The sequence below is a fragment of the Salinivibrio sp. IB574 genome (assembly GCF_001996205.1).
GTDB lineage: Bacteria > Pseudomonadota > Gammaproteobacteria > Enterobacterales > Vibrionaceae > Salinivibrio > Salinivibrio proteolyticus.
On sequence record NZ_MUFN01000002.1, the window covers coordinates 230686 to 275586 of the forward strand.

Consider the following 44901-nt stretch of genomic DNA (forward strand, 5'->3'; position numbering starts at 1 on the left):
TCCGGTTAGTGGTGCTCAGTCAGCCAGATTTGGATGCTGCGTTGCGCCACTTATACGGGGCAGATATCGATGGCACTGGCGATGGTATCACCATCAGTGATCAGGACTTGGCGGCCCTGACCGTCACCGATAGCCCACAAGAGGACAGTGCCGAGCTACAAAGTGATCAGGCGCCCATCAGTCGTTACATTCAACAGATCTTAGTGGATGCGGTGCGTAAAAAAGCCTCCGACGTGCATTTCGAGCCCTTTGAGCATCACTACCAAATTCGTTTTCGCCAAGACGGTTTATTACAAACCTATGCTCATCCTCCGGCGGGGGTCTCGCGGCGACTGTCGACCCGGCTCAAAATCTTAGCCCAACTCAATATTGCCGAACGACGTTTGCCACAGGACGGGCGCATCAAGCTGACCCTCACCGCCGACCATACCGTCGATATGCGCGTCTCTACCCTGCCAACCATTTGGGGCGAGAAAGTAGTGGTTCGTCTGCTAGATAATGGCCAGCAGCAATTAACCTTGCATGATTTAGGCTTAACCGAGTGGCAACGCCAGCACTATCAAGACGCATTAGATAGACCGCAAGGCATGATTTTGTTTACCGGCCCAACCGGCAGCGGCAAAACCGTCTCCTTGTACAGTGGGTTAAAGTATCTCAATCAGCCCGAGCGTAATATTGCCACCGTCGAAGATCCGGTTGAGATCCAGCTAGGAGGCGTCAACCAAGTCAACGTTAATACGGCCATTGGTTTAGATTTTGCCACCGCACTCCGTGCATTTTTGCGCCAAGATCCCGATGTAGTCATGGTGGGGGAAATTCGCGATCTCGACACCGCTGAAATCGGGATCAAGGCCGCGCAAACCGGTCATCTGGTGTTATCAACCCTGCATACCAATTCCGCCGCCGAAAGCATCACCCGTTTGTCCCATATGGGCATTGCCCCCTACAACCTTGCCAGCTCTCTAACTTTGGTGGTGGCCCAACGTTTAGTCCGCCGTTTATGCCCGATGTGTAAACAGCCGCATCCAGCTGATGATCCGCACCTTCAGCATTTAGCTAACCTCTATCCGACGTTAACCCCAAACACCTTGTACCAAGCTCATCCTCACGGCTGCTATCAGTGTTATCAAGGCTATCAGGGTCGCACCGGGGTGTATGAGGTGCTTCCTGTCACCGAGACTATTGCCAGCGCCATTTACCGCAATGCCAGTGCCATCGAACTGACCCAACTGGCGACGGATGAAGGGATGTGGCGATTAGCCGAATCCGGGATTGCCAAACTCAATCAAGGGATCACCAGCATTCAAGAGCTTACTCGCGTTATTCAGCTTGCCTAAGGAGTCTTCATGGCCAAACCCACGCTGTTTCTCTTTCATTGGCGCCAAGCCGCTGCAGGCGGCGACAAAAAAGGCCAGGTGTTCGCCTATACCGAGCAGGATGCTCGCCAACAGCTGGCGAGCCAATCGATCTTGCCCACACGCATCATTCGCCGTCGACTATCGAGCTTTCAGCAGCGCCGTCACAAAGCCAAAGCGGCGGATATCACTCAGTTTTCCCGCGATCTCACCACTCTGCTAGAGTCTGGGATCCCTATCGTACAGGCCCTCAACCTCATCGCGCTCAATCAGGTCAAAGCCGAGATGCGCTTGCTGGTGCGTCATATTCGCCAGCAACTCGAAGCGGGCACCAGTTTAAGCGATGCGTTGGCGCAAGCGAGTCCCTTGTTTGATCGCTTCTACTGCGATCTGGTCGCAACAGGCGAGCAAACCGGGCAGTTGCCGCAGGTCTTTGCCCGTTTAACCTTGTATCGTGAAAAACAGGCGCAGCTTCGCAGTAAAGTGATTAAAGCCATGATCTATCCCAGCATAGTGATCAGCGTGGCCTTGGGAGTGAGTGCCTATCTGCTGGTATTCGTGATCCCGAAGTTTAAACATATTTTTGACTCCTTCGGCGCCGAGCTACCTTGGCTGACCCAACAAGTGCTCGCCTTATCCGACATCGTGAGCCAACACGCATTGACCATCACACTGATGATGACGGGCCTTGCCGCTGCCCACCAATTGCTGCAGCGTAAAAACGCGACTTACCACTATTACTATGATCGCTGGCTACTGCGACTGCCCGTCATTGGTGAAGTGGTGAGTAAAGCCTGCATTGCCAAATTTTCTCGTACCCTCGCCACCACCTTTAGTGCTGGTATTCCGTTACTTTCTGGCTTACAAGCGGCAACAAAATCCATGACCAACGCTTATTATGTTCACGCGCTTAATGCAGTGTATCAGCACACCGCAACGGGGATTCCACTCCACCAAGCATTGCGTGACAGCGACAGCTTCCCTGTGATGGTGACCCAAATGGTGATGATTGGCGAAGAGTCGGGCTCACTCGATAATATGCTCAACCGCATCGCGCAAATCTATGAAGCCGAAGTCGATAACACCGTGGACAACCTCGGTAAAATCATCGAGCCCCTGTTAATTTTAGTGCTGGGGCTATTGATTGGCGGCTTGGTGGTGGCCATGTATTTACCGATTTTCAATCTGATGTCCGTTCTTGGCTAGCCAAGATAGAGTCTCTCGCCACAAGGCGCTATGATGCGCACAAGGTTTATACCCAGAAGGTCCCATGTTGATATTCTCATCGCCGTTATTCATCATTCTTGCCGGCCTATTCGGCCTGATTATCGGTAGCTTTTTAAATGTGGTCATCGCACGTTTGCCGATCATGATGGCGCGTCGTTGGCGCCAAGAATGCTTAGCCACCTTTCCTGATGCAAACATTGAGGCCCCCGATGGGCAGCGTTTTGATTTGTGCCTTCCCGCGTCTCACTGTCCGGCCTGTGAGCAAACCATTCGCTGGTATGACAATATTCCGCTACTCAGTTGGCTGGCTTTAAAAGGCCGCTGCCGCCATTGCCAACATCCCATCAGTAAACGCTATCCATTGGTGGAGCTGACCAGCGCGATACTTTGCATGCTCCCCGCATGGCTTTTCACCTCCCCGACATGGGCCATCGCGGTGATGGCGGCTAGTTTAGTGTTGTTAGCCTTAACCTTGATTGATTGGGAAACCCTGCTGCTGCCCGATCAACTCACCTTACCCTTGATGTGGTCCGGCATCAGCCTTGCGCTAATCGGCATTAGCCCCGTCACCCTCAGTGAGAGTGTCATTGGCGCCATGGTCGGTTATGTCAGCCTTTGGAGCCTCTTTTGGGCCTTTAAGCTCACCACCGGCAAAGAAGGCATGGGCTATGGCGACTTTAAGCTCTTTGCCGCCTTGGGGGCGTGGCTGGGATGGCAAGTACTGCCGCTCTTGATCCTGCTGGCCTCATTAAGTGGCGCCGTGATTGGCGCGATCCTACTCCGCCGTCAGCAGCAAGGACTGCAGCAACCCTTCGCCTTTGGTCCTTTTATTGCGATCGCCGGCTGGGTCTGCCTCCTGTGGGGGGATGGCCTGTTACACTGGTACCTTTCACAACTATTGGGAGTGCGTTAATGGGATTAGTGATTGGGCTTACTGGCGGTATCGGTAGCGGCAAAACCACGGTTGCCAACCAGTTTGCGGCCAAAGGCATTGAGGTGATTGATGCAGATGTGATTGCACGCGATGTGGTGGCGGTTGGCAGTGAAGGGCTTGCGGCAATCGCCGCGCGCTTTGGTGAATCAGCCTTGCAGTCCGATGGGCAATTGAATCGCGCTTGGCTCAGAGAGCGGGTCTTTTCACACCCAGACGACAAACGTTGGTTGGATGACTTACTGCACCCAATGATCCGTACCCAGATGATCAGCGCTTGCGCGCAAGCACGCTCTTCCTACTGTTTGCTTGTGGTGCCGTTATTGGTGGAAAATAACCTCATGGCATTAGCGGATCGCATTTTGGTGGTCGATGTTGATGAGCAAACCCAAATTGCACGGACATTAAAGCGAGACGGCGTGAGCCGCCAGCAAGTCGATGCCATTCTGGCTGCCCAAGCAACCCGTGCGCAGCGACTTGCGGTCGCCGACGACATCATCAACAATGATCAACCAGAGACGGAACTCCAACACCAGATTGATGCCTTACACCAGACGTATTTAACCTTGGCCGCCCAACATCACACCGGGGAGTAACCGGATAGGATCGCGAAACATTTATGACCAGCCTCACTTTGTATGAACACCCACTCAATGAACAGGTGCGAATTTATTTGCGCCTAGAGTACCTGCTCGATCAATTGGACGAAGTGAGCGGATTATCGGCCCCTTGCCACCATATTCAATTTTTCCGCAGTCTATTTGATTTGCTGGAAATTCTCGAACAAGTGCAAGTGAAAGCGGATCTTGCCAAGGATTTGGATAAGCTCAAGAAAAAGCTCAACGCTTGGGCGCATGTGCCACAGGTCGATCAACAGCAGCTACAACAACTGCTCGAGCAATTGGCCGAGCACCAACGTGCGGTCTTGCAAGCCAAGCGTTTTGGCCAAGCGCTACGCGAAGATCGCTTCCTGACCAGCATCAAACAGCGATTCTCCATTCCCGGTGGCAGCTGTAGTTTTGATTTACCCATTTTCCACTATTGGTTACATCAGCCTTTGGCCGCCCGCCAAAACGCGATTAATGGCTGGCTCGCCACACTATCACCGCTGCGTCATGCCCTAGCATTTTGGTTGCAACTGACCCGAGAAAGCGCACAAGGTGGGCATGTCGAGGTTAAACAAGGCTTCTATCAACAAGACGCTGATGGCGCGTGCCTGATCCGAATTCAGGTTAACCCCGATCTCGGCGTGTATCCTTTGGTTTCAGGACACAAAAACCGTTTTGCGATCCGTTTTATGCCATTTGACGATGATCGCGAGGTCGCCGACAATATGCCGGTATTTATCAGTGTCTGTTAAGGAGATGAGCGTGAGTGATACCCCCACGGTGGTGAAATGTCCAACCTGCCAACAACCTGTTGTTTGGGGCGAAATCAGCCCGCATCGCCCGTTTTGCAGCAAACGTTGTCAGTTGATTGATTTAGGGGAATGGGCCAATGAAGAAAAGGCGATTCCCGGTGCACCAGACAGCTCTGATGACGACCTATGGTCAGAAGGACAGGCGGAGTAATCTCCACCTGCCAAGACGAACGATCCGTGCTTAAAATCGAGCACGGATTTTCTCAAGCACCGCGTCATTCGCTTCAGGGAAGGTATACTCGGATAAACGCGCAATCGGTGCCCACTCACCATGCTGACCTTCCTGCCCTTGCGGCTCCCCTTCAAAGCGACTGACTAAGAAAAAATCGAAGCTTAATGCTTTGTCTGGAAAATCAAAGTCTAGCGAAATAAAGGGGCTGACGTCGGTGGCATCAATCCCCACTTCTTCACGCAGCTCCCGCACCACGGCTTGGCGCGGTGTTTCGTTGGCTTCAATTTTTCCGCCGGGGAATTCCCACTTTCCGCCTTGGTGCACATCTGCATGGCGACGTGTAATAAATATCTTATCTTGCGCGGCATTAACAATCACACCAGCGGCAATACTTACCCGTTTCATGAATACTCCTACTTACTACCACCTACGCGCTATCCACTGTCTGTCGATATGGATGCAAACACGTCGGCGAACGCGCGTCTTGGGGTATAAAAAAAGGCCGCTGAACGGCCTTTTTAGTCATACATAGTCAGGGTTAGATTTTACCGTGACATTGTTTAAATTTCTTCCCTGATCCGCATGGACACGGCTCATTACGGCCAACTTTTCGTCCATCGCGCACCACAGTTTCGTTGCCTGAAGCGTTCGCCTCGCCGTCACTGAGTGGGTTATCGGCTTTGGCATGATTCACTTGCTGTTGGCGAGCTGCTTGCTCTGCACGTGCTTGACGCTCCGCTTCCATACGCTCAACGTCGTCAGGCTGTTGCACACGAACGCGGCTGAGTGTGGTGATCACGTCGGTTTTTAGCGCTTCTAGCATGTCTTCAAACAGCTCGAACGATTCACGCTTGTACTCCTGCTTCGGATTCTTTTGCGCATAGCCGCGCAGGTGGATACCTTGGCGCAGGTGATCCATCGCCGCCAAATGCTCTTTCCACAGCGTATCCAAAGTTTGCAGCATGACCGCTTTTTCGAAGTTGCGCAGTGTTTCAGCACCCACCGCCGCTTCTTTGCTCTTATAGACATCAATCAGCGATGACAGAATTCGCTCACGCAATAATTCTTCATACAGCTTGTCGTCTTCATCCAACCATTGTTGGATAGGCAATTCGATATCAAAGTCTGCTTTTAAGCGCTGCTCTAGGCCGGCAATATCCCACATTTCTTCCAACGATTGCGGCGGAATATATTGGCTAACCAGTGCATTCACTACATCTTCACGGTTATGCTCAATCATTTCACTGATATCGCTGGAAACCAGCAGCGCGTCACGCAATTCGTAGACCACTTTACGCTGATCGTTGGCCACATCATCGAATTCCAGCAGCTGCTTACGAATGTCGAAGTTACGTCCTTCTACTTTACGTTGCGCGTTTTCAATCGCCTTGTTCACCCAAGGGTGTTCAATCGCTTCACCTTCACCCATCCCGAGGCGTTTCATCATGTTAGAGACTTTTTCTGAGGCAAAAATGCGCATCAGTGAGTCTTCCATCGACAGATAAAAACGCGTCGAACCTGGATCTGGAGCTGCTGCCATTTCTCTTTCGCCGCTTCGACTTGTGCGTCTGTTGGCTCGTCAATATCACCCAGTACCTGCTTCCAGCTACCGCCTAGAACAATATCCGTACCACGACCGGCCATGTTGGTTGCAATCGTCACGGTGCCCGGATAACCAGCTTGCTCAACGATTTCGGCTTCATGGGCATGGAATTTCGCGTTGAGGACTTGGTGCTTGATGCCATCTTTTTTCAGCGCATTAGAAAGAAGCTCTGATTTTTCAATCGAGACGGTCCCGACGAGTACCGGCTGGCCTGCTTTCGCTCGCGTTTTAATGTCTTCAATAATCGCAGCAAATTTCTCACGCTCGGTCATGTAAACCTGATCAGCATGATCTTTACGCACCATCGGGCGGTTGGTCGGAATAACCACGGTATCCAACCCATAAATCGACTGGAACTCAAAGGCTTCGGTGTCCGCGGTCCCTGTCATCCCTGACAGCTTTTCATAGAGTCGGAAGAAGTTCTGGAAGGTGATCGAGGCCAGTGTCTGGTTCTCGTTTTGGATTTTCACCCCTTCTTTGGCTTCCACCGCTTGGTGTAACCCTTCAGACCAACGACGTCCCGGCATGGTACGGCCGGTGTGCTCATCAACGATGATCACTTCGTCTTCTTTAACAATGTAATCGACGTCGCGCTCAAACAGCACATGGGCACGGAGTGCGGCGTTAATATGGTGCAACAAGCTAATATTCGCGGGCGAATACAGTGTATCGTCTTCTGCCATCAAGCCGTTTTTCTTTAGCAGCTCTTCGACAAACTCTTGGCCGTTTTCGGTCATGTAGACCTGTTTGGCTTTCTCATCGACGGTGTAATGCCCATCGCCACGATATTCTTCTGAGTCTTCTTCGTCTTGCTTTTCGAGCTGAGGGATCAACGCGTTGATCCGCTGATACATTTCTGAGCTATCTTCTGCAGGCCCTGAAATAATCAGTGGTGTACGCGCCTCATCAATCAAGATCGAGTCCACCTCATCGACAATTGAGAAGTAGCGATCGCGCTGCACGCGATCTTCCGCACGAAACGCCATGTTGTCGCGCAGGTAGTCAAAACCAAATTCGTTGTTGGTTCCGTAAAGAATGTCACACGCGTAAGCGGCTTTCTTCGCTTCCGGTGGCATGTTCGGCACATTCACGCCGACCGTCATGCCAAGAAAATCGAATAGCGGACGGTTTGTTTCCGCGTCACGTTGCGCCAAGTAGTCGTTGACGGTAACGATATGCACGGATTTGCCTGTCAGTGCATTCAAATAAGACGGCAAGGTCGCCGTCAGGGTTTTACCTTCACCAGTGCGCATTTCTGCAATCTGGCCACTGTGCAGCACCATGCCCCCGATAAGCTGAACATCGAAGTGGCGCATACCAAACACACGCTTAGATGCTTCGCGGACGGTGGCAAAGGCTTCAGGAAGCAGATCGTCCAAGCTTGCGCCTTGGTCGAGACGCTCACGGAATTCGACGGTTTTCGCTTTTAGCGCATCATCACTGAGGGATTCAAATTGGGGCTCTAGCTTATTGATTTCATCAACGACTTTTCGCAGCCGACGCAAAGTGCGGTCATTACGGCTTCCGATAACTTTAGTCAGGATTTTCGATAACATGGCGTTGCCGGTACTCTTTTTAATGGTCATCCCACATGGGCGGCAGCTGCACAGCAATGATGCTGGTGTGCATTCAGTTCAACGCGGATAGGCTATGGTTCATCGATTCGACAGAAGATGCCAATGCGCGCATCTTCATTAGGTGGAGCCAAATCGGAAAGAATTCAAGGGCGGACAGTGCCGCTTAACAACTTATTTTCCGCGAAGCTGATTGTGAAATTAACAGGCTGCATTGAAAACACTATGCCTGTCGCTCTACCCATGCGACACTTACCTGTGAATGATTCGGTCACTTATAATAAGGGAAATTGGACCGACATCCTATGAATAATCAGGGACAGATAGGATCAATTAAGAAAAATTAGACGCTGTGCGACTGTTCACGCACCGAATTGACGATAAAAAAGACAATAGCCATGCGAGATCACCGACCCCGCTCTACGTTGCATCTATTGGAGAGCGACAACAACAATATCGCTCAACGCGCTGTTGAGCTTGCCAAGCTAAATAAGTTGATCTTGGCCTTGTTGCCGGGCGAAACCTCTAAGGCTTGCCGGGTAGCAAACTATCGTGAGGGCGTGCTCGTGGTTGAAGCTGGCAGCGCTGCTTGGGCTATGCGGCTCAATTACGAGCGCCAACACCTTTTGTCCGTATTACGGCAAAAAGGCCTCGCCAGTCTCACCACCATTGAAGTGAAAATTAATCCAGCCTTGGCCGCCGTGGATAGAGAAGAAGATGCCACCACACCCGCGCGCCATTTGAGCAAAGCCTCGGGTGAGTTACTGCATGAGCTGGGGCAATGTGCCTCACCAAAGTTAAAAGCGCGTTTAGAAGCCTTAGCCAAGCTAGCGACAGACACAAAAAAGCCAGAGTCGTGACTCTGGCTTGATTTAATAGGGTGCTGAGCAACTTACCATGACAAGGCAGCTCTGCCCTATTTAGGTGCAAGTATTACGCAAGCACCATATCTGGGTCAGCAAAGGCAACCGGTGATTTTTCCGTTTCTTCAAACGTCACCCACTCCCACGCTTCTTGATCCGCCAACACCGCACGCAGCAGCTGGTTGTTCAGTGCATGGCCCGATTTATAGGCGCGCATTTCACCGATGATGCTATGACCACACATGTATAGGTCGCCAATTGCATCCAACACTTTGTGCTTCACTAATTCGTTATCAAAGCGCAGACCTTCTTCGTTCAAGATGCGGTAGTCATCCAGAACAATGGCGCAATCAAAGCTGCCGCCCAAACACAGGTTCTGTGATTGTAGGTATTCAATGTCGCGCATAAACCCAAAGGTTCGCGCACGACTGATATCTTTGATAAACGACTGTGTCGAGAAGTCCATCACCAAATTTTGTTGCTCTGATTCAATCGCAGGATGGTTGAAGTCGATGGCAAAATCGAGGCGGAAACCGTTATACGGCACCAGCTCTGCCCATTTGTCGCCGTCTTCAATGCGAACAGGTTTTTTAATGCGAATGAATCGTTTTGGTGCGTTTTGTACTTCAATACCGGCAGATTGCAGCAAGAAGATGAATGGGCTTGAGCTACCATCCATAATCGGGATTTCTGGCGCATTGACCTCGATAATGATGTTATCGATGCCCATACCGGCAATCGCGGCACTTAAATGCTCGACAGTCGAGATACGCACGCCTTCGTCATTGACGAGCGCGGTACACAGCATAGTGTCGCGTACATCCGCTGGATCAGCCGGAAAGTCAACCGGCGGCTCCATATCGGTACGGCGATAAATCACGCCGGTGTTCGCAGGAGCCGGACGCAGAGTAAGCGTAACCTTACGCCCAGAGTGGAGGCCCACACCGGTCGTTTCGACAATACTTTTTAATGTTCGCTGTCTTATCATCGGCTTATCTCAACTTTTTCTCAAAAAAGTGTGCTCTGCGTCACTCATTACCCTGTCACCTTAGACAAAGGGAGCGTGATGATAGCACATCGCTGGCTACAAACCAAGCACTGGCACTAGTCAGCTTGCTTACGCAAAAACGCAGGAATATCGAGATAATCATGCTCGGTCTGCGATTTTGGCGCCGCGTTTGACGACGACGCAGCTGGCTGCTCTTTTGCCGCAGGCGTTGCCGCCTGAGATTTTTCTTGCAAAGGCTGTGCCTTTTTCGGCTCGGCCGGTGCTTGCCCAGACTGTGCGTTGGTCACCAAGGTAATATCTGGCTTACGTTCGTTGCCAATCCCCGTTGCCACCACAGTCACTCGCAGCTCGTCGCTCATTTCCGGATCCATCGAGGTACCAATCACGACAGTCGCATTATCAGAGGCGAACGCTTTAACCGTGTTACCGACCGTCTCGAATTCATCGAGACGCATATCGAAACCTGCGGTAATGTTCACCAGCACACCGCGTGCGCCTGCTAAGTCGATGTCCTCAAGTAGCGGGCTAGAAATGGCCATTTCAGCCGCTTCTTCTGCTCGGTCTTCTCCCGTAGCAACCCCGCTTCCCATCATGGCGTGCCCCATCTCTGACATCACAGTGCGGACATCCGCAAAGTCGACGTTAATGTGGCCCGGACGGGTAATCAGCTCAGCAATACCTTGCACCGCGTTACGAAGTACATCATTCGCTTTCGCAAACGCATCTAGTAAGGTTATGCCACGACCCAGTACTTTGAGCAGTTTTTCGTTAGGAATCGTGATAAGCGAGTCAACATTTTTAGACAGCTCTTCAATTCCTTGCTCAGCAAAGGCCAGTCGCTTCTTACCTTCAAAGCTAAATGGTTTGGTGACCACTGCAACGGTGAGGATACCCATTTCTTTCGCAATTTCTGCGATGATAGGTGCTGCACCTGTCCCAGTACCGCCGCCCATTCCTGCTGCGATAAATACCATATCGGCACCTTCGAGCTCAGCTTTAATCGCATCGCGATCTTCAAGGGCAGAATCTCGACCTACTTGAGGGTTTGCCCCCGCGCCTAGGCCTTTGGTGATGTCACCACCAATTTGAATGACGGTGCCAACGCTACTTTTACGCAACGCTTGGGCGTCAGTGTTAATACTAATGAAGTCAACGCCTTCGATTGACTCACGTACCATATGCTCGACAGCGTTACCGCCGCCACCGCCAATGCCAACGACTTTAATTACCGCATCGTCAGACATTTCCATCATCGGTTCAAACATGAGTTCTCTCCGTCCTTCCTGTTCGCATCAGGGTTAAAATTCTTTCTTAAACCAGCTACTCAGCTTGCTTACCCAACTGGCAACAGCCCGCTTTTGCTCTGGTTCACTCGTTTCTGTCAGCAAGTTTTCTTTGCCGTAATGCAAAAGCCCAACCGCTGTTGCATAACATGGTGCTTGTACATAGTCGGTTAATCCGGTGACACCCACAGGCTGCCCAACTCGTACTTGATTCTGAAACACACGCTCAGCACATTCGACCAAACCGTGCATCTGTGCCGCACCGCCAGTCAGTACAATGCCTGCGGCTAACTGGTGCTTCACGCCTTCGCTGCGTAGCTTGTCTTGAATAGCAACCAGCTTCTGATTAACCAATCCCAACAGCTCAGAACAACGTGGCTCAATCACTTCTGCCAGTGTCTGGCGCTGCAATGTCCGTGATGGGCGTCCGCCCACACTGGGCACATTGACTTTGGCATCCTTGCTGACCAATTCGCTAAGTGCGCAGCCGTACTTCACTTTAATGTCTTCTGCGTCGGCAAGCGGTGTTCCGAACGCGTAAGCAATGTCGCTGGTAATCACGTTCCCCGCATAAGGGATAACCTCTGCGTGGCGCAGTGCGCCTCCCGTCCAAACTGCGAGATCCATGGTACCACCGCCAATATCGACAACGCAGACACCCAGCTCACGTTCGTCCGGTGTAATCACCGCATGGCTTGCTGACAAGCCGGAGAAAATCAGTTGATCAACTCTAAGACCACAGCGTTCAACCGCTTTCTCAATATTTTTTGCCGTGTCATTGTGACATGTGATGAGGTGCACACTGGCTTCCATACGCACACCTGACAACCCCACTGGGTTTTTGATCCCTTCTTGATAGTCAATTTTATATTCTTGTGGGATCACATGGAGCACGCGTTGCTCATCACTAATCTTCACTGACTTGGCAGTATGGATCACATTGTCAACGTCATCTTGGGTCACTTCCTCATCGGAAATCGTACCCATCCCTCTTTCAGTCTGGCAGTGAATGTGCTTTCCTGACAAAGAAAGATACACAGAACTGATTTGGCAATCCGCCATCATTTCTGCTTCATTCACCGCACGCTGGACGGATTTGACCACAGATTCTAGGTCGTTGACGCCACCTTTATCCATGCCACGAGACGGGCTGGTCCCCACGCCCAATACGTTGATGGTGCCGTCTGGCAGCACTTCACTGACCAGCGCAGACACTTTGGACGTACCGATATCCAGTCCAACAATCAGTGATTTATCTGTCGCTTTATTCATTCACACCATCTCTTAATCTTGGCTAGTCGTCTCTTCCGTCTCTGTTTTCCAACCTACGGCAGCACCTGTGTCATAGCGTAAGTCCACGTAAGCGATCGGTGTTTGTTGTTGCTGTATCTCAGGGTAAAGGTGCACAAACCGCGCTAAGCGCTCTTCTCGTGCTTCTCGACCCAACTCAATCCGTATGCCGCTGCGTGTCACGATACGCCAAGAGCGTCGCTCGTTCAGTGATAAGGCTTGAATCGACAAGCCAATGCGATTGAGCTGCGCATTTAGAGTCTCACTGGCGGCAAGCACCTCTTTTGCACTCTCTGGCATACCGTGCAAAGACACCAGATCCTGTCCTGCAACATCCGCCGGCGTGCCATCAAAAATCTCGCCATCAGGCGTTAACAGCTTCTGTCCATTCCAGATAGCTCGCGCTTGATACTCGGTAATATGGACTTTCAAGGTGTTCGGCCACTGTTTGCGAACCGCCACGTGCTTAACCCAAGGCAGCGCCTCGATGTTTGCCTGGATGCTATTCACATCTTGCAACATAAAACTTTTCAAGGTGCCGACCGACAACACAGCGTCGCGCACTTGCTGATCACTGACCTGAGTCCGATCGCCTTCGATGACCAACTGAGACAAAGGCAGCTGCTGCTCATCGCTCATCCAGTCAATCACTCGCACAAAGCCGGTCACCATCAAAAGAATGACTGCGGTAAGAAACACCAATCCCGCCCATTGCTGACGTTCAAGGTTCACCGTTTCTTGTATGCGTGTGAGCGCATTTACCATGCTCATACCTTTGTTATCGCCTTGTGTCGAGCAAGCTTGACACACCCAGCGAAAAAACCGACTGATTATAGCGATCCCGCGCCTCGTGCTCCAACTTGATTGACGCTTTGTATCAATAAGCTGAGATCTGTTCCGAGCAATTTTGCTCTGTGATGCGAAAAAAGCCGCCTTTTTATTCGGATCATCCGATTATGACACAGCTTTTTATCACATCAGTTTGTTTTTTGTTGTGCCATTTTTGCTTTATCCAGCGCCATTGCCGCTAAATTTCGCGCTACTTTACCAATGTCACCCGCGCCTTGTGTTAAAACTAAGTCATTCGCTTGCAGTACATTGGCCAATGCGGCCGGTAACGCCTCGGCATTTGGCACAAAAATCGGATCGAGCTTACCTCGCGCCCGAATGCTACGACACAAACTTCTACCGTCAGCCCCGGCAATCGGTGTTTCTCCCGCGGAATAGACATCCAACATCAACAGCACATCCACGTTTTCCAGCACATTGGCAAAATCATCATAGAGATCTCGGGTACGGCTGTATCGGTGCGGCTGAAAGATCATCACCAAACGGTGATCTTGCCAGCCAGCGCGTGCCGCTTTAATGGTGACATCCACTTCACTCGGGTGGTGACCATAATCGTCAACCAATAACGCCATTCCTTGCTCGACAGGGAATTCTCCCAGTTGGTCAAAACGACGCCCTGTTCCTTCAAAACTGGCAAGCGCACGCACAATGGCAGCGTCATCCACACCGTCTTCGGTCGCGACAGCAATCGCGGCACTGGCGTTTAATGCGTTGTGTTGTCCCGGAATATTGAGCTCTATGGTCAAGGTCTCGCGTCCCGGACGGGTGACTTTAAAGATCCCGCGCTGACCTTTTTGCTGATAATCGTGCAAACGCACATCGGCATCATCAGAAAAGCCATAGGTGATCACTTGGCGACCAATCGATGGGATCAGGGCGCGTACCACAGGATCATCAATACACACCACCGCTAACCCGTAAAACGGTAGATTGTGAAGAAAATCAATAAAGGTTTGCTTTAGCGTTTCAAAGTTACCGCCGTAGGTATCCATATGGTCGGCTTCAATATTGGTGACGATGGCGACCATAGGTTGTAAATGCAAAAAAGAGGCATCGCTTTCGTCCGCTTCCGCAATCAAATATCGGCTACTCCCCAAACGCGCGTTGGTGCCAGCGCTTTTCACTAATCCCCCATTAACAAAGGTGGGATCTAAACCGGCTTCCGAATAAATCTGTGTCACTAATGCAGTGGTCGTGGTTTTACCATGGGTACCGGCAACGGCAATACCGTGCCGATATCGCATCAATTCGGCCAACATTTCGGCACGACGAACCACCGGAATGCGGAGCGATTTTGCCGCGACCACTTCCGGATTATCGGGCTTGATGGCGGTAGAGACCACCACCACGCTTGCTTTCTCAATATGACTGGCTTGATGACCGATAAAGATCTCTGCCCCCATGGACGCCAAACGCTCGGTGACCACATTTTGTGCAAGATCCGAGCCGGTTATTTGGTAACCTTCATTAATCAGCACTTCAGCAATACCACACATACCCGCACCGCCGATGCCCACAAAGTGGATCCGTTTCACCCGACGCATTTCCGGGATCATGGTACGAAGTTTTTCTAGCTGCTGATTATCCAATTTACCCATTCATCTTTTCTCTATTATTTTGCTTGTTCGGCAATCACTTGTGCCACACGTGCATCCGCATCAATGATCGCGGCATCGCGCGCGGCGTTCGCCATCGCAAGGAGGCGCGCTCGGTCTAAGCCGTCAATTGTCTCAGCCAGCGTGGCGGCTGTCAGTGATGGCTGTTCAATCATCAGTGCTGCATCACGTTCAACCAAGTAATCACCGTTTAGTGCTTGCTGACGGTCGGCATGCATAAAGGGCACAAAGATCGCCCCCACACCGGCTGCTGCGAGTTCCGAGACCGTCAAAGCGCCACTGCGACAAATCACCACATCGGCCCAAGCATAAGCACTGGCGACATCATCAATAAATTCAGTCACGGTCGCATCGGTAACGCCCTCAGCGTGATAGGCCGCTTCGGTACTTTGCGCGTTTCCTTTACCGGCTTGGTGACGCACCATGACTGGCTGCGCCGTTTGTGCCACCGCAACAGGCACGGTTTGGTTTAAGATGCGCGCACCTTGGCTGCCGCCCATCACCAGAATACGTAGCGGTCCGTTGCGATCACGAAAGCGCGCTGTCGGTGACGGCAAGGAACACACATCACGGCGCACCGGATTGCCGACCACAGGCTGACCCTCGAACGCTCCCGGAAAGGCTTGCAGCACTTGCTTAGCCACTTTTGCCAACCATTGGTTGGTTAACCCAGCCACCGCATTTTGTTCATGAAGCACCACAGGTACACCACTGAGCCAAGCGGCGATGCCGCCGGGGCCACTCACGTATCCACCCATGCCCAACACCGCATCGGGTTTATAGCGCTTAATGATTTGGCGCGCTTGCCAAATGGCGCTAAGGATCATCCACGGCGCACGCAGCTTGCGGATCAGGCCCGAACCAATCAAGCCTTTGACACGAATAAACTCAATATCAATGCCGTGTTTGGGAACCAGATCGGCTTCCATACGATCCGCAGTCCCCAACCAACGGATCTGCCAGCCTTGTTGATCTAAATATTTAGCGACCGCGAGGCCGGGAAACACATGTCCACCGGTTCCCCCCGCCATTACCAATAAACGTTTACTGCTCATCGTGTTGAATTTTATCCTGATAATGCTTGATTTGATGGGCTTGGGCCGTGGCTAAACGGTACTCATGGTCGATACGTAACAGCAGGGCGACCGCCATTGCCATGATCAAAAGGCTGGAACCGCCATAACTGATCAGAGGCAGCGTCAGCCCCTTGGTCGGCAGCATGCCCGCGGCAGCGCCCACATTCACCATGGTTTGAAACGCAAACCAAATCCCGATACCAAAGGCGAGAAAGCCACCAAACAATTGTTCTTGTTCAAGGCAACGTCTGCCAATAAATAAGGCTTTGAAGACCAAGCAGAAAATTAAAACCAAAATGACACTAACGCCCACCAGCCCTAGCTCTTCGGCAATCACGGCAAAAACAAAGTCGGTATGCGCTTCAGGCAAGTACTCCAATTTTTGAATCGAGTTGCCCAAGCCTTGCCCAAACCAATCACCGCGCCCAAAGGCCATTAACGATTGGGTAAGCTGATAGCCACTGCCAAACGGGTCTTGCCAAGGGTCAAGGAAAGCGGTAACACGCCGCACCCGATAAGGCTCTGCAATGATCAAGCCTCCCACCAGCGTAAGCCCTGCCACCAGCAGCGCGATAAATTGCCATAATTTGGCACCGGCAATAAACAACATGCCCACCGTGGTCACAAACATCACCACCACTGAGCCTAAATCGGGCTGGGCAAGGAGTAAGCTGGCAAATAACAACAGCACCGCAAGCGGCTTCGCAAAGCCACGAAAGTGCTCGCGCACTTCACCATGACGGCGGACGAGGTATCCTGCCAAAAAAACAAACAGAGATAACTTGGCAATCTCCGCAGGCTGAACATTGATCCCAGCAATTGAGATCCAGCGCGCTGCACCGTTGACCGAGCGCCCGATGGCTAACACGGCCAACAGCAACACCGATGACAGCAATAGCATCCAACCACTGTATTTTTGCCAAAGCCGCACGGGAATATACATCACCACCACAGCCGCTATCACGGCTACCGTGAGATAAATCGCGTGCCGTTTCGCAAATAAAAATGGGGCATCGGCCAAGCGAAGGGCAACCGGGATAGACGCCGACGTCACCATCACCAGCCCAATCACCATCAATAGCAGTGATACCCAGACAAGTTGGCGATCATAGAGCACACCCGGCGATGGGGTGCGCAGCCAAGACCAACACTGTTTGGGCCAAGTGCGTATCATCGGACATCACTCACGGTAAGTTGTTTGACGGCATCGGCAAAGGCATCGCCACGTGCCATAAAGTTGGCGAACTGATCGAGGCTCGAACAGGCTGGTGACAACAACACCATATCACCCGGTGCAACGTGTTGGGCAATGACATCAATCGCCTGCTCCAAGGTATCAAAACGCTGCGACGAGCGGCTCAATGCAGCCAGTTTGTCACCATCCTGCCCAAAGCAATATAGCTGGGCAGACAGCTTATCCAACACAGGTTGAAGCGCCTGAAAATCCGCACCTTTACCATCACCGCCGAGTAACAAATGGAGCTTCCCTTGCAGCGTTAAGCCATCCAAAGCGGCTAACGTGCTGGCCACATTGGTCGCTTTGGAATCATTCACCCAAGTTACGCCGTTGATCGTTGCCACCGTCTGGCAACGATGAGGCAAGCCAGTATAGGTTTGCATTGCCTGAACTTGTCCATCGCGACCGATACCGACACTGTCTGCCAATGCCATTGCCGCTAAGCAATTGGCAACATTATGACGCCCAACGAGCGCAAGTTCGGCCACGGGCAGAACAGGAATACCCTCCACACTGAGCCACTCTTGGCCTTGATGGCTGATCAGACGATAGTCGCCGTGCTGAAAACCAAATAAAACGAGAGGTTGCTCACTGTGCGTTGCTTTATCATCAGCGTTGGCAATCCGGGTGTGTGCGTGAGCGAAAATACGTAACTTGGCCGCGCGATAATCGGCCAAGCTGTCGTAACGATCCATGTGATCTTCAGAAAAGTTTAAAAACGCGGCGCCATTCAACGCCAATGACGCCGTGGTTTCCAGTTGAAAGCTCGACAGCTCCAGCACATATAAGTCATGCCCTTGGTCGAGTAAATCAAGCGCCGCGACACCGATATTGCCACCCACACCCACACGGATACCCGCTGCTTTGGCCATCTCGCCCACTAAGGCGGTGACAGTGCTTTTCCCGTTCGACCCGGTAATAGCGACCACCGGCTTATCGCAATACCACGCAAAGAGTTCAATATCGCCAACGATGGGGATGCCCGCTTGATGAACTGGGCCAAGCGCGGGCGTCGTCAGCGCAATGCCCGGGTTGGTCACCACCAGATCGGCGTCGGCTAACCACTGTTCTTGCCAGCTGCCGGTATGTAATGTCACCTGAGCCGGCAGTTGATCACACCCCGGAGGTTGAAGACGCGAATCCATCACGCGAATCGTTGCCTGAGGATGGTGGCGGGCAATAAAGCGCACCACGGATAATCCAGTCACCCCCAAGCCCATCACCACGATATGATCAAACTCGGTTAACGAACGCTGGCTCACGGTTGACATGATTAACGTACCTTCAGCGTTGCCAGTGCAATCAGCACCAGCATCAAAGAAATAATCCAAAAGCGGACAATGACTCGCGGCTCCGGCCACCCTTTTAATTCATAATGATGATGAATCGGTGCCATACGGAAAATGCGCTGCCCACGCAATTTATAAGAGCCGACTTGCAAGATCACCGACACGGTTTCCATCACAAACACACCGCCCATGATGATCAACAGCAATTCTTGGCGCACCAAGACAGCAATGGTGCCTAGCGCGCCACCGAGGGCCAACGAGCCGACATCGCCCATGAATACTTGGGCTGGATAGGTGTTAAACCACAAAAAGCCTAAGCCAGCGCCGACAATAGCCGCACACACCACCACCAGCTCACTGCTGTATTTGATGTAAGGGATATGCAGATAGCTGGCAAAGTTCACATTCCCCGTTGCCCACGCAATAAACGCAAAGCCTCCCGCGACCATCACCGTCGGCAAAATCGCAAGACCATCCAACCCATCGGTTAGGTTCACCGCATTACTGGTGCCAACAATCACAAAATAGGTAAAGACGATATAAAACAGCCCCAGTTGAGGCATCACATCTTTGAAAAAGGGCACAACCAGTTGGGTCGCAGCGGTGTCACTACCATGCGCATACAGTGCAAAGGCCACACCTAGCGCAATGGCGGATTGCCAAAAATACTTCCAACGTGCAATTAAGCCATCGGTGTTTTTGCGCACCACTTTGCGATAATCATCGACAAAGCCGACCGTACCGTACCCGAGCAACACTACCATCACCGCCCACACATAGGGGTTCGATAAATCTGCCCATAAAAAGACGGTCAGGGTAATGGCGGCTAGGATAAGCACCCCGCCCATCGTAGGTGTACCACGCTTGCTAAAGTGCGATTCGGGCCCTTCTTCTCGTACCACTTGGCCAATCTGCATCGATTGCAGATATTTGATCAATCTAGGTCCCATCCATAACGAGAACACCAGCGCAGTTAACGCACTCACAATGGCGCGAAAGGTCAAATATTCAAACAGTCGCATCGACGGGAAAAAGCCCTGCAATGCCTCAGCTAACCATACCAGCATCAGCAGGCCTCCTTAATGGCGGCAACAACCGCCTCCATCGCCATACCTCGGGCGCCTTTGACCAAAATGGTGTCGGGATTATGTGTTTTCATCATGGTTACTACATGCGCGATCAGCGCGTCTTTTGAGTCAAAATGACGGCCGTGACAGCATTCACTGATCACACGGCTATCGGTTCCTGTGGTAAACACCTGCGTCAGCCCCGCCTTGGCGGCGTGCTCACCCACTTCTCGGTGCATTTGTTCGCTGTACTGCCCTAGCTCAGCCATATCGCCTAAAATCAACCAACGCTCGCCAGAATAACTGGCAAGCACGTCGATGGCGGATTTCATCGCCGGAACGCTGGCATTGTAGGTATCGTCAATCAAGCGCAGTCCGGCACGCGGCTCACTCACTTCGGTGCGACCTGCGGCATTTTTCATCGCCGCAAGTCCTTGAGTAACGTCCTCTAAGGTCACACCCGGTAACTGCATCGCGGCACAACCTGCCATCAATGCATTGGTAATATTGTGTTTGCCGGGCAGCGGTAACGTCACCGTAGATTGCTGCTCGCCGTCACTGAACACTAAGCGGTAGCAGCCCGCCTCGACCAGCTCGCTCTCCACCAGTTGCAAAGGCGCAGCCGCTTGCTCAGTCACCTGAATCACGTTTTTGTCTGCCAGTACGGCTTGCCATTTCTCACCGCCATGGCTTTGCGCGTTAACCAGCGCTATGCCGCCTTGAGGTAAGCCTTGATAAATTTCACCTTTGGCGGTCGCGACCCCCTCTAGCGAGCCAAACCCTTCAAGGTGGGCAGCTGCAAGGTTTGTCACCATGGCAATATCTGGTTTGACAAGCGATGTGGTGTATGCAATTTCACCGATATGGTTCGCCCCCAGCTCAATCACGGCATAGTCATGATCGGGAGTGAGACGAAACAAGGTGAGCGGCACCCCGATATCGTTATTAAAATTGCCTGCGGTGGCCAAGGTCTTCCCTTTGCGCGACAAAATGGACGCGAGCATTTCTTTGACCGTGGTTTTTCCACAGCTGCCCGTAATCGCGACAGTAGGAACCTGACACTGCGCTTTAACCCACGCGCCCAGCTGGCCCAGTGCGATACGGGTATCGTTGACCACCAATTGCGGCAAGTCGATATCCAGCGGCGTCGATACCACCAGAGCCACAGCGCCCGCCTGCTTGGCTTGTTCTGCAAAGTCGTGCCCATCAAACCGTTCGCCTTTCAACGCCACAAATAGCGCGCCTTCAGACACCTGTCGGGTATCTGTGGTGATCGCGGCAACATCAAGCGTCGGCGGGGTGTCCACACCGTGCCATTGCGCGGCCAAAACATCAGCAAAAGTTGTGAGTGCGGTGGTAATCATGGTAACTCCTTCAATAACGCAGCCACGGTTTCACGGTCGGAATAATGCACTTTGCCGTCGGCAAGGACTTGGTAGTCTTCATGGCCTTTGCCCGCGACCAGCACGATATCGTCAGCTTTGGCCGCCAGCATCACCCGTGACAATGCACGCGCGCGATCGTGCTCAACCCACGCGTTATCGGGGGCCTGCATCCCAGCAAGCATGTCATCGGTAATCGCATTGGGCGCTTCACTGCGCGGGTTATCGTTGGTCAGTACCGCCTGATCGGCATATTGCTCTGCGATGCGAGCCATCACCGGACGCTTGCGGGTATCGCGATCGCCGCCGCAGCCAAAGACACACCACAACTTACCCCGACAGTGGCGGCGCAGTGCGATCAGAGCCTTCTCCAGCGCATCGGGCGTGTGAGCATAGTCAACCACCATGGTCGGTTTGTCAGGGGCAAGAAAAACCTCCATCCGGCCAATGACGGCATTCAATTGATCGCTCGTTGCTAACAGGGCGTCCAGCGAATAGCCTAAGCCTAATAGGGTCGCCAAACTGACCAAGAGATTGCTGACGTTAAAGTCACCCACCAAGGCAGCATTCAACTCCCCTTGTCCCCAACTGGTTTCGACCATCACACGTACGCCGTCGGTGGCAAAATCAATCTGGGTGGCACGCACATAAGGGCCGGCGTGGTGTTGCAAAGAATCAGCGTGCAGTGCGACCGCAATCGCCTCGGGCCACTCGCGCAGCCATTGGCGTCCCACCTTATCGTCGGCATTAATGACTTTGAGCGGGTTACCCAATGAGAAAAGCTGCTTTTTCGCCTCAGCGTATGCCGCTAAGGTGCCGTGATAATCAAGGTGGTCATGGCTGAGATTAGTAAATATCGCCGCATCAAAGGCCAAGCTCGCCACGCGCCCTTGCACCAATCCGTGCGAGGACACTTCCATCGCTACATGCTTGGCACCTTGGTCGGCAAAGGCCGCTAGCTGCGCTTGAATGCTAATGGCATCGCCAGTGGTGTTTTCCGCAGCATGCAGTCGGCCGATAAAGCCATTGCCTGTGGTGCCCATCACCGCGGTGGGCGCATTTAGCGCATCAAGCCATTGTGCAATCAGCTGCGACACCGTGGTCTTACCGTTGGTGCCAGTCACGCCAATCAAGCCTACTCGCTGCTGCGGGTCGTGATAGAACCGAGCCGCCAACGCTGACAATGAGGCGGGGAGATCCGGCAAAGAGATAACCGGCACCTCGTGGTGCCAATCAAGACGCGCCATTGCATCATCGGCTTGCTGAACAATCGCCACCGCACCGGCCTCGATGGCCGCAGGAATAAATCGACGACCGTCCACTTGATGGCCGGCAATGGCAACAAACACATCCCCTGACGTCACTTGGCGACTGTCCAACGTGAGTCGGTTTACTGTGATACTCGGTGCATCAGCTAGCCAAGGGCTTAGCCACTGCTTTAAATCATTCATTCGCATCCACTTGGTTAGAACGCTGAGCTACTTGAAGCCCCGGGCCGGTCTGAGCGTCCGGAGCAATATTTAAAATCTGAAGCGCACTTTTCATTACGCTCGAAAATACTGGGGCTGCCACTTGGCCGCCGTAATACTTGTCACCTTGGGGTTCGTTGATCACCACCACCATCGCGAGTCGTGGGTTACTGATCGGCGCCAGCCCCGCGGTGTAGCCAATGTATTCGTCACCGTATCCTCCCGCGACCGCGACTTTTGCCGTCCCGGTTTTAGCACCAACACGATATCCATCCACCGCCGCACGACGCGCACTGCCACCTTCTTGGGTGACACCTTCTAGCATCTGCAGTACTTTATAAACATTGTCGCGGGTGGCGACTTGTTTGCCTTCCGTTACCCCTTCATGCTTGATGATACTCAACGGACGATTCACACCCAGTGAGCCCAAGGTGGCATAAGCACGGGCAAGTTGTGCGGGCGTGACTGACAAGCCATAACCAAACGCTAAGGTCGCACGTTCAAAATCGGACCAACGGCGACGCGTCGGGAAAATACCCACCGACTCGCCCACCAGCTCAACGCCTGTGCTCGCCCCCAAACCAAAGCTGCCATACTCGCCAAGTAAGGTTTCGACCGGCATCGCCAGTGACAGCTTACTGACACCGATGTTGCTGGATTTTTTGAGAATGCGCGCCAGATTGGCTTTTCCGACTTTCGACACATCACGCACGCGGCTGCCGCCGATTTGCATGATGCCGTTTCCGGTATCAATCACGGTATTCATGTCGGCGACCCCATTTTCCAACGCCGTCAGCACCACAAAAGGCTTCATGGTAGAGCCGGGCTCAAACACATCGGTGATCGCACGGTTGCGCATATTAAAGCTTTTCAGATCACCACGGTTATTGGGGTTATAGGAAGGCGCATTGACCATGGCGAGTACTTCACCGGTTTTGACATCCACCATCACCAGTGAACCAGACGTCGCGCGGTAATCTGCGACCGCTTGCTTAATCGCGCGATAAGCAATGGCTTGCAGACGCTGATCAATGCTCAATGCGATAGGTTGGCCTTCTTTTTTATCTTCGGTGGCAATGTGCTCTACCACGCGACCAAAGCGGTCTTTGCGTACGGTACGTTTGCCATGTTCACCGGTAAGCCACTCATCGTAACGGCGTTCAATCCCTTCCAAACCGTGACCGTCGATACCGGTCACACCCACTAAGTGAGCACTTACTTCGGCACTAGGATAAAAACGACGAGATTCTTCTTTTAAGCCCACCCCGGGCAGGTCGAGCTTATTGACATAAGACGCCATGGCCGGGCGGACTTGGCGTTGCAGGTAGATAAACCGGCGGTTGCGGTTTGCTTCAATTTTGTCGATCAGAGCTTGGCGATCCAGTCCCAACACATCCGCAAGTGCGTACCAACGATCTTTTTTCGCTAGTCCCTGATGCTTAAATACCGTGACAGGATCCGCCCAGACTGCTTGGACAGGCACACTGACCGCCAGAGGCTCACCATTGCGGTCGGATATCATCCCACGGGCGGAATGTACTTCTTCCACCCTGACCGAACGTAAGTCCCCTTCGTAGCGTAAACGGTCGGGCTCAATCACTTGAATAAAAGCCGCCCGAGCCACCAGTGCGGCGAACGCGAGACCAATAAACACACAAATAAGGCCAAAGCGCCACTTGATAAAAACAGGTGGCGCTTTTGGCGTGCGTCGATTTGCTGGCTTCTGGGTACGCTTTTTCACGGGTTCGTACTCAAGGGTCGTTTAACGATCACTTCATTTTTTTGCGTGGGCCGAATCATACCAAACGCGTTGCGCGCCACAGATTCGACATGGCTATGTTCCGACAAGGAGTTTTCCTCCAACAGTTGGTTTCGCCATTCCACTTCTAACGTTTCACGCTGGTCGAGCAACGCATCTTGTTTAGCAATCAAGTTGCGGGTGGATTGTGTCATCAATACCACCGCAATTGCCGAGACCAGCACGGCGCCGAGCAGCAACAAAGGCACCTTGCCTACTGCCAGTAGGTCGTGGCGAATTTGTTTAGCGAGGCTCGGGCGTCTTTCCATGGTTTATCCAAGCTTTTCTGCTACACGCAGCACCGAACTACGAGCACGGGCATTGTGTTCAATTTCTTGTGACGATGGTTTGATCGCTTTACCGATGGGCTTCATCGCCGCCGAACCAAGTTCAGCAATCTGCGCCTCGGTCAGCGGCACCCCTCTCGGCACCTCCGGCCCTTTGCTTTGTTTGCGAATAAAGCGTTTCACCATGCGATCTTCGAGTGAGTGGAAACTGATCACCGATAAGCGTCCTTGAGGCGCCAACACCGCCAATGCGCCTTGCAAGGCCAGTTCTATCTCATCGAGCTCACTGTTGATATAAATGCGGATCGCCTGAAAGCTGCGGGTCGCGGGGTGCTTTTTCTTCTCTTTAAACGGCACCGTGTTGTCGATCAACTTGGCCAGTTGACTGGTGGTTTCAAGYGGCGGGGTCTCTTCATCTTCACGGTATTTGACGATCGCATGGGCAATCCGCTTAGCAAAGCGTTCTTCACCGAAAACTTTTAGCACCCAAGCAATGTCATCGGCGCTTGCAGTTTCCAACCACTGCGCCGCAGACTGGCCGGCGGTCGGGTCCATACGCATATCGAGCGGACCATCACGCAAAAAACTAAAGCCACGGGTCGGATCATCTAGCTGTGGCGAAGACACGCCCAAATCGAGCAACACGCCATCAACTTTTCCTGCCAATCCTAAATCGGTGAGGTAGGTTTCAATGCCCGAAAATGGCCCATGAATAATTTGGAAACGCGGATCCTTGATGGTGCCGGCTTCTTCGATGGCACGAGGATCGCGATCAATCGCATACAAACGCCCGTTCTCGCCCAACTGAGACAAAATATGTCGCGAGTGGCCGCCACGACCAAAGGTGCCGTCGACATAAATGCCGTCAGGTTTAATGGCAAGGCCGTCCACAGACTCATTTAAAAGGACGGATACATGGGTATATTGTTCTGACATAAATTCGCTTCATTAATTACAGTGACAGATCTGCTAATCGTTCACTGATGAGGTGGTTTGACTCCGCCTGTGTATCCATATCCTGACGAATTTGCTGCTGCCAAGTTTGCTCATCCCAAATTTCAAATTTGTTGAGCTGGCCGACCAACATCGCTTTGCCATCCAGTCCGGCATATTGGCGCAACGTGGACCCAAGCAGCAGTCGCCCTTGTCCGTCCATTTCGCAATCAAATGCGTGCCCGAGCAATAAACGCTGTAGGCGTCGCTCTGCAGGCTGAAAGCTGGATAATTTTGAGAGCTTGTCTTCAATCACTTCCCATTCAGGGACCGGGTATAAGGCCAAGCAAGGGAGTTGGTGATCAATGGTGCACACAAAGCGGCCTTCGCAATGCGCGACTAACGCATCACGATAACGGGTCGGCAAGGCAAGCCGTCCTTTTTTATCGACCGAAATGGCGCTGACGCCTCGTAACATGGCGTTATTTTCCCTTTTTCACCAAAATTATCCACTTTACACCACATTTTCCCACCCAGAAGTGTACGTAGCAGGTAAAAAGAAAGTCAAGCGAGTCACGAAAGTGATTACGATCACATATTATGAAATAAAAGAGGCAATTCAGCTGGTTAGTCTGTGTTCACTTATCGACTATTGATAGCAATATAACTAAATCATCTGACCAATCGCTGAAAACAAGAAGGCGAGCCCAAAAAGGCTCGCCTATAAATGCGGTTGAGTTGGCCTGTAAGCCGGGTTCTGTACCGTAAAAACGGCGGTAACCATTCGTCTAGGCCTGCAATCGCTCACAGGCTCCAGCAACCTACCCGTCCCCAAACGCGGGCCGCGCCAATAGGGACCTATTTGGTCTTGCTCCGGGTGGAGTTTACCGTGCCACGAACTGTTGCCAGACGCGCGGTGCGCTCTTACCGCACCCTTTCACCCTTACCTGTGCTCCGAAGAGCCATCGGCGGTCTACTCTCTGCTGCACTGGTCGTAGGCTCACGCCCCCCAGGCGTTACCTGGCACCCTGCCCTGAGGAGCCCGGACTTTCCTCCCCTTTATCAGTCTCCCAAAGGACATCAATAAAGCAGCGGTTACCCGGCCAACTCGAGCGGGGGAGTATATAGAAGATTGTCAGCGCAAGCCAGCCAAAATCACGCCCAGTTACAGATTCTCCAAGCCCCACTTATAGAGTGCGTTCTTTTTAACCGAATACAGTTCCGCGACTAACGCCGCCGCTTTTTTAAGAGGTAACTCAGCGGCAAGTAACCCTAATGCCCGACAGGCGGACTGTGGCAACGCATTTTTATCCGCACGGTGGCCAGCCACTAGCAACACCATCTCGCCTTTTAAGCGGTTGGGGTCTTCATTCAACCATTCAATTAATGTCCCCAAGGGCGCGCCGTGAATGGTTTCAAAGGTTTTGGTGAGCTCGCGCGCCAATACCACGCGGCGTTCTGGCCCAAGCACTGCCAGCATATCGGCCAAACTATCGCGGATACGGTGCGGCGACTCATAAAAAATCAAGGTGCGCGGGTCATCGGCTAAATCACGGAATGTGTCTTGGCGGGCTTTCGTTTTCGGCGGCAGGAACCCTTCAAAACTAAAGCGGTCTGAAGGCAAGCCTGATGCACTCAATGCAGTCACCACCGCACACGCGCCCGGCAGCGGAACCACTCGGATCCCCGCGTCGCGGCATTGCGTCACAAGGTGATAGCCTGGGTCACTGATCAGCGGCGTGCCCGCATCGGAGACCAGAGCTATCGACTGACCTTGCTGTAAGCGATTAATCAGCGCAGCCGCTTTTTGCTGCTCATTATGTTCGTGCAGGGCAAACGTTTTGGTGCTAATCGAGAAATGCGACAATAATCGAGCCGTGTGCCGCGTATCTTCGGCGGCAATCAGGTCAACATTGGCTAACACCTCTAACGCACGTTGCGTGATGTCAGCCAAATTGCCGATTGGCGTCGGTACAATATATAGCGTGGGAAGTGCCCGCTCGGATAGATTTGCATCAGTCATTTGTTTAACAACCCTTCGGCGATTAAGATAGGGGCAACGTTGTCACGGTTGAAACATGTTCATGCTTAAACTTACCCAGAAGCGTCAAAGTGTAACACGACTTGTCACGCCTGTAGCCTTGGCGTTGGCACTGGCGGCCTGTAGCGCGCCAACCACAGGACCCACAGCTCGCCATGCGATCAGTCAACCGGCGAAGGAGAACTCAACCTTCTACCTGCTGCAAGCAGAAACCAGTGAAGGCAACCAGCAAAATGACTGGTTTTTACTGGCGATCAAGGCGCTCATTAACGAGCAACAGTTCAACCAAGCAGACGTTTTGCTGCAACGCTTGGAGCGACGCCCTCTTACCACCAATCAACAGATCGAGTGGACGCTGACACGGGCGCGCTTTTTAGCAGAAACCGGCAAGCTCCCTCAAGCCGATGAAGCACTCACCCTCAACCCAAATTGGCAGTTGAGTGCCGAGCAGCGCGCGCGTTTTTATCGTCAAAAAGCCACCATTGCGCGTCAGCAAAGCAATGCATTCGCCGCGGTGACCAACCAACGCTTGGCCGCTGGCTATTTGGACGGCAGCGAGGCTCGCCAAGCGTGGAATACTTTGTGGCAAGATTTGCAGCAATTAAACCAGCGCGAAGTGGAACGGATTGAAAGTGGCGATGATGACATTCTCGCTGGTTGGGTTCGCTTGCTAGACATTGCACGGCGCTACAGCCGCGATCCGGCTCAAATGCAAACCGCACTCAACGATTACTTAAGCCAACATCCCGCGCATCCGGCCAATCGGTACTTGCCCGACAACTTGGCGGATATTCAGTCGCTCACCATCACCCAACCAACGCGTGTCGGTGTGATGCTGCCACTGAGCGACAAATTTGCCGAACAAGGGGATGCCATTCGCGACGGCTTTGTCGAAGCCATGCTCGATGACAAGAGTGAGCAAAAGCCGACGGTATTTTTCTACGACACCAATGCGCTCGATATGCAGGCCCTTGAACAGCGCGTGCAAGACGATCGCCTCGACTTTGTGGTTGGCCCGCTCCAAAAACACATGGTCGCCGCAGTGAGTGAGGCAATCGCCGGTCAAGTGCCTTTGTTGGCCTTAAACCAGCCCAACGATGATAGTTTCACTCCCGGAGTGTGTTATTTCACCCTCTCTCCCGAGCAAGAAGCGGCACAAGCCGCCGATCACCTTTATAACCAAGGCTATCAGTTCCCGATGGTGCTGTATCCTGACTCCACCTTTGGGCGTCGAATGAGCGAAGCGTTTTCCACCCGCTGGCAGGCTTTGACGGATACCCAAGCGGAGCAAGCCGCCTTTGGGGATCGCAGTGGCATGCAAGCCCGCATTCAATCCATTTTCGGATTAGACGGGAGTCAGCGCCGTATTCAGCAAATGAAACAACTGACCGATCTGCCCTTATTATCGCAGCCAAGAAGTCGCCGCGATATCGATGCGGTGTACATGGTAGCCGGTGCCGCCGATCTGACCTTGTTGAAACCTTTCATCGAAGTGGCGATTAATCCTGATGTGGTTCCGCCTAAACTGTATGCCAGCTCACGCAGTAACAATCGCGCCGATGGCATGGGACAACTTGGCGAGTTACAAGGCATTGAGTTTAGCGATGTCCCTCTTCTGATCAGCCCAGATAGCGAAGGGCACCAGCAACATGCGCGTCGCCATCCAGCACAAAGTAATAATACCGCGCGCTTACATGCGCTGGGGGTCGATGCTTACGCCCTCCTAACCGGCCTGCCCCAAATGCAAGCGCTGCCCGGTTATCAGGTTAATGGTCAAACCGGACAACTGTCGCTCGGTGACAACTGCGTCATTAACCGTAAAATGCAGTGGGCACGCTTTGGCAAAACCGACATCGAGCCGGTTGCCCCGACAAATAACGGAGCAAGCCAGTAATGCAAGGTCAGCCAACTAGGGAGACGGGGCAAGCCTATGAGCAATATGCTTGCCAATACCTGCTCCAACAAGGGCTGACCTTACTGGATAAAAACGCCCATAGCCGTCGAGGCGAGCTGGATTTAATCATGCAAGAGGGCAAGTGCTTAGTCTTCGTCGAAGTCCGCTTCCGACGAGGGCGCGGTTTTGGCGGCGCTGCCGCAAGCATCACCGCCACCAAACGCCGCCGCTTGTACCTTGCTGCCGAACGTTGGATGCAACGTCACGGCTTTCACAGTCACCACACCGAGTTTCGCTTTGACGCTGTGACCTTTGATGGCCACGTTGAAGCAATCAACTGGATAAAAAACATCGTTGAAGGGTAAGTAATGCTAGAAAGCATCAAAGAAAGCTTTACCGAGAGTATTCAAACACAAATCGCCGCTGCAGAAGCGATCCCAGAGCATCTGTCACAAGCGGCACAAGTGATGGTACAAAGCCTGCTGAATGGCAATAAAATTCTTTGCTGTGGCAATGGCGGCTCTGCGGCTAATGCGCAACATTTCGCCTCCTGTTTGCTAAACCGCTTCGAAACCGAACGCCCCAGCTTACCGGCGTTAGCGCTGACCGCAGACACCACCACGTTAACGGCGGTTGCGAACGATTACAGCCACGATGAAGTGTTTTCCAAGCAAGTGCGCGCGCTCGGCCAAGCAGGGGATGTGCTCCTCGCCATCTCGACCAGCGGAAACAGCAAAGACATCATTAAATCAATGGAAGCCGCGGTGACGCGTGATATGACCATCATTGCCATGACAGGCAAAGACGGCGGCGAAATGGCAGGCTTGCTTGGCCAACGAGATGTCGAAATTCGTATTCCCTCACAGCGTACGGCGCGTATTCAAGAAGGTCACCTGCTTGCCGTGCACTGCCTGTGTGACTTGATTGATCAGGTGCTTTTCCCTTCTCACGGAGAATAAACATGCGTGTGTTATTGACCGTTTTACTCGCCTTTACCTTACAGGCTTGTTCCGCCGTTTACTCTTCTGACCCGCGCACCACTGGCGAAGAATGGCAAGATACACAAATCGGTCTCAATACCGCTGGCATTGTCAATAAACCGCCGTTTAGAAATAAGATCCGCGCGAAAGCCGCGGCTTTCCAAGGTCAGGTTCTCTTGGTGGGGCAAAGTGCCGATCCGGCATTGACTGAGGAGTTTGTTGCCCGCATTCGTGCGCTCGACAATGTGAATGTGGTCTACAACCAAATTCGCCAAGCGCCGATGCTGGGCTTGGCTGATATTAGTACCGACAGCTGGCTCACGACCCGCGTTAAAGCCGCGCTTGTTGCCGATGACACCCTACGCAGCGTGAACATCAAAGTGGTGACCGAGGCACGAGAAGTCTTTCTTCTTGGTGCAGTGACCCAAGCACAAGCGGATAAAGCCGCCGATATCGCCCGCAATATTCGCGGCGTCAATCAGGTGATTAAAGCGTTTCAGTACACGGACCAGCGCTAGTTCATATATCTGCGCTCTTATCCATGTAAAAGGCCAAGGAAATCATACCTTGGCCTTTTTTGTCTTCGTCATGTATCGATGCGGTGGCTACAATTTGCGTCTAAGCAGTAGCAAGGTGACGGCCAAGAAAATCAAACTCGGCGTCACGGCCCCTAACGCTGGCGGCAGCTTATACACCAAGCTCATCGGCCCAAACACTTCGTTGGCAATATAAAAACCGAACCCGAAAATCACCCCAGACAGTACCCGAGCGCCCATGGTGACACTGCGAAGCGGACCAAACACGAAGCTCAGTGCCAACAGCATCATCACCGCTATCGACAGCGGCTGCACCGCTTTTCGCCACAACGCGAGCTCATAGCGCGACGCATCCTGCTGCGAGGCTTTCAGATAGGTGACATAGCTATACAAGCCAGATAGCGGCAGCTCTTCCGGTTTTACCGTCACCACCGCCAATTTATCGGGAGTGAGCGTGGTTTTCCACACCAGCTGGTCTTGCTTCACATTGGTAAAGGCGGTGTGATTTTGCATGCGCGTAATGGTGACATCTTTGAGCATCCAACTGTCTTTATCGAGGTAGTCGGCACGTTCGGCAAACACCACATTGGTCATCACTTGGTTGTCATCAAACTTCCAGATGCTTACGCCATTGAGGTTGTCTTGCTCGTCGGCCCGAGCAATATAAATAAAATCATTGCCATCTTTGGCCCATACCCCGCGTCGTACCGACATGACATTCCCGCCGGATTTAGCAATCGAACGCAGCTCACGGGCGGCTTTTTGCGCATCAGGCGCGCCCCATTCACCAAGCACCATGACAATCAGCATCAAGGGGATCGCGGTTTTCAGCACCGACATACCGATTTGCAGTTTCGACACACCTGCCGCCTGCATTACCACCAGCTCGGAGCTGGACGCTAGCATCCCAAGTCCAATCAGAGCGCCGAGCAATACTGCCATGGGGAAAAACATTTCAATGTCACGCGGCATGCTCAGCAGCACGTAGAAAATTGCTTTGCCCATGGTGTAGGCGCCATCTCCGACCGAACGCAGCTGTTCGACGAACTTGATGATGGCGGATAACCCAACCAGTGTGGCCAAACACAGGGATGAGGTGCCGATCAGGGTGCGGCCGATATACCAATCTAGGATGCGAAACATCAGGCGGCTCCTTTCAAACTGGCTTTGAGTTTACGCATAGGTAATGAGTCCCAACTGGCTAAAATAACCGCGAGTAACAAGGCCGCGACGTTAACACTCCACAAACCAATTTGTGCGGGTAAATCACCATCTTCGACCGCGGATTTTGCTGCACTGATAGACAAGAAATAGGCCAGATAAATCAATATCGCAGGGAAGAGCTTGGCAAAGCGCCCTTGGCGAGGGTTCACCGATGACAGCGGGACCACAATCATGGTCATCAGCGGGATACACAGGACCAGCGAGATCCGCCATTGCAGCTCGGCACGCGCTTTTAAGCTGCTTTCCCCAAACAGCTGCAAAGTCGGCACCGCGTCCCAATCTCGGCTTTTTTCACGCACTTCACGCTGGCCAATCAATACCTGATAGTTTTTATAGGTCGTCACCCCATATTCAAGGCGACTAGGGATCCCTTCGGTGCGGGTGCCATCGACTAAATCGAGCACCTGACGTCCATCCGGCAACTCCGAGATATAGCCTTTATCCGCCACCACCACGTTAGGCAGCAGCGACTCGCGCGGCACAGGTTGGGCGACAAAAATATGGTTCAAGGTCTTGCCGTCGTTTTCGATGTTGTCGACAAAAATCACCGCTTGCCCAGACGGTGCACTCTGGAACTGGCCTTGTACTAAGAGCTCCAGTCCCGACTCCGCCTCCAGTTGCTCCATCACCTTCAGCTCTTGGTTATTGGCCCAAGGTGTTAGCCATAGCGCATTAAAGGCAGCCACAGAACCTGTGATCAGTGCCAAATACAGCGCAGCGCGGATCAAAAATTCGTTACCAATCCCGGTGGCATTCATCACCGTGATTTCACTTTCCGCGTACAAGCGACCAAAGGTGATCAATATCCCAATGTACAAACTTAGCGGCAACATCAACATTGCCATGGACGGCATGTAGAGTCCCACCAAGGTGATAATTTGATCACTTGGAATCGACCCTTCTGTCGCATTGGCAAGAACACGGATAAACTTTTGGCTAAAAAAGACCAGAAATAACACAAATAAAACTGCAACTTGTGTCTTAACCGTCTCCCGGATCAAATATCGAACAATTATCAAAGCGAAGGCACCTATGGAAAACTTGTTTTTTTACTCGAATAACTATAGTTTCTGGTTTAATTAGTTGTTTTCTAATCTTTCGGCCATTTGTTGACCGCCGGCTGATCCGGGCGCAATAGAGCGTTCAACAACATAGAGGCGGCATTATCCAACATTTGGTCTCAATTGTCTTTAGGATCTAGGAGTACAAATGGAGTTCAGTGTAAAGAGCGGTAGCCCCGAAAAGCAACGCAGTGCCTGTATTGTCGTGGGCGTATTTGAACCTCGCCGCCTGTCACCCGTCGCCGAGCAACTCGACAAAATCAGTGACGGCTATATCAGTGCCCTACTGCGCCGCGGTGACTTGGAAGGCAAGCCAGGCCAAGTGCTCCTGCTACACCATGTCCCGAACGTCCTGTCTGAGCGTGTCCTGCTGGTCGGCTGCGGTAAAGAGCGCGAACTCGGCGAGCGCCAATACAAAGAGATTATCAAAAAAACCATCAACACCCTCAATGAAACCGGGTCGATGGAAGCCGTGTGCTTCTTAACCGAGCTGCACGTGAAAGGCCGCGACACCTACTGGAAAGTCCGTCAAGCCGTTGAAAGCACCAAAGACACCCTCTACACCTTCAACCAATTCAAGAGCGTGAAGCCAGAAATCCGTCGCCCGCTACGCAAGTTGGTGTTCAATGTGCCAACCCGTCGTGAATTGAATTTGGGTGAACGTGCGATTGCGCATGGCTTAGCCGTTTCTTCAGGTGTCAACGCGTGTAAAGATTTGGGCAATATGCCACCCAACGTGGCAAACCCGGCTTACCTCGCCTCGCAAGCCCGTCGTTTAGCCGACGACTTTGATACCGTCACCACGCGCATCATCGGCGAGCAAGAAATGGAAAAGCTCGGCATGCATTCCTACCTTGCGGTTGGCCGTGGCTCGAAAAACGAGTCAATGATGTCAATCATGGAATACAAAGGCCATCCCGACCCAGATGCCAAACCGATTGTGTTGGTCGGTAAAGGACTGACCTTCGATTCAGGCGGCATTTCCATTAAGCCCGGTGCGGGCATGGACGAAATGAAGTACGACATGGGCGGTGCCGCGTCTGTCTTTGGGGTGATGCGTGCCCTTGCCGAGCTTAACTTACCGCTTAACGTCGTCGGTGTGCTCGCCGGCTGTGAAAATATGCCAGATGGCCAAGCCTATCGTCCCGGCGATATTCTCACCACTATGTCAGGCCAAACCGTGGAAGTGCTCAACACCGATGCCGAAGGCCGTTTAGTCTTGTGTGACGCCCTGACCTATGTTGAGCGCTATGAGCCAGAGTGTGTGATTGATGTGGCCACCTTAACTGGCGCCTGCATCATGGCCCTTAGCCATCACATCAGTGCCTTGATTGCCAACCAGAACCCACTGGCGCATGAAATCATCAATGCCTCTGAGCAAGCGGGTGACCGCGCTTGGCGTCTGCCGATGACTGACGAGTTCCAAGAGCAGCTCGACAGCCCCTTTGCCGATATGGCCAACATTGGCGGCAAAGGTGGTGGCACCATCACTGCTGGCTGTTTCTTGTCGCGCTTTGCCAAGAAATACAACTGGGCGCACCTAGATATTGCCGGTACCGCATGGAAAAGCGGCGGCAAGGAAAAAGGCTCAACCGGCCGCCCGGTGCCTTTGCTGGTGCAGTTCTTATTGAATCGCTCTGGCCTCGAAGTGGTCGAGTAATTGCCAAGGAGGCCAAACGGCCTCCTTTTTTTGTCTGAACTTTAATCGACACTGGTGTCAGCGCGCACAATCCGCTATGTTGGTTATCCCGCGCTTGACCGGACACCACACTTTTGGGACGGAGGCCGTTTCTCAACTTTAGGAGCGTATATGTCCACCGCCACCTTTTATTTGTTGGCGCCACCCGACGGCGCGTCATCTGACGATGGATTGACGCCCGAACAACAAGCGCGCGAACAACAAACGTTAATAGACACCGCGATTCATTTGGCCTTCTATTACTATCAACAGGGACAACGTATTTATCTCGCCGCCCGCGACCAACAACAGGCCCATCAACTGGATGATGCCTTATGGCAGCGCGACGCCGATACGTTTGTTCCCCATAATTTGGTAGGAGAAGGACCACGAGGCGGTGCACCCGTAGAAATCGGTTGGCCCGGTGTACGTCACTCCGGGCACCGCAGCGTGCTAATCAATTTGGCGACAGAGGCATCAAATTTTGCGCCTTCGTTTGCACAAGTGGTAGACTTCGTCCCTTGCGATGAGACGCTCAAACAGCACGCGCGTCACCGATATAAAGCATACCGACTGGCAGGCCTGCAACTTCAAACCCTTGCCATCGACCAATCGCCCAAACCTTGACGATCTTTCAAGAGCGCTATGGAAAAGACATATAACCCACAATCAATTGAAAAAGCGCTGTACCAGCGCTGGGAAGAGGCGGGCTATTTCCGACCTCATGGTGATACCAGCAAAGATGCCTATAGCATCATGATCCCGCCGCCAAACGTCACTGGCAGCTTGCATATGGGTCACGCGTTCCAAGATACCATTATGGATACCTTGATCCGTGCCGAGCGTATGAAAGGCAAAAACACCTTGTGGCAAGTGGGTACCGACCATGCCGGTATCGCAACACAAATGGTGGTGGAGCGTAAGATCGCAGCCGAAGAAGGCAAGACCAAGCACGACTACGGTCGTGACGCGTTTGTCGACAAGATCTGGCAATGGAAAGGCGAATCAGGCGGCACGATCACGCAACAGTTGCGTCGTCTCGGTGCCTCTGTCGATTGGGATCGCGAGCGCTTCACCATGGATGAAGGCTTTTCCAATGCCGTTAAAGAAGTCTTTGTTCGCCTTTACCAAGAAGACCTTATCTATCGTGGTAAGCGTTTGGTGAACTGGGATCCGAAATTGCACACCGCGATTTCCGATCTCGAAGTGGAAAACAAAGACAAGAAAGGCCACATGTGGCATTTCCGTTATCCACTTGCCGATGACGCGAAAACGGCCGAAGGCAAAGACTACATTGTGGTTGCCACCACCCGTCCGGAGACTATGCTGGGCGATACCGGTGTTGCGGTTAACCCAGAAGACCCGCGCTACAAAGACCTAATTGGTCAGCACGTGTTACTGCCAGTGGTGAATCGTCGTATCCCTATCGTGGGCGATGAGCACGCTGACATGGAAAAAGGCACCGGCTGTGTAAAAATCACCCCAGCGCACGACTTCAACGACTATGAAGTGGGCCAGCGCCACCAGCTGCCAATGATCAACATTCTCACGCTGAACGCCGATATCCGCGACAGTGCTGAAGTGTTTGATCACAAAGGTCAGCCAAACAATGCTTACCCAACCGATATTCCAGCCAACTACCAAGGTTTGGAGCGTTTTGCCGCGCGTAAAGCGATCGTGGCTGAATTTGACGCGCTGGGTTTATTGGAAGAAATCAAAGATCACGATCTCACTGTCCCATACGGCGATCGTGGCGGCGTAGTCATTGAGCCAATGCTTACCGACCAGTGGTACGTACGTACTGCACCACTGGCAGAGCCTGCCGTAAAAGCGGTAGAAGATGGCGACATTCAATTCGTACCGAAACAATACGAGAACATGTACTTTGCGTGGATGCGTGACGTACAAGACTGGTGTATTTCTCGTCAGCTTTGGTGGGGCCACCGCATTCCTGCCTGGTACGACGACCAAGGCAATGTCTATGTTGGCCGTGACGAAGACGAAGTCCGTCGTGAAAACCAACTGGCAGACGACGTGACGCTACGCCAAGACGATGACGTACTGGATACTTGGTTCTCATCGGCACTTTGGACGTTCGGTACCCTAGGCTGGCCAGAGAACACCGATGCGCTGAAAACCTTCCACCCGACCGACGTATTGGTGTCAGGCTTTGACATCATCTTCTTCTGGGTGGCGCGCATGATCATGATGACCATGCACTTCATCAAAGATGAAAATGGTAAGCCACAAGTGCCCTTTAAGACGGTCTATATGACCGGACTTATCCGCGACGAAAGCGGCGCCAAGATGTCAAAATCTAAGGGTAACGTCCTTGACCCTCTCGACATGATTGACGGCATTGGCATCGATGAGTTGGTGGCGAAGCGCACCGGCAACATGATGCAACCAAAGCTGGCTGAAAAGATTGAGAAAGCGACCCGTAAAACGTTTGAAAACGGCATCGAAGCCCACGGCACCGATGCACTGCGTTTTACCCTCGCAGCGCTGGCCTCTACCGGTCGTGACATCAACTGGGACATGAAGCGCCTTGAAGGTTACCGCAACTTCTGTAACAAACTTTGGAACGCCAGCCGCTATGTGCTGATGAATACCGAAGATCAAGATTGCGGCATGAACGGCGGCGAGATGCAATTCTCACTGGCTGATCAGTGGATTGAATCTCAGTTCCAGCAAGCGGCGAAAGACTTCAACACCCACCTCGACAACTATCGTCTCGATATGGCGGCGGGTGTGTTGTATGAGTTTATTTGGCACCAATTCTGTGACTGGTACTTGGAACTTACCAAGCCTGTCCTGTGGAAAGGCGACGAGGCACAACAACGTGCAACCCGTTATACCCTGATCACGGTATTGGAAAAAACCTTGCGTCTGGCGCATCCAGTGATCCCTTACATCACCGAAGCTATTTGGCAAAGTGTCAAACCGCTGGTTGACGGTGTGGAAGGCGATACCATTATGCAGCAGCCACTGCCGCAATTTGATGCTAGCCGCGTGAACATCCAAGCGTCAGAAGACATTGAGTGGGTGAAGCAGTTTATCGTTAGCATCCGTAACCTCCGTGCTGAGTACGATATTGCGCCAAGCCAGCCGCTTGAGGTGATGCTGAAAGCCGCTGATGAACGCGATGCCACTCGTGCGAACACCAACAGCGCGACCTTGCACGCCCTTGCCAAACTTGGCAGCTTCAAGGTACTGGATGGCAGTGAATCTTTACCAGCCTGTGCCTCTGCCTTGGTCGGTAGCTCAGAAATCTTGATCCCGATGGCGGGTCTGATTGACAAAGATGCCGAACTGGCGCGCTTGGATAAAGAAATCGCCAAAGTGGAAGGCGAGATCAAACGCATCGAAGGGAAGCTCGGCAACGAAAGTTTTGTCTCCAAAGCCCCTGAAGCAGTGGTCGCCAAAGAGCGCGAAAAACTCAACAACTATCGTGTCAGCCTCACCAAACTGGGTGAGCAAAAAACCACGATTGCGGCGCTATAAATCAAGCGTTGACGTCGGACGTTTTACATCGATAGACCTTCGTGATAAGCCACGCCATCTGGCGTGGTTTTTTTATTCTCTCCCATCCGCAACTCAGCACGCCGCAGCCAAAACCTGCCACACTTGATAGCTCCGCCCTATCTAAAAGATAGTGAGAACCGTTTTTATTTATAGACACAGACACGGCATACTGTCAGTGTTGATTAAACGCGTGTTGCCGCGAAGGAGCTACACCATGAAGAAGACATTAAGCTTTGCCGCTATCCACTTTTCTATCGCCTTTACCGTGGCCTATGTGCTGACGGGCGATATCATCATCGGTAGCTTGATTGCGATGACAGAGCCCACCGTCAATACCGGCGCGTTTTATCTTCATGAAAAACTCTGGCAACTGAGCCGCCGCGCACGTCCCGTGGTGAAAACCGCCAGCTTTGCGGTGGTGCACTTTAACGTTGCCTTCTTAGTGGGCTATGTGATCAGTGGCGATTGGTTAGTCGGTGGCGCACTGGCACTGGTTGAGCCAAGCATCAACACCCTTGCCTACTTCTTCCACGAAAAGGTATGGCAGCATCGCCATACGGTAAAACCCGCTCCGCTGCACTTGGGGCATCATCATTAAAAAAAGCCACGTTTTCGTGGCTTTATACTCAGTCGTTTAACCGGGTCGCGCGTTACTCGCCCTCAGGACCTTCCTCTTCACCCGACTCAAAGTACGTGCCCCAGCCGTCGTAATCGATATCGTGTTTTTCAGCAAGCGTCATCAATTTTTCTACTTGCTCATCAATACGCTCGGCATTAAGTGCCGTTTCCATCACCGCATCGAAGCAGACGATGGTCCCGCCTTCTTCCAGCTCTAGCTCTTCGGCTTCCGCCACTTCAAAGCCCAGTTTAAATGCCTCAACAGCGGCATCTTCTAACTCAGCAAACGTGGCCGCCGATAGGTGATGCTCAATAGTGTAAAGCGCATCCGGATCGCTTCCATCCGCCAGAAGCTCCTCAATAATCATGCGAGTATCTTCTTGTTGCTCTTGAATCATTTCTGCCAGTGACATGCCGCGACTCCAAATAGTGAATGTGGGGCGCAATATGGCACGGTTTAGCAAAAAATGCCACGTTGATAAAAAGGCAAACTGACCAGAAAGTCGCCAAGTTGATGAATTTTCTGTGACCTTGCTAGTCCGCTGGGATTGTTAGTGAATTGTAACATTGACCTGCTTTCAGAAGGTTGTCATTATTCGACCATCCAAGGAGGACATGAGACACGCCCGTCCCTCGAGCAAGACCTGCACTCCCCGCACCACTGGTGACACACAATGACGTGTGTAAGGCGATGTAGTCTGTCTCATTGCCTGGCCCGTAGAAAGGAAAAAGAGGACCTACCATGAGTGAGTTTTACGTTGGATCAGAAGTTGGGCAACTGAAGCGGGTATTGCTTCACCGCCCTGAACGAGCGTTAAACCACCTGACGCCATCGAACTGCCATGAGCTGTTATTTGATGATGTTCTGGCGGTGGAACGAGCCGGAGAAGAGCATGATATGTTCGCCCGCACCTTAACCAACGAAGGGGTGCAGGTTTATCTGCTTCATAATTTGCTGGTTGAAACCCTCGCCGTGCCAGAAGCAAAACAATGGCTACTCGACACCCAACTCAACCAATACCGCCTCGGCTACCAATTTGCTAACGACGTGCGCGCCTACATGGCCGATATCGATCACAATGCACTCGCCGACATTTTACTCGGCGGATTAAGCTACATTGATTTGCCTGTGCAATCATCCTCAATGATGCAAGCGATGCACGACAAAACCGATTTCGTGATTGAGCCGCTCCCGAACCACTTATTTACCCGAGATACGTCCTGCTGGGTATATGGCGGTGTCTCACTCAACCCGATGGCAAAATCCGCGCGCCAACGTGAAACCAATCACCTGCGCGCCATCTATCGCTGGCATCCCGAATTTGCAGAAAGCCAGTTTATTAATTACCTCGGTGATGAAGTGCGTGATTACGACAACGCCATGATTGAGGGCGGCGATGTATTAGTGATTGGCCGCGGCGCCGTCTTAATTGGCATGTCGGAACGCACCACGCCTCAAGGGGTGGAACAATTGGCGCGAAGCCTGCTGTTTAGTGGTCAAGCCAAAGAAGTGATTGCGGTACAACTACCGAAAAACCGCTCGTGTATGCACCTTGATACCGTAATGACCCATATGGATGTGCATACCTTCTCGGTCTACCCCACCGTGATGCGCCCTGATTTGCCATGCTGGCGCTTAACCCGCAAAGGGGAAGACAGCCTAAACGTGGAAGCACAATCTTGCTATCTCACCGCGATTGAAAAAGCGCTGGATGTCGGCCCACTCAATATCATTACCACCGGTGGTGATAGCTACGCGGCCGAGCGTGAGCAATGGAACGACGCCAACAACGTGCTAACCGTACGTCCTGGCGTTGTCATTGGCTACGAAGGCAATACGTACACCAATGAAAAGTATGATAAAGCCGGTATCAAGGTATTATCTGTGCCCGGAGATCAGCTCGGACGAGGCCGCGGCGGCGCGCGCTGCATGAGCTGCCCGCTGGAACGCGACGGTATCTAACAGCCTGTCAGCCGCTGCCTTGCCAGCGGCTTTTAAATTGTTTAATTACAAAGAGTTAAACTGAAAAAATATAAAGATTGCACAGACTTTAAACCCACTATATACTCCTGCCGCTTTTTGACACGGATCACACGATAAGCTGTCGCAACAACCCAATGGATGGGACCCCAACCTAACCATTGAGAAAAAGAAGCAAATAATGAAAACCATTCCCTATATTGCCTTGATTGCCGCGCTATATGTGACACCCACTTTTGCCAATTCACTCTACCTTGGCGCTGAACTCGGGCATATTCGCTATGGCAGCGAAACAAGCGGTCCTGTCACCGAACAATTGGCCGATGATATCGACGATGGCGCTATGGCGACGCTGAAAGTCGGTAGCTATTTTGGTCCCAACCTACGCGTTTATGGTTTTTTACAACGTAATGGCGAAAGCGAAGTGTCTTACCGTGAGTTATCTGCGACAGGCTCGCAATTCACGTTAAGCCGCGACGGTTACCAATACGGTGTGGGCAGTGATTACCTGTTCCATTTTACACCCGCAAGCTACATCAGCGTAGGCGGCCGTGTGGGCTACTACTACAACACACTTGATGTAAGTGCACGTGCCAACGGACAAACGCTCACCTCCCAAATAGACACTGACGGTATTGCCGCCGGCCTTAGCACATCGATTGGTCATCACTTTACCGACCACATTAGTCTCGAGCTTGGCTACCGCTACGAAAAACTCGAAACAGACGACAATGTCTTGCTAGGCCAACGCATTACCTTTGAAGACACTCATCAAGCCTTTTTGGGCTTGAATTACACCTTCTAAGATTTTGTCTGACGTCACGGTGGCCGATTATCTCGGTCACCGCTTACAGTTTTACCGGCTACCGTCATGTTTAGGCTCAGCGTGCCTTCTCACTTCTGACTTTTATTTTTTGCCAGCTTTATCACCCAATAACTATTAAATAACTCAATAATTCAGCGCGTTATTCTCAACGTTTCGATTTTGATGTTTAAACAAACCCCCTACTTTTATCATTCCTTTTTTGTATTGAGTGTTTACTCTACTGCCAAAAATTACTAATTTCGCATTAGAGTTTCAGTTTTTTTGTGAACTGTGCTCACAGCCCTTTTTATTTGAGATAGCGTGTTTGAAGACAAGCATCGCAAGATACAAAGCGTTAGCCTCGCTAACGTCAGTTGGAACACAACAAAAAGGAAATGCGATGAATAAAAAAACACTGATTTCGCTGCTATTTGCCGGTCTTACTCAAGTTCTTGCTCCTGCTTTTGCCGGCAGTGCAGACAACACCGTGGTTGAGATCAAGCGCGACACCGCCAAACAACTGAGCCAACAGTACGAGCTGATTGCGCCGACCTTGCACCGTAGCATTAACAGCTACAGCTTAAGCGCGTCGCTCTCATCACTTACCGAGCCCCAAACGCGTAGCGCGCGCAGTAAACGCAGCATTGACTCGCAGCTATACAGCGCCGACCGTGCATTGCGTGAAGCGCAAGGCGTCGAAGAAGTGGCTGACCAACTGCTCGAAGTTCGCTTGGCCGACCCAAGCATGCTCGCACGCTGGCAAGCGGGTCAATCGCCGCTATTCGCCTTTGAACCTGCTGGCGATGAGCAAACATGGACGCAAATTGAAGCATTTGATATTGAAGGCAATACCCATTGGCTCGACGTCTACCAAATGCCAGACCGTCCTGTCTTAGTGGTCGACACCAATGGCAAAGCCTCACTGAAAGCTGGCCTAGAAGTGATGCGCCGCACCCTCGCAGAGCAAAACCCTGCACCGCGTGTCCGTCGCAGCGCCCCGATGATGGCAGCAGAGCCACAACCCATTCACACCACGGTGCTGAAAACGATTCGTCTTGAAGATGACAAAGAACCTTGGATCTCTGGTGCGGCGGAAGTGTATGCCATTGTGACCGGTGTGAACCCAAGCCGTGACGAGCCAACGCTCGACATTGTGGATATGCCTTATTTGGATTACGACAAAACCACTTATCATCCTAATCAGGTAATGATCCACTGGGAGCGTTATCGTTGGGGCGCCGCGGATGTTATCTTGATGGAACAAGACGACGGCACCAACTACAAAGAGCTGGCGCTGAAACTCAACGAAATTGCTAGCGATATCATTGCAGCAATCCCCGATCTTGAAGTGCAAGCTTACGGTGTGATCACCAAAATCACCGGTAAGATCATCGAAGCCATCCCCGGCGGCTGGCTCACCAACGATGATGACTTTGTGGACGTGTACTACACCCTCCTCAAAGACCGCACCTACCAAGATCACATCGGCGCTAGCGGCAACGCCACCGCTACTTGGGAGCCTCTGGTTATCGAGCCAACTAAGTAATCCAGGCTTGGTTTCACTGAGCTAGATAGACAAAACGCAGCCTGAGGGCTGCGTTTTTTGTAGTAATAACAAGCATGGTAGTTGATAGTGCTCGTTCACATACTCCGACGTAGGAACCGGAGAACACTGGATAAATTCTTCTTCCGTAGACTAAATCTGACTTTTCTCTTCAAATGAAGCTAGGTTTGCACCTTTCATTTTAAAAAGAAGAATGAAGAAAGAGAGCGAACTCACGGCAGAAAGAAGTAGCATTGCACTTGTATATGAAGCCATAAAGCCCTTAGTGACAATCTGAGTAGCAACGCTTTCAGCTATATTTAGCTGCTCCTCTATTACCTTAATTAATTGACTAATGTCACCATCAGAAACCGCAGACACTATTGAACTCTCTGATTTTGGGGCAAGATTGCTAAGAAACTCTTTGTTGAAAAGAGCAACACCTGCGGCAAGGCCTATAGACGCCCCTGTGTTCTGTATTGTGCCTAAGTTCCCAATCGCAGCTCCCGTATAACTTTGCGGAACAGATGTTACCGCCGCTGTCATCGAAGGGCTTAAGACACATCCCCACCCTACTCCCATACATAGGAACGCAACCAGAATAAATAGCATTGTCTCATTAGCGACAAACTGAGCTTGCAACATTGCCGATAACGCTAACAGAGCAAGTCCCGACATAATAACTGGCTTACATCCCAACCTATCCACTGCCTTACCTACAAAAGGAGAGATAATTGCTACACCGGCTGTAGTAGGTAATAACATAAAGCCAATATCTAATGCAGAGAAATTCTTAATACTATCCAAGTACAAGGGCATCAAAAAGAATGCGAGACTGTAAAACCCACCTAAAGTAAAAGCTGCAATAGCTGAAGATGAAAACTGTGAATTACGCATTACTTTAAAATTGACTATAGGATCAGACGCTTTTTTTTCAACATAAATAAAATACGCAATAGATAGACCAATAGTAGCCAACAACATAAGCGACAAAGAGGACACCCAACCCCATAGCTCGCCTTGTGTGAATAAAATAGACACACATCCTAGAATAAACGTCACCAATACTGATCCTGGAAGATCTAGACTCCCCTTATTCTCCTTGCTCTCCGATTTTGGAATTGAGGATAAACAGGCCAGCACTGAAATCAAAATGATCGGAACATTGATATAAAAAATCCATCTCCATCCCATAAAACTCACAAGAATACCACCAAGAAATGGTCCTAGAGCTAAGCCTAAACCATTTATACCAAACAATACCCCCAATGCTCTACCTTGCTTC

General features: G+C 52.0%; 39 protein-coding genes, 1 other RNA gene and 1 pseudogene (1 of these 41 only partly in view). 18 read left to right on the plus strand and 23 right to left on the minus strand.

Going from position 1 to position 44901, the window contains the following annotated elements:
* The 6 genes from pilB to yacG all read left to right on the plus strand — a co-directional run.
* Nucleotides 1–1337: the 3' portion of a type IV-A pilus assembly ATPase PilB gene (pilB, locus tag BZJ17_RS01770; RefSeq protein ID WP_077639576.1), read on the plus strand. 346 nt of this gene lie to the left of the window's left edge; the window shows 1337 of its 1683 coding nt (coding positions 347–1683); its start codon lies beyond the left edge, outside the window; the stop codon is at nt 1335–1337.
* A gap of 9 nt (nt 1338–1346) precedes the next feature.
* A complete protein-coding gene (locus BZJ17_RS01775; protein ID WP_069586612.1) occupies nt 1347–2561 on the plus strand; it encodes a type II secretion system F family protein in 1215 nt (404 codons plus the stop codon).
* 64 nt (nt 2562–2625) lie between these two features.
* Nucleotides 2626–3495, plus strand: coding sequence for an A24 family peptidase (locus BZJ17_RS01780; protein WP_077639577.1), 870 nt, complete (start codon nt 2626–2628; stop codon nt 3493–3495).
* Nucleotides 3495–4109 carry a dephospho-CoA kinase gene (coaE, locus tag BZJ17_RS01785; protein ID WP_077639578.1) on the plus strand — a complete coding sequence of 205 codons (615 nt, stop codon included), beginning with the start codon at nt 3495–3497 and terminating at the stop codon, nt 4107–4109. The genes BZJ17_RS01780 and coaE overlap by 1 nt, the downstream gene beginning before the upstream one ends.
* Nucleotides 4110–4132: 23 nt before the next feature.
* Entirely contained in the window at nt 4133–4873 is a 741-nt protein-coding gene (gene zapD, locus BZJ17_RS01790; RefSeq protein WP_069586609.1) for a cell division protein ZapD, read from the plus strand.
* A gap of 4 nt (nt 4874–4877) precedes the next feature.
* Nucleotides 4878–5084 carry a DNA gyrase inhibitor YacG gene (gene yacG / locus BZJ17_RS01795; RefSeq protein ID WP_077639579.1) on the plus strand — a complete coding sequence of 69 codons (207 nt, stop codon included), beginning with the start codon at nt 4878–4880 and terminating at the stop codon, nt 5082–5084.
* A gap of 30 nt (nt 5085–5114) precedes the next feature.
* Here yacG and mutT read toward each other — a convergent pair whose 3' ends face one another.
* Nucleotides 5115–5510 (minus strand): 8-oxo-dGTP diphosphatase MutT, encoded by a 396-nt coding sequence (gene mutT / locus BZJ17_RS01800; RefSeq protein WP_069586607.1) that lies wholly within the window; start codon nt 5508–5510, stop codon nt 5115–5117.
* A gap of 133 nt (nt 5511–5643) precedes the next feature.
* Nucleotides 5644–8264 (minus strand): annotated as a pseudogene (gene secA, locus BZJ17_RS17570) (preprotein translocase subunit SecA).
* A 416-nt stretch (nt 8265–8680) separates the two neighbouring features.
* On the opposite strand from secA, the gene BZJ17_RS01810 reads away from it, so the two are divergent.
* Complete coding sequence (locus tag BZJ17_RS01810) at nt 8681–9142, plus strand: DciA family protein (protein WP_108743762.1); 462 nt, start codon at nt 8681–8683, stop codon at nt 9140–9142.
* A gap of 73 nt (nt 9143–9215) precedes the next feature.
* Here BZJ17_RS01810 and lpxC read toward each other — a convergent pair whose 3' ends face one another.
* The 17 genes from lpxC to rsmI all read right to left on the minus strand — a co-directional run bounded on the left by lpxC (nt 9216) and on the right by rsmI (nt 27753).
* Nucleotides 9216–10133 carry a UDP-3-O-acyl-N-acetylglucosamine deacetylase gene (lpxC, locus tag BZJ17_RS01815; RefSeq protein WP_069586604.1) on the minus strand — a complete coding sequence of 306 codons (918 nt, stop codon included), beginning with the start codon at nt 10131–10133 and terminating at the stop codon, nt 9216–9218.
* 116 nt (nt 10134–10249) lie between these two features.
* Entirely contained in the window at nt 10250–11419 is a 1170-nt protein-coding gene (gene ftsZ, locus BZJ17_RS01820) for a cell division protein FtsZ (RefSeq protein ID WP_069586603.1), read from the minus strand.
* Between the two features lie 33 nt (nt 11420–11452).
* A complete protein-coding gene (gene ftsA, locus BZJ17_RS01825) occupies nt 11453–12709 on the minus strand; it encodes a cell division protein FtsA (protein WP_069586602.1) in 1257 nt (418 codons plus the stop codon).
* Between the two features lie 12 nt (nt 12710–12721).
* Nucleotides 12722–13498 carry a cell division protein FtsQ/DivIB gene (locus tag BZJ17_RS01830; RefSeq protein ID WP_077639580.1) on the minus strand — a complete coding sequence of 259 codons (777 nt, stop codon included), beginning with the start codon at nt 13496–13498 and terminating at the stop codon, nt 12722–12724.
* A gap of 206 nt (nt 13499–13704) precedes the next feature.
* Nucleotides 13705–15174, minus strand: coding sequence for a UDP-N-acetylmuramate--L-alanine ligase (gene murC / locus BZJ17_RS01835; protein ID WP_077639581.1), 1470 nt, complete (start codon nt 15172–15174; stop codon nt 13705–13707).
* A 14-nt stretch (nt 15175–15188) separates the two neighbouring features.
* Nucleotides 15189–16247 carry an undecaprenyldiphospho-muramoylpentapeptide beta-N-acetylglucosaminyltransferase gene (gene murG / locus BZJ17_RS01840; protein ID WP_077639582.1) on the minus strand — a complete coding sequence of 353 codons (1059 nt, stop codon included), beginning with the start codon at nt 16245–16247 and terminating at the stop codon, nt 15189–15191.
* Complete coding sequence (gene ftsW, locus BZJ17_RS01845) at nt 16237–17442, minus strand: cell division protein FtsW (protein WP_077639583.1); 1206 nt, start codon at nt 17440–17442, stop codon at nt 16237–16239. Before ftsW ends, murG begins: the two co-directional genes overlap by 11 nt.
* Nucleotides 17439–18776 (minus strand): UDP-N-acetylmuramoyl-L-alanine--D-glutamate ligase, encoded by a 1338-nt coding sequence (gene murD, locus BZJ17_RS01850; protein WP_077639584.1) that lies wholly within the window; start codon nt 18774–18776, stop codon nt 17439–17441. The genes ftsW and murD overlap by 4 nt, the downstream gene beginning before the upstream one ends.
* A gap of 2 nt (nt 18777–18778) precedes the next feature.
* A complete protein-coding gene (gene mraY / locus BZJ17_RS01855) occupies nt 18779–19861 on the minus strand; it encodes a phospho-N-acetylmuramoyl-pentapeptide-transferase (RefSeq protein ID WP_069586596.1) in 1083 nt (360 codons plus the stop codon).
* The gene (gene murF / locus BZJ17_RS01860; RefSeq protein WP_077639585.1) at nt 19861–21225 is read right to left on the minus strand and encodes a UDP-N-acetylmuramoyl-tripeptide--D-alanyl-D-alanine ligase; all 1365 of its coding nucleotides are present in this window, start codon (nt 21223–21225) and stop codon (nt 19861–19863) included. Before murF ends, mraY begins: the two co-directional genes overlap by 1 nt.
* Nucleotides 21222–22700 carry a UDP-N-acetylmuramoyl-L-alanyl-D-glutamate--2,6-diaminopimelate ligase gene (murE, locus tag BZJ17_RS01865; protein WP_077639586.1) on the minus strand — a complete coding sequence of 493 codons (1479 nt, stop codon included), beginning with the start codon at nt 22698–22700 and terminating at the stop codon, nt 21222–21224. The genes murF and murE overlap by 4 nt, the downstream gene beginning before the upstream one ends.
* On the minus strand, nt 22687–24453 hold the full coding sequence (locus BZJ17_RS01870) for a penicillin-binding transpeptidase domain-containing protein (protein ID WP_069586593.1): 1767 nt from the start codon (nt 24451–24453) through the stop codon (nt 22687–22689). The genes murE and BZJ17_RS01870 overlap by 14 nt, the downstream gene beginning before the upstream one ends.
* Nucleotides 24450–24779, minus strand: coding sequence for a cell division protein FtsL (ftsL, locus tag BZJ17_RS01875; protein ID WP_069586592.1), 330 nt, complete (start codon nt 24777–24779; stop codon nt 24450–24452). Before ftsL ends, BZJ17_RS01870 begins: the two co-directional genes overlap by 4 nt.
* Nucleotides 24780–24782: 3 nt before the next feature.
* Nucleotides 24783–25733: a 16S rRNA (cytosine(1402)-N(4))-methyltransferase RsmH gene (rsmH, locus tag BZJ17_RS01880; RefSeq protein WP_077639587.1), complete on the minus strand. Its 951-nt coding sequence runs from the start codon at nt 25731–25733 to the stop codon at nt 24783–24785.
* 16 nt (nt 25734–25749) lie between these two features.
* Entirely contained in the window at nt 25750–26208 is a 459-nt protein-coding gene (gene mraZ / locus BZJ17_RS01885; protein WP_069586590.1) for a division/cell wall cluster transcriptional repressor MraZ, read from the minus strand.
* 252 nt (nt 26209–26460) lie between these two features.
* Nucleotides 26461–26841, minus strand: an RNA gene (gene rnpB / locus BZJ17_RS01890) — RNase P RNA component class A.
* 54 nt (nt 26842–26895) lie between these two features.
* The gene (gene rsmI, locus BZJ17_RS01895; RefSeq protein WP_069586588.1) at nt 26896–27753 is read right to left on the minus strand and encodes a 16S rRNA (cytidine(1402)-2'-O)-methyltransferase; all 858 of its coding nucleotides are present in this window, start codon (nt 27751–27753) and stop codon (nt 26896–26898) included.
* Between the two features lie 61 nt (nt 27754–27814).
* Between rsmI and BZJ17_RS01900 the strand changes: the two genes are divergently transcribed.
* The 4 genes from BZJ17_RS01900 to BZJ17_RS01915 are packed head-to-tail and all read left to right on the plus strand — an operon-like array spanning nt 27815 to nt 31163.
* Nucleotides 27815–29665: a penicillin-binding protein activator gene (locus BZJ17_RS01900; RefSeq protein WP_241836737.1), complete on the plus strand. Its 1851-nt coding sequence runs from the start codon at nt 27815–27817 to the stop codon at nt 29663–29665.
* Entirely contained in the window at nt 29665–30030 is a 366-nt protein-coding gene (locus BZJ17_RS01905; RefSeq protein ID WP_077639589.1) for a YraN family protein, read from the plus strand. The genes BZJ17_RS01900 and BZJ17_RS01905 overlap by 1 nt, the downstream gene beginning before the upstream one ends.
* Before the next feature lie 3 nt (nt 30031–30033).
* Nucleotides 30034–30624 carry a phosphoheptose isomerase gene (locus BZJ17_RS01910; protein WP_069586585.1) on the plus strand — a complete coding sequence of 197 codons (591 nt, stop codon included), beginning with the start codon at nt 30034–30036 and terminating at the stop codon, nt 30622–30624.
* A gap of 2 nt (nt 30625–30626) precedes the next feature.
* Nucleotides 30627–31163, plus strand: coding sequence for a BON domain-containing protein (locus BZJ17_RS01915; protein ID WP_077455371.1), 537 nt, complete (start codon nt 30627–30629; stop codon nt 31161–31163).
* A gap of 87 nt (nt 31164–31250) precedes the next feature.
* Here BZJ17_RS01915 and lptG read toward each other — a convergent pair whose 3' ends face one another.
* On the minus strand, nt 31251–32324 hold the full coding sequence (gene lptG / locus BZJ17_RS01920; RefSeq protein ID WP_069586583.1) for an LPS export ABC transporter permease LptG: 1074 nt from the start codon (nt 32322–32324) through the stop codon (nt 31251–31253).
* Nucleotides 32324–33424 (minus strand): LPS export ABC transporter permease LptF, encoded by a 1101-nt coding sequence (gene lptF, locus BZJ17_RS01925; protein WP_077639590.1) that lies wholly within the window; start codon nt 33422–33424, stop codon nt 32324–32326. Before lptF ends, lptG begins: the two co-directional genes overlap by 1 nt.
* 190 nt (nt 33425–33614) lie before the next feature.
* Here lptF and pepA point away from each other — a divergent pair, with 190 nt between their 5' ends.
* The 4 genes from pepA (at nt 33615) to BZJ17_RS01945 (ending at nt 39267) form a co-directional block, all read left to right on the plus strand.
* On the plus strand, nt 33615–35126 hold the full coding sequence (gene pepA / locus BZJ17_RS01930; protein WP_077639591.1) for a leucyl aminopeptidase: 1512 nt from the start codon (nt 33615–33617) through the stop codon (nt 35124–35126).
* A gap of 150 nt (nt 35127–35276) precedes the next feature.
* On the plus strand, nt 35277–35771 hold the full coding sequence (locus BZJ17_RS01935) for a DNA polymerase III subunit chi (RefSeq protein ID WP_069587990.1): 495 nt from the start codon (nt 35277–35279) through the stop codon (nt 35769–35771).
* Between the two features lie 18 nt (nt 35772–35789).
* A complete protein-coding gene (locus tag BZJ17_RS01940; RefSeq protein ID WP_077639592.1) occupies nt 35790–38648 on the plus strand; it encodes a valine--tRNA ligase in 2859 nt (952 codons plus the stop codon).
* A gap of 235 nt (nt 38649–38883) precedes the next feature.
* Entirely contained in the window at nt 38884–39267 is a 384-nt protein-coding gene (locus BZJ17_RS01945; protein ID WP_069587986.1) for a DUF2061 domain-containing protein, read from the plus strand.
* A 52-nt stretch (nt 39268–39319) separates the two neighbouring features.
* Here BZJ17_RS01945 and rraB read toward each other — a convergent pair whose 3' ends face one another.
* Nucleotides 39320–39700: a ribonuclease E inhibitor RraB gene (gene rraB / locus BZJ17_RS01950; RefSeq protein WP_077639593.1), complete on the minus strand. Its 381-nt coding sequence runs from the start codon at nt 39698–39700 to the stop codon at nt 39320–39322.
* 329 nt (nt 39701–40029) lie between these two features.
* Here rraB and arcA point away from each other — a divergent pair, with 329 nt between their 5' ends.
* The 3 genes from arcA to BZJ17_RS01965 all read left to right on the plus strand — a co-directional run bounded on the left by arcA (nt 40030) and on the right by BZJ17_RS01965 (nt 43619).
* Complete coding sequence (arcA, locus tag BZJ17_RS01955) at nt 40030–41250, plus strand: arginine deiminase (RefSeq protein WP_077639594.1); 1221 nt, start codon at nt 40030–40032, stop codon at nt 41248–41250.
* Nucleotides 41251–41449: 199 nt separating this feature from the next.
* A complete protein-coding gene (locus BZJ17_RS01960; protein WP_077639595.1) occupies nt 41450–42073 on the plus strand; it encodes an outer membrane beta-barrel protein in 624 nt (207 codons plus the stop codon).
* A 400-nt stretch (nt 42074–42473) separates the two neighbouring features.
* Complete coding sequence (locus BZJ17_RS01965; protein WP_077639596.1) at nt 42474–43619, plus strand: DUF3103 family protein; 1146 nt, start codon at nt 42474–42476, stop codon at nt 43617–43619.
* Nucleotides 43620–43769: 150 nt separating this feature from the next.
* Here BZJ17_RS01965 and BZJ17_RS01970 read toward each other — a convergent pair.
* Nucleotides 43770–44901 (minus strand): MFS transporter (locus BZJ17_RS01970; RefSeq protein ID WP_108743765.1); only part of this gene is annotated, 1132 nt, incomplete at its 5' end.

Coding starts and splice junctions, on each gene's coding strand:
- BZJ17_RS01960 (WP_077639595.1), top strand. CDS start 41,450: ATGAAAACCATTCCCTATATTGCCTTGATTGCCGCGCTATATGTGACA.
- ftsA (WP_069586602.1), bottom strand. CDS start 12,709: ATGAATAAAGCGACAGATAAATCACTGATTGTTGGACTGGATATCGGT.
- yacG (WP_077639579.1), top strand. CDS start 4,878: ATGAGCGTGAGTGATACCCCCACGGTGGTGAAATGTCCAACCTGCCAA.
- BZJ17_RS01935 (WP_069587990.1), top strand. CDS start 35,277: ATGTCCACCGCCACCTTTTATTTGTTGGCGCCACCCGACGGCGCGTCA.
- murD (WP_077639584.1), bottom strand. CDS start 18,776: ATGTCAACCGTGAGCCAGCGTTCGTTAACCGAGTTTGATCATATCGTG.
- murG (WP_077639582.1), bottom strand. CDS start 16,247: ATGAGCAGTAAACGTTTATTGGTAATGGCGGGGGGAACCGGTGGACAT.
- BZJ17_RS01905 (WP_077639589.1), top strand. CDS start 29,665: ATGCAAGGTCAGCCAACTAGGGAGACGGGGCAAGCCTATGAGCAATAT.
- ftsL (WP_069586592.1), bottom strand. CDS start 24,779: ATGGAAAGACGCCCGAGCCTCGCTAAACAAATTCGCCACGACCTACTG.
- zapD (WP_069586609.1), top strand. CDS start 4,133: ATGACCAGCCTCACTTTGTATGAACACCCACTCAATGAACAGGTGCGA.
- BZJ17_RS01940 (WP_077639592.1), top strand. CDS start 35,790: ATGGAAAAGACATATAACCCACAATCAATTGAAAAAGCGCTGTACCAG.
- ftsW (WP_077639583.1), bottom strand. CDS start 17,442: ATGATACGCACTTGGCCCAAACAGTGTTGGTCTTGGCTGCGCACCCCA.
- pepA (WP_077639591.1), top strand. CDS start 33,615: ATGGAGTTCAGTGTAAAGAGCGGTAGCCCCGAAAAGCAACGCAGTGCC.
- BZJ17_RS01915 (WP_077455371.1), top strand. CDS start 30,627: ATGCGTGTGTTATTGACCGTTTTACTCGCCTTTACCTTACAGGCTTGT.
- BZJ17_RS01810 (WP_108743762.1), top strand. CDS start 8,681: ATGCGAGATCACCGACCCCGCTCTACGTTGCATCTATTGGAGAGCGAC.
- mutT (WP_069586607.1), bottom strand. CDS start 5,510: ATGAAACGGGTAAGTATTGCCGCTGGTGTGATTGTTAATGCCGCGCAA.
- mraY (WP_069586596.1), bottom strand. CDS start 19,861: ATGCTGGTATGGTTAGCTGAGGCATTGCAGGGCTTTTTCCCGTCGATG.
- BZJ17_RS01780 (WP_077639577.1), top strand. CDS start 2,626: ATGTTGATATTCTCATCGCCGTTATTCATCATTCTTGCCGGCCTATTC.
- BZJ17_RS01775 (WP_069586612.1), top strand. CDS start 1,347: ATGGCCAAACCCACGCTGTTTCTCTTTCATTGGCGCCAAGCCGCTGCA.
- arcA (WP_077639594.1), top strand. CDS start 40,030: ATGAGTGAGTTTTACGTTGGATCAGAAGTTGGGCAACTGAAGCGGGTA.
- murE (WP_077639586.1), bottom strand. CDS start 22,700: ATGCGAATGAATGATTTAAAGCAGTGGCTAAGCCCTTGGCTAGCTGAT.
- BZJ17_RS01910 (WP_069586585.1), top strand. CDS start 30,034: ATGCTAGAAAGCATCAAAGAAAGCTTTACCGAGAGTATTCAAACACAA.
- ftsZ (WP_069586603.1), bottom strand. CDS start 11,419: ATGTTTGAACCGATGATGGAAATGTCTGACGATGCGGTAATTAAAGTC.
- coaE (WP_077639578.1), top strand. CDS start 3,495: ATGGGATTAGTGATTGGGCTTACTGGCGGTATCGGTAGCGGCAAAACC.
- BZJ17_RS01830 (WP_077639580.1), bottom strand. CDS start 13,498: ATGAGCATGGTAAATGCGCTCACACGCATACAAGAAACGGTGAACCTT.
- BZJ17_RS01900 (WP_241836737.1), top strand. CDS start 27,815: ATGCTTAAACTTACCCAGAAGCGTCAAAGTGTAACACGACTTGTCACG.
- lptG (WP_069586583.1), bottom strand. CDS start 32,324: ATGTTTCGCATCCTAGATTGGTATATCGGCCGCACCCTGATCGGCACC.
- rraB (WP_077639593.1), bottom strand. CDS start 39,700: ATGTCACTGGCAGAAATGATTCAAGAGCAACAAGAAGATACTCGCATG.
- mraZ (WP_069586590.1), bottom strand. CDS start 26,208: ATGTTACGAGGCGTCAGCGCCATTTCGGTCGATAAAAAAGGACGGCTT.
- BZJ17_RS01965 (WP_077639596.1), top strand. CDS start 42,474: ATGAATAAAAAAACACTGATTTCGCTGCTATTTGCCGGTCTTACTCAA.
- rsmI (WP_069586588.1), bottom strand. CDS start 27,753: ATGACTGATGCAAATCTATCCGAGCGGGCACTTCCCACGCTATATATT.
- lpxC (WP_069586604.1), bottom strand. CDS start 10,133: ATGATAAGACAGCGAACATTAAAAAGTATTGTCGAAACGACCGGTGTG.
- BZJ17_RS01945 (WP_069587986.1), top strand. CDS start 38,884: ATGAAGAAGACATTAAGCTTTGCCGCTATCCACTTTTCTATCGCCTTT.
- murC (WP_077639581.1), bottom strand. CDS start 15,174: ATGGGTAAATTGGATAATCAGCAGCTAGAAAAACTTCGTACCATGATC.
- murF (WP_077639585.1), bottom strand. CDS start 21,225: ATGATTACCACCGCACTCACAACTTTTGCTGATGTTTTGGCCGCGCAA.